Raw genomic sequence first — 57,671 nt, forward strand, 5'->3', positions numbered from 1 at the left:
GCCCCGTCCCCGCCGCCCAGGGCTTCACCGACTTCGCACTCGGCTCCGACGGCTCGCTCGCCGACAGCGTCCTGATCCCCGGAGGCGGCAGCCGACGCCCCGCCAGCGAACGGACCCTCGCCGACGGCAGCCACCGCATCCGCATGGACGGCCGTGTGGTCAGCCGCTTCATCCGCGACACCTTCCCCCGGCTCGTCCAGGACGCGCTGACCCGCAACCGGCTGACGCTCAAGGACATCGACCGCGTCATCACCCACCAGCCCAACCCCGTCCTGCTGCACCGCCTGGGGCGTGAACTCGGCATCCCCGACGACAAGATGGTCATCGTCGGGGACGAAGTCGGGAACATCGGCGCCGCGAGCGCCCCCTACGCCCTCACGGCCGCCGCCGCGAGCGGTGCCCTGCACCCGGGCGACCGCGTCCTGATCCTCGTGTTCGGCGCCGGCATGACCTGGGGCAGCGCCCTGCTGACCTGGAGCGGCGCCCCCGCCATCCGAGTACGCCCCGCGCCGACCCCGGTCCCCGCCGCTGTCCCCGTCCAGGCCGTCCAGGCCGTCCAGCCCGTCCAGCCCGTCCAGCCCGTCCGAACGGAGAACGCCCGCACATGAGCGCACGATCCGCCCCCGCCGCCCCCGCCCCCACTCCCACCGCCGCCCCCGCCCTTCCGGAGGCCTTCCGTCTCGACGGGGCCCGCGCCCTGGTCACCGGCGCCTCCCGCGGCATCGGCCGGGCCTGTGCCGAAATCCTCGCCGAATCGGGCTGCGACCTCGTGCTCGGCGCACGCTCGACCGAGGCGCTCGCATCCACCCTGCAAGCGGTCGAAGCCCGGGGCCGCAAGGCCGTCCTCATCGCCGCCGACCTCGGCGAACGCGGTGCCGCGGCCCGTCTCACCGAACAGGCCGCTCATGCCCTCGGCGGGCTGGACATCGTGGTCCACAACGCCGGCACCCTGCCCACGGACGCCGACTCCACCCCCGTCATGGCCCCGTTCCACGCCTCGGACCACACCCAGTGGGAGACCGTCCTGTCGGTCAACCTCAACGCCACCGCCGAGCTCTGCCGGGCCGCCCACCCGCACCTGGCCGCCTCCGAACGGGCCAGCCTGATCCTGATGTCCTCCGTCGCCGGGCTGATCGGCACCCCCATGATGGAGGCGTACGCGGCCTCGAAGGCGGCCCAGGTCTCACTCACCCGGAGCCTGGCGGTGGCCTGGGCACGACAGGGCATCCGGGTCAACGCGCTCTGCCCGGGCTGGATCCGTACCGATATGACCGAGTTCGCCAGCGACACCGCACCGGTGTCCGACTGGCTGATGAGCCACGTGCCGATGGGCCGCTGGGGAGAATCCGAGGACGTGGCCCGCGCGGCGCTGTTCCTCGCCTCGGCAGCCTCCTCCTTCGTGACCGGACACGCCCTCGTCATCGACGGCGGACTCAGCGTCCCCGACGGCGGACTGGCCGGCATCCCCAAACCCCCGTCCCCCTTCGCCGCGCCGTGACCGCTCCCGTGACCCATCCCGTGACCCCTCCCGCGGCAGCGGTGGAAGACCGCACCGCGGTCATCGTCGGCATCGGCTCCTGCCTGCCCGAGGACAGCCTGGACAACGAACAGATCATCCGGGCCGGCGCCCTGGACACCACGGACGACTGGATCCGCACCCGCACCGGAATCGTCCGGCGCCGAAGGGCCGTGCCCGGAACCGGCACCGGGGACCTCGCCACGGCGGCCGGACGCGCGGCCATGCGGTCCGCGGGCGTGCGCCCCGACCTCGTCCTGCTCGCGACCACCACACCCGACTGCCCCTGCCCGGCGACCGCCCCCGCCGTCGCCGACCGCCTGGGCCTGCGGGGCGCCCCGGCCTTCGACCTCGCGGCGGTCTGCTCGGGGTTCCTCTACGGACTCGTCACCGCCTCCGCTCTCCTGCGGGCGGGGGTGTGCAGTACACCGCTGGTCATCGGTGCCGACACCTACTCCGCCATCGTCGACCCCCACGACCGGGACACGGCCGCGCTCTTCGGCGACGGCGCAGCGGCCGTGGTCCTGGCACCGGGGCCCCTCGACGCGCCCGGGGCCGTCCTGCACTTCGAACTCGGCTCCGACGGCAGCGGCGAACGGCTGATCACCGTGCCGGGCGGCGGCTCCCGGCACCCCGCCCGGCTGCCGCAACCCCTTCCGGACCCGCACCGCTTCCATATGAGCGGCCGCGCGGTCTACGCCCACGCGGTCCGCCGGATGACCCGGTCGGCGCGTACCGTCCTGGACCGGGCGGGCTGGCCCACCGGGAGCGTGGGCGCCTTCATCGCCCACCAGGCCAACCAGCGCATCCTCGACTCCGTGGCCGACCGGCTCGGGATAGAGGAGCGGCACCGGTTCGGCAACATCCGCGACGTCGGCAACACCGCGGCCGCCTCCATCCCGCTCGTCATGGCGGACCCGGACGTCCACCGGGCGGTCGCCCCGGGCACCCGCACCGTACTCACCGCCTTCGGCGGTGGCCTCACCTGGGCCTCCGTGGCCCTCAGCTGGCCCGCCGCCGTCCCCTGCCACCTCCCGGCGCGGTCCGCGGCACCCGCGGCACCCGCACCCGAGCCCCTTCCCTCGCACACCGCCGACCCCGCCCCCGACAGGAGCCACCGATGGACGACTCCCTCCACACCCACCTCGTGAACACCCTCGCCGAGAAGTTCGAGATCCCCGCCGACCAGGTGGCGCCCGGCGCCACCCTGGGCGACCTCGGAATGGACTCCCTCGCCATCATCGAGCTGTACGTCACGCTCCAGGAGCACTGGGCCGTTCCGCTGGACGAAGCCTCCGCGGGGCCCGAGGTCACGGTGGACCAGCTGAGCCGTACCCTCGCGGGCCTGCTGGCCGACCGGGCCGGGCAGGAGGGCCCGCAACACCACGGGGCCGGCCGGTGACCCCGCCCGCCGCCGTCGCGGTCACCGGCACCGGCATCGTCTCGCCCGGCGGCATCGGGACCGAGGCCACCTGGGACTTCCTGTGCCAGGGCCGGTCGGCCGCCCGCCACGACCCCGAACTCGACGGCATGCCCCTGCCCCTGTCCTGCCGGGTGCCCGGCTTCACCCCGCAGCACTCCGGCCTGGCCCAGCCCTGGCGCTACGACCGCAGCACCCAACTGCTGGCCGCCGCGGCCCGCGAAGCGCTCGCCCAGGCCGGCCTGCGGCCGCAGGAATGGGACCCGGCCCGGGTCGCCGTGGTCATCGGCTCGGCCGCGGGCGGCATCGCAACCCTGGAGACGGCCCACCGCCGGCTCCTGGGAACCGGCCCGGCCGGCCTCTCCCCGCACACCCTCACCGGCTGTCTGCCGAACATGTCCGCCGCCGCCCACCTCGCCCACGCCCTGGGCGTCACCGGTACCGCCCTGCACACCTCGACCGCCTGCGCGTCCGGCGCGACCGCCCTGATCACCGCCTGTCTGCTCATCGGCTCCGGTGCCTGCGACATCGCCCTGGCCGGGGGAACCGACGCCATGGTCACCCCGCTGTGCTCGGCCGCGTTCGCGAAGATGGGCGCCCTCTCCCGCCGCACCGAGGACCCCGCCGCCGCCTCCCGCCCCTTCGACAAGGACCGGGACGGCTTCGTCCTCGCCGAGGGCGCCGCCCTGCTCGTACTGGAACGCCCCCCGCACGCCAGGGACCGCGGCGCCCACCCGCTCGCACTGCTCTCGTCCTCCGCGGCCACCAGCGACGCCCACCACCCGGTCAGACCCGACCCCGGGGGACGAGGCCTGCGCTCCGCCGTCTCGCACGCGCTGCGAACGGCCGGCGCGACGCCCCGCGACGTGGACCACATCAACGCCCACGGGACGAGCACCCCACTCAACGACCGCGCCGAAGCGGCCGCCATCCGGCAGCTCTTCGGGGCCGAACCCCCGCCCGTCACCTCGGTGAAGGGCGCCCTCGGCCACACCATGGGAGCCGCCGGAGCGATCGAGGCCGCCGTCACGGTGACCTCGCTCGTGCGCTCCCGCATCCCGCCCACGGCCAACTTCGCCGGGCCGGACCCGGCCACGGCCCCGCTCGACATCGTCGCCCGCACCCCCCGAACCCACCGGATCCGCCTGGCCCTGAGCCACTCCCTGGGCTTCGGCGGCCACAACACCGTCCTCCTCTTCACCCGCGCCCCCTAGCCCCGCGCGATACCGGCGCCCCTCGGAACCCGCCCCCGAGCCCCCGCCCGACCGCACCCGAACCCCTATCCTCCTGGTGACCGAGCGTCAGAACGAAGGGGCGTGGGATGAGCGCGAGTGACGGCGGGCGGACGCCGTGGGATCCGGACGGACCGGGGCGGCCGCCCCGGCCCCTCCGGCGTCTCGTCAATCCGATCGCCGCGGGACGCGCGGTGTTCACCCCGTCCCGCCCGGACCGTGTGCACGACCCGGCGGTCAAGCGGGTGCAGGTCGTCCGGGCGGTCGTCGGTCTGGCCGCCATCACCTGGATGCTCTTGTCCTACGGTGTGGCACCGGACGCGGACGCCGTGGTGGACGACCGGTTCGGCCAGATCCGGAACACCCTCATCGCGCTGGTGGTGACCTTCCCGGTCGCCGTCGCGGCGTTCATCGCGGCGGCCCGGCCACCCCGCCGGCGCCTGTTCCTGCGCCGTGCGGCCAAGCCCGCCGGGGCCCTGCTGGCACTCACCGCCGCCCTCGCCGTACCGAGACTGATCACGGGTCTCGGGTACGTGGACGAGGACACGGACTGGACGGCATCGGCGGGTAAGGTCGCGCTGCTGTTCGCCTGCGGCGCCTTCCTGCTGTGGCTCGCCCCCTTCGCGCTGTACGGCATCGGACAGTCACTCGTTCACGTCTTCCGCACGGCGGATCTCCACGAGACGGTTCCGCCGCTCCTCGCCACCCTCCTCGTCTGGGAGGTCGCCGTCCTCGACCTGTTCCGTGACACCTACGGCAGCGTGCCGTTCGGGGTCCGGATGCTCTTCCTCCTGGGCGCGCCGCTGACCGTCACCGCCGTGGCCATGTGGGAGTTGCGGCGGCTGCGGACCCGGCACGGCATCACCCTGCGCGGAGCCCTGATGCGCTGACCGGGACCGGCGTCCCGTCCCGTCGCCCGGCACGCTCCCCGCCCCGTCACCGTCGTGCGCGGCACCGTCGACCGAGGCCCCGCCGGGGCGGGTCCGGCCGACCGCGGGTCTCAGCTCCGGCCGCCGCCGTCCGTGCCGCCGAGCAGGCGGGCCAGTTCGGTTCTGGAGCGGACCCCGAGAAGGGCGAAGACGTTGCGCAGATGGTGGTCGACCGTCCGGGGGCTGATCGCGAGGTGCAGTGCCACCTCGCGGTTCGTGGCGCCCTCGGCCACATGGCGGGCGATGCGCAGCTGCTGAGGGGTGAGGGAGGCCGTACGGCCGGCCGGCGCGGGGCCGGGCGCCTCCCCCGCCGCCCGCAGTTCCGCCCGGGTCTGATCCGCCCAGGGGCGCGCCCCGCAGCGCCGGAAGGCCACCAGGGCGTCGCGCAGCTGGGCCTTCGCCTCGGCCGGCCGGCGTCGGCGGCGCAGCCACTTGCCGTACAGCAATCGGGTGCGGGCCTGCTCGAAGTCCTCGTCGGTGTCCTCGTGCCGGGCCAGGGCCAGCCGGTACAGCGCCTCGGCCTCGCTCCCGGGCGACAGCAGGGCCTGGCAGCGGGCGAGTTGGGCCGCCGCCCGCGGATCGGCGGCCTGGTCGGCCCATCGGCCGAACTCCTCGAACGCCGTCCGGGCCCGGGCCGGCGCCCCCGCCAGCACGGACGCCTCGACGAAGTACGGCAGCATGAGCAGCCGTACCGCGAAGTGCCCGCGGCGCGGTCCGGGCCAGGTCAGCGGCGCCAGCCGGGCGGCGGCCTCGCGCGGTCTCCCGGCGCACAGGTCCGCCCGTCCCGCCGCCCATTCCGCCAGGGTGACGGTCTGGGTCAGACCGTGCGGGCGGGCGATCTCCAGGGCGGCACCGGCGTGCGCGGCGACCGTCGCCGCGTCGTCCTCGACCGAGGCCACCAGCGCCAGGACCGCGTGCTGCCCGGCGGCGACATTGCGCTGGCCGGCCCGCCGGGCCAGCCGCAGGCCTTCCTGCGCGTGCGTGCGCGCCCGCGCGTGCAGTCCCGCACGCAGCTCGGCGTAGGCCAGGTGCTCCAGGACCTGGGGGGCGAGAGCCGTCAGCCCCCGTGACCGTACGTCGGCCAGCGCGCGGGCGTTGGCCCGGCAGGCCGCCGCCAGGTCACCGAGGACGAGTGCGGCCACCCCGGCCCGCAGCAGGCCGGGCGCGTCCGCGCTTCGGTCCGCCAGGTCGATCACCCGTCTGAGCGGGACGGAGGCCTCCGGCAGGTGCCCGCCCAGGGCGGCGCGCAGCCCCGCACGGTAGTCGTGCAGCAGGTCGTGCAGCGGCAGCGGCACGCCCGGGGCCGTGTCGTCGAGCGCGGCGAGGCAGGACCCGACGTCGCCGGCCGCCCACGCCGCGTCCATGGCCTGCGTCCGGGCCGAGAGCGCCGCCTCGCCGTCGGAGGCTTCCAGCCGTGCCGCGGCCATGAGCAGCGCTTCGTAGGCCTCGGCGACGGGGCCGTCCCGGAGCGTCAGACGGCCGCGGAGGTGGTCGGCGCGGCCGCGTTCGGGGTCGGTGGCCACCCCGTGTGTCGCCGAGAGCAGCCGGCGCGCCGTACGCGGGTGCCCGGCGAGCTGCGCGTACTCCGCCGCCGCCGTGAGGTGCGCGGCCCGCGCACGGGGGTCGGCGGCCAGTTCGGCGGCCCTGTGCAGGGCCGCCGACCGCTGGGCAGCCGAGGCCGCGGTGCCGGGGCCGGAGGCGGCGGCGAGCGCGGCCGAGAGGTGCGCGTCCGGACCGGACGCGGCGAGCCCACGGTGCATCAGGTGGTCGAGCCCGGACGGCGGCCCGTCGGTCGCGGAGGCGAGCACGGCGTGGGCGGCACGCCGTTCGGAAGCGGGTGCGCACAGGTACGCGGCCCGCCGCAGGAAGGGGTTGCCGAACGCGATGAGATGACCGTCGTCGTGGACGATCCGGACGGCCTCGGCGGCGTCCAGCGCGGAGGGATCCAGGCCGGTGGCGAGGGCCGCGCGGTAGACCGTGGCGGCGTCCACCGCGTCACGGTCGGGGTCGGGCCGGTGGGCGGCCCCGGCCAGCAGGAGCAGCCGCCGCGTCTGCGGCGGCAGGCTCCCCAGGAGTCTGCCGAACGTGGAGCACAGCACGTCCGCGTCGACGAGCGGGCGGGGCAGGGGGAGTGCGCCCGCCAGCTGATCGGGCGTCAGCCGACCGGCGAGTGCCGCCAGCACGCCCGGATTCCCTTCGCCCGCACCGATGAGCTCGGCCTGTACCGACGGGTGCGCGCGGCCGCCGGTCAGCTCGTACAGCAGATCGCCGGCCGCACCGTCGTCCAGCGGGCCCAGCCGGACCACGGGCAGTCCGGCGAGTCCGGGCTCCTCCCCGTGCCGGTGCGCGGAAGCCGACAGCAGCAGGCCGACCCCGCGCGGCGGCCCGGGCCGCAGGAGCGCGTGTTCCAGCAGCGCGCGGGAGTGGCAGTCCCAGAGGTGGACGTCATCGACGCAGACCAGGACCGGCCGGCCCTCCTCGGCGGCCCGCCGGCCGAGGAGCCGCGGAAGGTCGGCCACCGCGGAGGCGGACGCGGTGGCGGCGGGCAGCGGGGGAGCGGGGTGGCCGGGTCCTTCGGCCGCGGCGCGCAACAGGGCCCGCGCACCGCTGTACGGGGCCGGGTCCTGCCGGACCGGAACGGGCCGGGGCCGCAGCACGGCCCCCCGGGTGAACGACCGTGCGGCCTCGGCCAGCAGCGACGTACGCCCCAGACCCGGGCCCGCGGTGACCAGCAGGGCCCCGCCCCGCTCGCGGCAGAGCTGGTCCGACCATGCGGCCAACGCCGCCCGTTCGGCCGCCCGGCCGTGCAGGCGGCGCAGCTCGCCCCGGGCCATCCCTTCGGTCATGACGGCCAGGCTACTGCCGTGCAGGAGACGGCAGAAGATCTGCCGCACACCTCCCTTTCACCACACCGCCACCCCGTGACCTGCGGTGACGCGGCGCGCGGCGGCCCCCGTGGGCTGCCCCACACGCCGGGTGGCACAAGACTGTGCCGGCACACACCCGGCGCGCCCGCGGTCGGTGCGCCCGTGACGACGGCAGTGGGCGTCAGGAGGTGTGCGGGCAGTTGCCCCGGTACTCCTCGATGGTCAGGCCGGGCCTCGGAAGGGGGCAGAGGAACTGCTCGTAGCGGGTGTCGTTGTCGATGAACCGCTTCAGCCAGGCGACGCTGTACTTCGCGATGGTGGTGTCCGACGAGTTCGGCGTGAAGTGGGTGGCCCCGTTCAGCTCCAGGTAGGCCTTGTCGAGCGAACCCGGCAGGCTCTCGTAGAAGGGCTCCGAGTGCGTGGCGACGGGGGCGACGGTGTCGCCGTCGGCGCCGATGACCAGGGTCGGTGTCTGGATCTCCGGCCAGGACTTGTCGACGTTCCAGCCGGTGAGGGGGATCGCCGCCTGTAGGGACGGCCGGCTCTTGGCGGCCTCCAGCGTTCCGCCGCCGCCCATCGAGTGCCCCATCACTCCGAGGCGGCTGCCGTCGACCCGGGAGCGCACGGAACTGCGCTGAGTCAAGTAGTCCAGCGCCGACAGCAGCTGGCGCCCGCGGCTGTCGGGCTGGTCGAGAGTGGTGAGGGTGTCGATGGTGAGCACGACGAAGCCCTGGGAGGCGAGCCGGGGGCCGAGCCAGGCGATGGAGGACTCGTAGGCGGTGAAACCGGGCGAGATGACGACGGCCCCGAAGGTGCCGTCCGCCGTGGACGTCGGGTAGTAGATGGTGCCGCCGCCGAAACCGGTCACGGAGAGGGAGGAGACGCTCGTCTGCGACACCAAGTAGGGGCCGCGGAGGGCTTCGATGCTGGACGTGGTCGGGGCGGGACCGCGCTCGTACGGGTTGGCCGCGGCCTGCGCCCCCGAGGCCGCGACGGAACCGAGGCCGGCGACCATGAGGAACGCCGCCACGGCGGCACCGGCGGCACGCAGCCGCTTCTCGCGGGCCGCGCCGGGTGCGGCCTGGGCCTGGGTCCGGAACTGCTGGAAGGTCTCGTGTGATCGCTGCTGCACGACGGAGTCGTCCTCTCGGTCGTGGCGGAGCCGCCCCGGGGCAGCGCGGCGGGACGGCCGTTGGGCCCCCGCCGCACGGCGCCCCCGGTGGGTGCCGCCGCTTTCGCTGGCCGGCCCACTGTCACGGGTGTCCGGCACCGCGCGCATCGGCGAAACCACCGGTCCCGGCGCCCCACCCCGGCCGCATCCCGAGCCGGGCGGGCGCCCGTCCCGCGCACACAGCCGGGACCGTCCGCGAAGCCGGTGCGTACGACATGGACGCGGACCGGCGGCCGGTCGGTCCCGCTACGCCGGTGCGGCTCCCGGATGGGGTCGCCGGCCGTCCCCGGACCGGTGCCGCTCGGCGGTCAGGACGAGCACGGCCTGGTCGTCGTCGATGTGGCTGCCGCCGGTGAAGGCGTGGACGGCCCGGGTGACCGTCTCGATGACCGGCTGCGCACCGGGCCGGCGCGGGGTGCCGGTCAGGGCGGTGAGCAGGCGATGGTCGCCGAACTGGTCGCCGCCGGTGTCGCGGGCCTCGGTGATCCCGTCGGTGTAGAGGACCAGGCTCTCGTCCGGGCGCAGCCGGACATGGCACGGGGCCAGCTGGGCGTCCGGGGCGATGCCCAGCAGGATGCCGGGCGCGTCCACGGGACGGGCGCTGCCGTCGGCGCCCAGGTGGAGGGGCAGGGTGTGGCCGGCGCGGACGAGTTCGACGTCCAGGCCGTGTCCGGTGGGCGTGAGCTGCCCGTAGACCAGGGTGACGAATCCCGTTCCGTGCCCGACCGGCCGGTTGAGCAGCGCCTTGTTGACCGCCTGGGCCACGGCCTGCGGGCCGGGGAGCAGGGTGGCGACGGCGCGGGCGGTGTGCCGGACCAGGGCGGTGGTGGTGGCGGCGATGGCGCCGCGTCCGCAGACGTCGCCGAGCATGAACGCCCATCGGCCGCCGCCCAGGGGGAAGACGTCGTAGAAGTCGCCGCCGACGTCGAGACCCTCTCCGGCGGGGTGGTAGTACGTGGCCACGTCGGTGCCGGGCACGTCCGGCAGGTCGGGCAGCAGCAGACCCGCCTGGAGGTCGCGGGCGAGGGCGGCGCGCTGGGTGTACTGGCGGGCGTTGCGGGTGGCGAGTGCCGCACGGCGCACGAGCTCCTCGGCCAGCGCGACGGTGTGCCCGTCGAGGGCGTACCCGCCGGTGGACAGGAGGGTCACGGTGCCGAACGCCCTGCCCCGGTCCGTCAGCGGAACGCAGACGTAGCCGGTCACGCCCAGGTCGTGCCAGGGGCCGGGTCCCGCGGGGGTGCGGCGGGCGATCTCACTGGTGCACGAGGCCAGGACGCGGGCGACGACCTCGTCGGCGGCGCCGTAGCGGGAGTCGTCGCCGACGGGGCCGTGCGGGGCCGGCCCGCTCCGGGCGAAGCCCGCCGTGGCGACCCGTCGTACCCGTCCGTCCTCGATGATGTCCACCACGCACAGGGGCGCCAGCCGGGGGACGCAGGCATCGGCGAGCCGCTGGAGGGTCTGCGTCGCATCGAGGTCGGAGCCCAGGCTGGTGCTGGCGCTCAGGAGGAAGGCGAGGTCGTCCCGCGCGGCCGTCTCGCGGGCTTCGGCCGCCGTGCGCGCCTGCTCGGCCCGGTGGCGTTCGATGGCCAGGGCGGTGGCGCCGGTGAAGACCCGGGCGAGCGCGAGGTCGGCCGCCTGGGGGGTCCGCGGGGTGCGGTGGTACATCGCGAAGGTGCCCAGCAGCGAGCCGTCGCGGGCCAGGATCGGGGTGGACCAGCAGGAGGCCAGCCGGGCCTTCTCGGCCAGGTCGCGGAAGTCCTCCCAGAAGGGGTCGGTGCTGATGTCGGTGACGATCACCGGGCGGCGGCGGTGGGCGGCGGTCCCGCAGGAGCCGACCCCTTCGCCGGTGGCGATGCCGTCGATGGCCTTGTTGTAGAAGTCGGGCAGGCTGGGGGCGGTGCCGTGACGCAGGTGGCGTCCGTCGGCGTCGGCGAGCAGCACGGAGACCAGGACCTCTTCGGGGGCCAGGTTCTCGATCGCCCGGGCCATGCCGTCGAGCACCTCGGGCAGGGGGGCCTGGCGGGCGATCTGCTCCAGCAGGGCCCGGTGCTCGGCCGTCAGCCGCTGCGCGTGCTTGGCCTGGGTGGTCTCGACCCCGATCATCCGCACGCCCATGACGTTGCCGCCCGCGTCCAGCCTGGCCTCGTACGTGAAGTCGAAGAACGCCTCGCGCGCCTGCGCGCCCTGGCCCAGCACCACCCGGGCGTCCCGCCCGACATGGGCCTTGCCGGTGCGGTACACGCGGTCCAGGAGCGCGATGAAGCCCTGTTCGACGAGTTCCGGCATCGACTGGCCCAGCGGTACCCCGGTGCGCGCCGACCCGGACCCGCCGATCGCGGCGAAGAACGCCGGATTCGCCGCTTCCAGCATGTGCGCCGGGCCGGCCATGGACGCGAACACGGCGGGTGCCTGCCCGAACAGCGCGCGCAGATCGTCCTCGACCTCGGCGACCGCGTCGTGGCTCCCCGTCGGGGCGGTCGGCACGTGGGCGGCCGGCGGGGGGTGCTGCCCGGGGACACCGGTCATCAGCGGGGTTCCCCGCCCGGCCGTACCGGACCGTGGCTGCCCACGCCGTCGCCGAGGGCGCGGGCACCGGCGGCCAGGGCCTCCTCCACGGTGGCGTGCAGGGCCAGGACCTGGTCGAGCCCCGTCAGGGTCAACAGGCGGCCCAGGTAGTCGGGTACGGCAGCCAGACGCAGGACCCGTCCCCGCGCCGTCTGGTGCTGACTCAGCCCCACCAGGGCGCTGATGCCGGTGGAGTCGCAGTAGGTCAGGGCGGAGCAGTCGATGACGACCGGCCCCGTATCCCGGCCCGAGACCAGTTCCTTCTCCCGGGCCTCGTGCAGTTGCACCACGCTGTGGAAGTCGAGTTCCCCGCGCAGCACGAACACCAGGCCCCGTGTCTCCCGTTTGACCTCTACCGCGAACACCCTTGCGTCCTCCCGTACGGTTCCCAGCGACGACTCATCGTAGTGACCGGCTGCTTTGCCCCGGAACTCCTAGTGCCGGGTGGTGAGTCCGGTCAGCCCGGAGATGGTCAGGACCGGGGTCAGGATCGGGTTGGCGACCAGTTCCAGCCGCTCCGCATGGGCGAAGAGCAGGCTGAGGCCCGCGCTGTCGAGGTAGTCGACGGCGCTCAGATCGAGAACCAGGGGGCCCGGCGCGCCGTCAAGGGCGGCGGCCAGGCGGTCGGTGTTGCTCATGTCGATCTCGCCGACCACGGTCAGCATCGCCGTACCGTCCGGACGCCGGTCGGAGGTGATGGTCAGGGGAGTGGTCATCAGGCGATCCTCGTGTGCATGTCGACGGTGGTCCCGGCAGGCCCCTGGACGACGGAGACCCGCTGCATCAGGGCGTGCATCAGGCGGAGCCCGCGGCCTCGGTGGGCGTTCAGTTCGGGCTGGGGGGTCTTCCACCGACCGGTGTCGGCGATGGTCAGACGAAGGCTATCCACGCACGCTTCGGCCCGGAAGTGGACGATGTCGCCCGGAGAGTCCCGGTGCCCGTGCTCGATGGCGTTGGCACAGGCCTCCCCGGCGGCGACCAGGATGTTCTGTGCGGTACGGGGCGGCAGCTCGCACTGGTCGAGCCAGCCGCGCAGGGCCGTGCGGACCGGCGCCAGCTGCTCCGACTCGGCGGGGAAGGACATCTCCAGCGGGGCCGGGTGACGGTAGAGCAGGAGGGCGACGTCGTCGTCGTAGCCGCTGTCCGGGGCCAGCCGCGACATGACCTGGGTGGCCAGGTCGTCCACGGCCACGTCGCGGCCCGCGTGGACGGCTTCGCTGGCCCGGTCGATGCCCGTCGTCAGCGGGCGGCGCCGGCGCTCCACCAGCCCGTCGGTGTACAGCAGGAGGGTGCCGCGCGCCGGCATCACGCATTCGGCCTCCGGACGCGCCCGGCCGGGCTGCACCGCCAGCGGGGTGGACCGCCCCTCCTCCAGGAGCCGGGTGGTGCCGTCGGGGAGGGCGAGGATGCCCGGGGGGTGCCCCGCGCTGGCGTAGGTCAGCCGGCCGGTGGCCGGATCCAGCACCCCGCAGAAGACGGTGGTGCACAGGGCGCCCGGGACGGTTGCGGCGAAGTGGTCGAGGGCCATCAGCGCCCGGGCCGGGCTGGTGTCCTGCAGCATCAGGGCCCGGCAGGCACTGCGCAGTTGACCCATCACGGAGGCCGCCTCCAGACCGCGGCCGACACAGTCGCCGACGACGATGCCGATCCGTCCGTCGGGCAGCGCGATGGTGTCGTACCAGTCGCCGCCGACCTCCAGGGGCCGGGTCGCCGGTTCGTAGCGTACGGCGAACCCGGCGGGGAGGCGGGAGGGGCCGAGGATGGCCCGCTGGAGCGCGATGGCGGTCTCCCGCTGCTGGTCGATCTGGTGCACCCGGGCCAGCCCCTGGGTGAGATGGCCCGCCAGGAGGGACAGCAGCAGTTGGTCCTCGCCGGTGAAGGGGCGCTGTTCGCCGAGGTCGATCCACAGGACGAGCGGGCCGTGCGGATGCTCCAGGACGATCGAGGCTCCGCCCCGCTCGGCGACGGGGCTGAGCGTCGGCCGCTGACTCAGGTCCTCCACGGAGCGGCGGCGTTCGGCGGGCAGGCCCTGCCAGGTCAGGGAGGCGTCGGTGGCGGTGAGGGCGGGCACGTCGGCGTGGCCGAAGACCGCGGCGGCGACATGCTGGGCGCGCCACAGTTTCTTCATCTCGCCCAGGGCGCCGGCCACCGCTTCCGGGAGGCTCGGAGCCTGGGAGAGGGAGGTGCTGAGCGCCGCCAGCGCGCTTTCGCGCTGAACGGCGTAGTGCTCCGCGGTCACATCGCGGAAGGTTCCGACGATCACGCTCCGGCGGGTGTCGGGATCGGCGACGTGGTTGAAGGTGGCGGTCACCCACAGCCGGTTCCCGTCCCGGTGGGTGACGGGAATGGTGTAGCTGCCCCGGTGCTGGCCGACCAGGGTGGTGAACGCGTCGGAGACCTGGCGGTGGGCCTCTGGATCGGCTTCGGCGTCCGGCCACCAGGGGTGGACGGGCCGGTAGGGCAGGCCTTCTGAGCCGTAGCCCAGGATGCTGGTGAACGCGGTGTTGATCTCCACGACCGCGCCGTCCTCGTCACAGACGAAGAACGCCTCCTGGAGGGAGTCGACCAGGGCGGTGCGCCAGCGCGCGTGGTGGGTGCGCAGCCGGGCCAGTTCCACGTTCGCCCGGACGCGGGCGAGGAGCTCGGCGGCCGCGAACGGCTTGACCAGATAGTCGTCCGCTCCGGCCTGCAAGCCCTCGATGGATGCCTCCTGCCCGGCGCGGGCGGAGAGCAGCAGTACCGGGACCGAGGCGGTCCGCGGATCGGTGCGCAGCGCCGCGACCAGGGCCAGACCGTTGAGGCGGGGCATCATCACATCGCTGACCACGAGGTCGGGCGCGTCGGCGCGGACGGTTTCGAGGGCCTGCCGGCCGTCGTGGACGGCGTGCACCCGGTAGCCGGCGCCGCGCAGCAGCCGGGTGAGGTACTCGCGCATGTCGGCGTTGTCGTCGGCGACCAGCACCCGCGCGGGGGCGGGTATGAGCTGCGCCTGCCCGACATCGGCCGGAGCGGCCTCCGGCGGGATCCGGCCGGGGCCGGGCCCTGCGGCGGACGGCTCGGTCCAGGACTGCTCGCCCGCCGACGGCCCGGTGGCGGAGCGCTCGGCCGGAAGCCAGCGCAGAGCCTCCTGCACGAAGGGATCCGGGCTGGTGCCGGGCACGTTCGCGGTGGCCTCGGGCCGGATGCTGTCGGCGGCCAGATGGGCGGAGCCGAACGGCAGCCGGACGGTGAAACAGGTGCCCTCGCCCTCGGCGGAGGCCGCTTGGATGGTGCCGCCGTGCAGGCCCACCAGCTCCCGTACGAGGGCGAGACCGATGCCGCTGCCCTCGTTCGAGCGAGAACGGGCGTTCTCGATGCGGTGGAACCGCTCGAACAGCCGGGGCAGCTCCTGGGCCGGCACCCCGGTCCCGGTGTCCGCGACCCCCAGCTCGGCCCTGCCGCCCCGGGCGCGCACCGTCACCCGGATCGAACCCTCGAAGGTGAACTTCAGGGCGTTGCTCAGCAGGTTGAGGACCACCTTCTCCCACATGCCGCGGTCGAGGTACACCGGCTCGGGCAGCGGCGCGCACTCCACGTGGAAGTCGAGCCCCGCCCTGTCCACCGCGGACCGGAAGACACTGGCGAGCTCCGCGGTGACCACCGCCAGGTCGACCGGTTCGAAACTGGCCCGCATCCGGCCCGCCTCGATGCGGGAGAAGTCCAGCAGGGTGTTGACCAACTTGCCCAGCCGCAGCCCGTTGCGGTGGATGGCCTCCAGCTCGTCGCGCACGCCGGAGTCCGCGTCCGCGAGCCGGCCCTGCAGTTCCTGGACCGGTCCCATGATCAACGTCAGCGGGGTGCGGAACTCGTGGCTGATGTTGGAGAAGAACGCCGTCTTGGCCCGGTCCAGCTCCGCCAGCTCCTCGGCCCTCCGCTGCTGGGCCTGATAGCTGCGGGCACTGGCCACGCCGGTCGCGACGTGCCCGGCGACCAGCTCCACGAACCCGCGGTACCCCTCGTCCAGGGCGCGGTAGCGGTTCAGACCGGCCACCATGAACCCGTACGGCGCCCCACCCTGCTGCAGCAGCGGCACGACCAGGGCCTGTACGGGCGCCGCTTCCCACACCCCGTGGGGCAGCCCGGCGAACCGCTCGCCGTCCAGCGCCACCACCAGCGTCTCCCCGCGCGCCGGGACGCCCGTCGGCCAGACGGGGGACGACGCGGGGGAGCCCGCGGCGAGGACCTCCGGTGCGGCCGGGTGGCCGGCCGGGAACCCGGTGGACGCGGCGAGCCGCGCGGTGTCGTCCTCCTGGAACAGATAGGTCAGGGTGAACGGCAGGTCGTGCGGGTTGTGGCCGAGCTGCTCGCCGACGAAGTCGAGCATCTCCTGCTCGGTGCGCACCACGCTCGGGTCGGAGCCCAGATCCCGCAGCGTGGCCATCCGGCGCTCGCCGATCACCCGCTCGGTGTCCTCGCTGACCACGCACAGCATGCCGACCACGACGCCGTCGTCGTCGCGCAGCGGGCTGTAGGAGAAGGTGTGGTAGCTCTCCTCGGTGTAGCCGGAGCGCTCCAGGAACAGCAGGAGGCCCTCGTCCCAAGTGGCTTCCGCGCCGGTGAGGACGGTGTCGATGCGCGGGCCGATGTCGCCCCAGATCTCGGACCACACCTCATGGGAGGGCCGGCCCAGGGCCCAGGGGTACTTCTGCCCCAGGGTGTCGCGCCGGTAGGCCTCGTTGCAGAAGAACGTCAGCTGCGGCCCCCACGCCATCCACATGGCGAACTTGGACGAGAGCAGAATGCTCACGGCCGTCCGCAGACTCTGCGGCCAGTCCTGCGGCGGCCCCAGCGGAGTCGCCGCCCAGTCCACTCGGGCCAGATCCTTGCCGATCTCCTTGTCGGCGGTGAACACCTCGTCCATCGCCGCCGAGGGTATGGGGAGCTCCCCGTCCTGCTCCGAGCGCTTCACAACGGAAACCCCTTCACTTGCCTCGGCCCTGGCGCGGTGCGGTCCGCCGCAAGGCGGTCCGCATTTGCGTGGAACGGCAGCCGCCCAGCCGACCTGTGCCGCCTGCTCATTCCGCCGGACGGGGACCACCGTATCCGAGGAGGCGGCCCTGCTGATCGGTGACCCGCGCCACCCCGGGCACCCGTACCCCGGAGGCGGGGTGAAAATGGGCATCGGGGGAAAGCGCGGGATCCCGGGACGGTTTCCACGAAGCGGCACGACATCCGAGGTGAATAGACCTGGAAATCCCGGGCATTCGATTCTTCGAGTGAGCACGGCAAGCAAGTCGAAGGCGGGAAGCGTGATTTCCCCCCGTTATCTTGAGGAGTGTCTTATCGTGACGGAAAACATGTGGACCTACCAGCCGACCACCAACCGTCTGCCCGCCACGGACCTCACCGGGTTCAAGGTCGAGGCGACCGACGGAAGCATCGGCAAGGTCGACAAGCACTCCGACGAGGTGGACGACTCCTACATCGTGGTCGACACCGGCGTGTGGATCTTCGGCAAGGAGGTGCTCCTCCCCGCCAGCACCGTCACCCGGATCGACGAAGAGGACAAGAAGATCTACGTCGACCGCACCAAGGACCAGATCAAGGACGCCCCCGAGTTCCACCGGGACAAGCACCTCGGCGACTCCGGCTACCGCACCGACCTGGGCACCTACTACGGCACCGCCGCCCCCTTCGGTGGCCCCCGCATGTGACCCCGCACCGCGCCGCAGCCCTCGGGGCCACCACGTCCCGTGGTGGCCCCGAGGGCTGCGGCAGCGCGCTCGCAGATGTTCAAAACGCCCCGGCGGCCGGTGGTTCGTCGACCCTCGGTGGCGGACGCCACAGGAGAGGGCCAGCCGGGGATCGAAGCCGGACGACCTCGACACCAGATCGTGGAGGAACCCGCGGAAGGCAGGGGTGTCGCGTTCCCGCCGGGCGCGGGCGTGGGCGGTCACGAAGGCGTTCACCATCCACCCCGCCACCCGGACTGGCGGACCAGCAGGCCGCCTTGCGTTGGGTGCGGGCCAACGCCGAGCGGTTCGGCGGTGATCCGGGCAACGTGACCCTGTTCGGGGAGTCCGCCGGCGCCCTCGGACCGGGAACACCCGAGCACGAGCCGTTCGCCCCGCAACGCACCTGATGCAGTCCTTCAACAGGCCCGCCTGCGGCAACCCGCTGCTGCCCACGGATCCCGCCGAGGCGCTGACGTCAGGGCGCTTCCACCGGGTGCCGCTCATCCTGGGCACCAACCGCGACGAGATGCGGATGTTCGTCGGCCTGTCACTGTCCGCGTTCCCGATCCGCACCGAGGACGACTGCCGAGCCCGGCTGAGGGGGGCCTTCGGGACGGCCGCCGCGGCCGTCGAGGCGGGGTACCCGGCAGCAGCCCACCCCACACCCGCACTCGCCCGGGCGGCCGTACTGACCGACCGCTCCTTCACCTGCACCACACTGGCCGCGAGCCGGGACGTCACGGCTCACGCCCCCGGACTCCCCGTCCACGGGTACGAGTTCAGCGACCCCGCCCCGCCCACCCTCACGGGCCTGCCACCGAACCCCGGATTCCCCTACGGGGCGGCCCACGGCTTCGAGATGCCCTACCTCTTCTCCTCCGTCCCCACCGAGCGTCCGCTGGACGGGGCCGACCGCGCCCTGTCCTCCCAGATGATCGACCACTGGGGACCGGCCGGCCGGCCGGCGGGCGCTCAGCGCCTCGTCTCGGACATCCCCGGGCCCCGCGCCGCAGGACCGTCGGCGCCGTAGCTCACGTCCTCGCGGGTGCGTACCGTGGACGAGGAGCAACCCCTGCATGCGGTCGAGCGCGCCGTGGTCGACTTCTGCGGGGACGCCAGGAGCATCGACACCGTACGTGCCCACCTGCACCGCTCCACCGAGGAGCCGGCCGGCCGCGCGCCGACGGCTCCGGTCCGCCGCGGCCGGCCGCCGAGCTTATGCCAACACCATTGACCGTGTGTGCCGTGCGCGGGTTTCCTCTTCGCATTGACGCCCCGTTCACAACGCACCAGTGAGGCAGCATGGTTGAAACGACCGCACGAACCACGGTCGCCACGCTCAAACCCAACGCGATCGGGTTCGTCGACGCTCTCGCCATCGGCCTGAACGCCACCTCCCCGGCCTACTCCCTGGCCGCCGTGATCGGCCCGATCGTCGCCCTCGTCGGTGTCCACGCCCCCGGGGTGATGCTCGCGTCCTTCGTTCCGATGGTGCTGATCGCCTCCGCGTTCTACTACCTGAACCGGGCCGATCCCGACTGCGGTACGACCTTCTCGTGGGTGACCCGGGCCCTGGGCCCCACCGCCGGCTGGCTCGGCGGCTGGGCGATCACCATGACCGGTGTCCTGGTCGTCGGCTCACTCGCCGATGTGGCGGTGAACTTCGGACTCCTCGCCGCAGGTCTGGACGACTGGGCCGGCAACACCCCGCTGCGCCAGGTCCTCACCGTGCTGGTGATCGGGGTGATGGCGGCGCTGTGCGTACGGGACACACGGGCGGCGGCCCGCCTGCAGAACGTCCTCGTCCTGCTGCAGACCCTCTGCCTGTTCGTGTTCGCGGCCGTGGCCATCTACCGGGTCTACGCGGGGACGGGCTCCCTCGACCCCGTACGGCCCACCGCCGACTGGCTCGACCCGTTCGGAGCCGGGGCCTCGGCCTTGACCGGCGGCCTGCTCCTGGGCGTCTTCGTGTACTGGGGGTGGGAGTCGGCCGTCAACCTCAGCGAGGAGACGACCGACCCCTCCTCGACCCCTGGCCGAGCCGGCATCTGGTCCACCGTCGTCCTGCTCGCCACCTACCTGTCCGTGGCCTTCGCCGTCGTGGCCTACGCCGGTACGGGCTACCTCACCGCGCACGCAGATGACGAGGAGGCCGTCTTCGCCACCCTCGCCCGTGAGGCCCTCGGCGGCTGGGACTGGATCGTCCTCCTCGCCGTGGCCACCTCGGCACTCGCCTCCACCCAGACCACCATCATCCCGGCATCCCGGACCGCGCTGTCCATGGCGCGCAGGCACGCGCTCCCGGAGCGCTTCGGCCGGATCCACCCGCGCCACCGCACTCCCGCCGTCAGCACCTGGTGGGTCGCCGGCACCGCAACCGCCTGGTACCTGCTCATCCACGGGATCAGTGAGAACGCCCTCGCCGACTCCCTGACGGCCCTCTCCCTCCTGATCGCCTTCTACTACGCCCTCACCGGCATCGCCTGCGCGGTGTACCACCGCCGCCGGCTCACCTCGGGAGTCCGGGAGTTCCTGCTGATCGGCGTCGGCCCGCTGGTGGGGAGCGGCATGCTGACATGGCTGCTGGTGGAGGCGGTCGCCGACATGGCGGACCCCGCCAACTCCGCAGGCACCGCCTCCTGGTTCGGACTCGGGCCGCCCCTGGTCATCGCGCTGGGTCTGGGTCTCGTCGGCGTGGTGCTGATGCTCGCCCGGCGGGCCGCGTCCGGCGCGTTCTGGACCGAACGCCCGAGTGTGTGCCCGGACCCCACGGATCCTCCCGACCCCACGGATCCGCCGGACTCCCCGCACGAGCCCGCAGGGCCGACCGCCCCCGGCGGTCAGCGCTGCGCCCGAGCGACGACGCACGTCCCCGTCCCGAGCACCACGGACTGAACCGGCTCCGGGGCCCCGCGGGCTCGTCCGGGGAGTATGCCGGGTCCAGGGCAGGCCAGGGCAGGCCAGGGCGGGCCAGGGCAGGCCAGGGCAGGCCGGTCCAGATCAGGGCCTTGTCGGCCGCCACGGCTTCCGGCGCCGTTTCTCGTACGCCTCCCGGATCCCGCCGGCCAGCCCCAGGAGCACCGCCACCCCGACCGCGACCCCGGCAGCGGTGCGCAGACCCTGCCCGTGGACGTCCCCGGCGGCCCTGGGGGAGACCTTCCCCTGCGGGTCGTGGACCACGGCCAGCCGCTCGCCCTCCTTCGCGAGCCGCGAAGGGGTGTCCAGATGCGGCGGGCCGCCCGCCGGACAGTCCAGGCGGTGGTCGTACGAGGTCCGGGTCGAAGAACTCCAGTGGCCGTCGGCGTCCATGGAGGACTCGGTCCAGGTGCGCTCGGTGACCTTCAGGACGGTGCAGCTGATCTCTACGCCCCGCTCCTCCAGCGCGCTGTGCCCCACCGATACGAGTGCCAGGATGGCACCGAGGGCGGCCGGGAGGGCGGACAGCGCGATGAGCGAGGCGCCGCGGCGAGAGGCGAGGGCGGCGTGCCAGCCGAGCAGGACCAGCGGGAGCAGTATCCCGCCGAGGAAGAACCCCCAGCCGCCCAGCGATCCGTACGCCGACTCCCGGCCCACCCGGAACGCCAGGGCCGCGGTCAGCGGCGGCGCGGCCAGAGCCACCGCGGTCCGCCGCAGCCCGCGCGCCCATCCTCCGTGCCGGCCCGTCATGTCGCTCCCGGTGGCTCGTACGTGTGCACTCCAGGTAACCGCGAGGGCGCGGGCCCGTAAAGAGCGCGACCGTGCTTCGCCGCGCCGGCCGGCTGCCGGCGACGGTTCGCGAACCACGCGTCACCAACCGGAGGGCCGCACGGGGGTGGTGCTCAGCGGTTGTGCGACGGCGGCCCGATCCCGCGGCGGCCGCACCGTCACCCGGATCGCCGCCCTGTCGTCGTACGCGGGGAGCCGGGCCCTTGCGCCGGGGTGAGGAGGGTGAAGTCGGCGAAGTCGACGCCGGGTGTCACCAGGCAGCTGACCAGAACCTGACCGTCTCCGGCCGGGCGGGCGCTCTGCCAGTGGCCGGCCGGCACGCACAGTTCCAGCGCGGTGCCGGGTGAGAGGTGCGGTCCCAGGCGGTGTTCGGTGACCGAGGCCGGGGCCGGACCGGGCGGGCTGACGGAGAGGAGGAGGGGTCCGCCGTCGCGCCAGAGCCAGATCTCGTCGCTGGCCACGGTGTGCCACTGGGAGCGTTCCCCCGGTGCCAGCAGGTAGTGGATGAGGGTGGCCGACGGCCGGTGCCCGGTGCCGGTCGGGTGGGGAAGGGTGACGGCTGAGGTGTAGATCCTGCGGTACCAGCCGCCTTCGGGGTGGGGTTCGAGGTCGAGGACGCTGTCGGCCCAGGCGGGGTCCAGCCCCTTGGGGGCGGGCCGGGTGGCGACGGTGCAGGCGCCGGTGAGCATGCCGGCGTACACCAGGTCGGAGTGCAGATTGCTGATGCTGTCCGTCTCGTGGATCGACGCCGTTCACGCCTTCCACACCGACCGGTTCTGAGGGCACGCCATCGCAGCCGGGGAAACGCCCCGGACAGTTCCCTGGAACTCCGCCCGCGCCCGGGGCGCCCGCCTTCGCCGTGCGGCGCTGCGCGGTAGCGGTCCGCTTCGGGCATCCATTCGAGACGGCGGCGTCGCTCACCGCGCCCGCTACGTCGGTCCAGGCCGGCGCGGTCGCCAGGGCGCGGGGAAGCTCGGCGCCCAGGACGGCCTCGCGGACCTCGTGGATGAACGTCCCGAAGGTGGTCCCGCGGTCCGCCGGACACACGACGTGGGAGGCGGGCCGGCCGATCCGCTGCGTATGGAGTCCCCAGAGGGTGGCCTTGCGCGTCCAACGCCTTTGTCAGGACCTCTGAACCGTGTCGCTCATGCGCTCCCGGCCGCCGAGGTGGCGAGTGCGAGATCGCCAGTCCTTGAGGTGTGCGATGGTCGCCACTCAGGTGCGCGGTAGCGCACGGTCTTCGCGACCTGCGCCACGTGCGGGAAGTCCAGGCCAGGCCGGTGACGGTCAGCGCGTGGGCCGAGCGGGTCTCCGGACGTCCGTGACCGCTGCCGCGGTCGCAGCGGCGAGCGGTGACCAGTGTCCACGGCAGCGAGCGCAGGACCGCGTGCAGGGGGGGCTGGTTGTGCTGGATCACCATCAGGTAGTGCGCCTTGCTGACCTCCACCAGCCACTTCGTGTGGTCACGGCAGGTGTGCGGGGCGTCGGCGGTCACGGTGATACGGGCCAGGTCGAAGGGGCTCAGCAGTGCGGTGAGCCCGGTGACCTCGGAGGGTCTCGTCGGCACCCGCAACTGGGCGACCGCGTGCCCGCCGGGCAGGACGGCCAAGAGCAGATGGGCGGCTGGGGTGGTCCCGGTGCGCGAGCCACGGGCGCTCTTGCCGTGCACCGCAAGGCTCCGCGCGCCGGCCGGGTCGCGGCCCACTGCCCGGCGCCGCGTAGGAGGCCCTGCCAGGACGGCGCAACAGGCTGTGACCAGCACCGACACCAGAGGATGCCGCCGCCCGCGACGTCCCCGTGGGGCAGGCAGTACAGCGAGACGGTCCGCCATCAAAGGCAGCCCACGCCGTGCGGCAGCGGGCGACTTGGCAGACAGACCGTGGCGGACTGGCGGCACATCGAAGCTCCGGCGGTTCAGGGCGACTTGGGAAGGTCACCCCGGACAACCGGAGCTTCGATGCGTATGGCACGGCCCAGACTGACCTCGTCACCGTGGCCCGACCTGCACACCCGCATGATCACCACGACTTTGAATGAGCCCGGGTACCGCGGGCTGATGGACGTCACCCGCCCACGGTTCCATCACAGGAGCGCAGGGAGCGTCAGTCGACCCAGAGGTAGTTGGACCACGCCGTGGTCCCGACGTTGACGCCGTTCACAACGCCGGAAACCGCGGCTCCAGTAATGTGCCAACCGCCGCCCCAGGACTTGTACTCCGGCATGCACCACACTTTCTGCCCAGGTGCGATGACGTCGAAGTGACAGGTCTTCTTGAGGTTATTGACATTGAGGACGCTGTTGTCATATACGGCGACGTCGACATTGTTTATATAGGTGTTGGCAGTGGTGTTCTTGATGTAATTTGAGTTGAGATAGGCCAAGGGGAGCCCCTGGTCATCTATGCAACTGTAGGTGAAGAGGCCGGCTACATTAAGGGATTGGCTGACGCCGCAGGCGGGGTCCCCGGGCTCCTTTCCCGCAGCCGCAGCCGGTCCGGTCGAGGCGATTCCCGCCCCGAGGCAGACGGCCATCATGATGGCCGCCGATGCCTTACTGCGAGGCCTTCGGATCTTGATCACAAAAGTCTCCAAAGCGAAGTATTGAAGGGCGATTCGCGGCAGATTCGGTCTTGCCGTTAGTCATGTCCGTCCGCTGCTTCTATTGAACTGCCAGGAAGCAGGAGTCAACACCCGAGACGCACCCTAGGAATATCCGACCCGGGGCGTAGGCGATCTATGCCCGCGACGTGGCCGACACCGGCATCAGCCATTCCCCCCGATCTGCCGGAAAGACTCCCGGGGCCCCCGTCCGGAGTGAGTAGACATCACTCTTGACCAGGGCTGATACCGCTGGTTCAGTGGCCCGGCCACCGAGTCACAAGGGAACGCGAGGCGGAAGGGATGGACGTCGGGGCGGCCGGTGCCGCGCTCCATCACCGAGCCCCGTGCCGTGAGGACCTGGAATCCGCCTGCGCGTGCCTCCGCTCGGAAGGTCGCCAGCAGGACGCTCTTGCCCATGCCTGTGGAGCCGTAGACGAACGTGCAGCCAACGGCTCCGCCCGCGAGCGTGTCGAGCGCGGTGCGGAACAGGGCCGCGTCAGCGCCTCGCTCCAGTACGAGCAGGGTGTCCGGCGTCATCCCTTCGCCACTCCTGTCAGGCGTCCCGCTCCTCGTACGGCGGGCACCTTCACCATCCGTCACACGGGTGCCGCGTGCCTCGGCGGCCCGCCCCGACCAGAACCCGAGGATTCGGACAGCGGGGCAGTGGAGGTCCCGAATATCGGGTCGCTGATACCGGCCATGGGGTTCCTCGGCGGCTCTGGGGACGCAATCTTGGGGCCGACCCCCTGTGTACTCGCCGCCGGACTTTCCTTAAATTCATCTCACTGCACAGCAGGGAAATGCGGGCAACGAAAAGAGAACTCTGAGAGGCGAAACACATGAAGCGAAAGCTGAACAAGACTTCCCTCGCCGCATTTGCAGCGACCGCCGGCCTGGCCCTATCGATGCTCGTCTCCTCTCCAGCGCATGCGGCGATCTACAATAGTCCAGTGTGCAAGACTCAGGAGCTGTCAGCCGATTTCCCGGGCCTTAAGATGAAACTCTGCATGCAGAAGGGATTCTTCGGGAAGTACAACAACGAACCGTACGAGAACCTGACGGCCACCGTCACCAATGGCTATTGGATGCCCGTCTACATTGCAAGCATCAACCTGGCGAGTGACCCCAACATCGGTACCCCCATCTGCCATTTCAATCTTTACATCGTGCCCAGCTCCGTACCGGGCTCCGTGCCGTTCGAGTGCATGTCCGGATTCTTGAAGGACCAGACGACCAGCCCCCTCGGCGACTACGGAGTGGCCGATGTGACTCTCGCTTACAGTCATCTCAACCCCCCGTACCAGAGTTCCTGGGTCAAGGCGGGACCCGTGTAAACCCGCCGCACCCTAGGCACCCGGAGAACCGGCCGGCCCCCCTTCACGCGAAGGCGGGCCGGTCCGCATGGCCGGGCACGGGCTACGGGGTCCGGCCCCGCTTTCTGCGGGTCGAATCAATGATTCACCGGAGCCGTCCGTGTATCAAGATCATGAGGATGTGCCAGGGGCTATCGAAACCCCGGGTGTGGAGGAGGTCCTGCGGCTCCGCGAGCGGCAGGGTGGTGGCCGCCGGGGGGCGGCGTGTGCTCCTTCCCCCCTCCGAGCACGGCTGAGAGGGGCCGCGCACGTCCGCATCTGATCCCGCCCGCGACCGGATGCGGTTCGCGGTGACGCACGGTACGGCGGGACGTTCAGATGCGACGCCGCCGACCGCTTTGCCGTCACTGCCCGAAGTCACAGCCACCGGCATCACCCGATCGGTGGCCACGCCGAAATCGCTCACTGATCGGGCGGCTGCGGGGGCTGTGCGCGATGATCCGCACCTCGGCGTGTCCGAGCGAGGGCAGTGTCTGGGTCCCGGTGTCCTTCACGTGGTCGTGTTCCCTGGTCACCGTGGAGAGCAGCGGTGCGGACGAGAGGAGTACCGTGGAACGGCAGCCTCGCGTACGGCGCAGCCGCATCCATCGACGGGCGGGTCCACATGACCACTGACTCCGGCATTCCTCAGAGGTCGCCGCTGCTCCTGCCCGATGCGGTCCACACGGCGGTCGAACCCGGCACGGCGCTGCTCCGGCTGGAGACCACACGGTCTCGGGAGGGCCGCCTGGACGGTGCGTGGTGGCCGCGCACCCGCGCCATCGAGAATGAACTGCCTCCGCTGATCAGCGTCTTGACCAGACATCTCGGGCCGATCACCCGCGTCGGCGTGGATGCCTCCTCCTGGAACACGGTACCCACCCGCCTGGTCGTCGACGGCCAGGTGGTCCACCTGGACTCGGACCCGGTCGGCGACAGCACCGTTCTCATCACCCGCGGCCACAACGACCACTTCGCCCTGCTGGTGCTGCCCCCCGACACCACCCCGGAGGCGGCCCGAAACGCAATGGCCCGGGCCGTCCACGCCGACAACATCACCGAGGCCGCCCAGATCCTCGTCGCCACCACCCCCGAACCTGATGAGGACCCGGCCCATGACCTGGAGACCCACTGAGGAGCGGGCAGAACGGACGTCGCGGGGCAGGCGGCGCCGTGGTCGGGAGAGGGCGGGCTGACCGGCTCGTCCTGCGGCGGTCCGGTCAGCGGATGACGTCGAAGACGTTCTTCTGCAGGCCGTTGGCGTAGGCCTCGTGCTCGACGAGCTTCAGTTTCTGGGTGTCCTTGTCGGTCGTGCTGAAGAGTCGCTTGCCCGCTCCGAGCAGCAGGGGGAAGACGATCAGGTGGTACCGGTCGATCAGGCCGGCGTCGGAGAGGGCGTGGTTGAGGGTGGCGCTGCCGTGGACGATGATCGGGCCGCCTTCGGTCTCCTTCAGCGCGGCGACCTCGTCAAGGGTGCGCAGGATCGTCGTCTCGCCCCAGTCGGTGGCCAGGTCGTCTTCGGTGAGGGTGGTGGAGACGACGTACTTCGGCATCGTCTTGTATTCGGCGAAGTCCTCGATGTCGGGCCACACCGGGCTGAATGCCTGGTAGCTGGTGCGGCCGAGCAGGAGCGCGGCAGCTTCCTTCTGTTCGCGGCCCTTGATCTCGTAGGCCTCGGGAAGGAAGTCGATGTCCTTGAAGGTCCAGCCGGAGTTCCGGTATCCGGGCTCGCCGCCGGGGGCTTCCACGACGCCGTCGAGCGAGACGAAGGCGGTGCTGATCAGTGTGCGCATCTCGGGTTCCTCGCAGTCGATTGTCAGGGTGCGGGTCAGGTGTCAGGTGTCAGGGTCTGGCTCTCGGCGGGGCGGGTGCGGCCCCGCGGTTCACGGTTCACGGTTCACGGTTCACGGTCTATGACTGCGGATCATGGAGGAACTCATCGGTCGGCGCCAGCCCATTCCGACAACCGCGGCCGTTCGGGGCAGGGGCTCTGCCGCCCGCGGGTCCTGCGTACCGTGCCGGTCCGGTCGGTTCCCAGCGCCGGAGGCGGGTTGCCCGAGGTCGGGGCCAAGGTGGAGCGCTGCGAATCACGTCGATGTCGATATCCCGGGTATGCGCAGGACGAGGGGAGCACCCCGCCGGCCGGCGGGGCCCGGCACCGGGAGTTCCACAGGTGCCGGGGCCGCTCCTCCGCGACGGACCAGAAAGCGGCTCCTGATCATGAATTCCTCTCAGGCGGTGCGTCCTCCCCCCGTACGGGCTGGTGCGGGGAGCGACTTCGCCCGACTCTCCCGGAAGATCCAGGAGGCGGGCCTCATGGCTCGGCGCCCCGGGTACTACGCCGTGCGCATCGCGGCCGTGACGGCCCTGTACGCCGCCGGGTGGACGGCCCTCTTCCTGATCGGCGACAGCTGGTGGACGCTGGCGGCGGCCGCCTTCCTCGCTCTGGTGTTCGGGCAGGTGGCCCTGCTCGCGCACGACCTCGCCCACCGGCAGGTGTTCCGACTGCGCAAGGCCAGTGAGGTGTCCGGGCGCATCGCCGGCAACCTCGGCATCGGCATGGGATACGGCTGGTGGCAGGACAAGCACACCCGCCACCACGCCAACCCCAACCACGAAGACCTCGACCCCGACCTCGACCCGGACATCCTCGTCTGGACGCAGGACCAGGCCCGCACGGCCAAAGGCCTGCCGCGGCTGCTCGGGCGCTCGCAGGCGTACCTCTTCTTCCCGCTGCTCCTGCTGGAGGGGTTCAACCTGCACGTGTCCGGAGTGCGGTCGCTGTTCGACCGCTCGCTCAGGCGGCGAGCATGGGAGGGGGGCCTGCTCGCCGCTCACTTCGCCACCTACCTCGGTGTGCTGTTCCTGGCGCTGCCACCCGGCAAGGCGGTCGCGTTCCTCCTCGTCCACCAGTGCCTCTTCGGCGTCTACCTCGGTTCGATCTTCGCCCCGAACCACAAGGGCATGCCGGTACTGCGGGGTGCAGAGCGGCCCGACTTCCTCAGGCGCCAGGTCCTGACCTCCCGTGACGTGCGAGGAGGCCGATTGACCGACATCGTCCTGGGCGGTCTCAACTACCAGATCGAGCACCACCTCTTCCCGAGCATGCCCAGCCCGCACCTGCGCAGGGCGCAGGCCGTCGTCCACAGTCACTGCCAGGAACTCGGGGTCAGCCATCTGGAGACAAGCTTGGTCGAGTCCTACCGGCAGACCCTCGCCAGCCTCCACGCGGCCGGAGCCCCGCTCCGAGCGCCGCGGACCACCTGACCCCCGCCACGCGGCTCCCGGCCCCCGCGCCGCGCGCGGTCTGCGCCCGACCGCGGGCGCTCCGCCGGCCCCCGGAATTGAGGACCCGCTCATGTGCGGTACCCGTGGACACACCGCAGACGGCGCTCGCACACGCCTCGAATCGGGGCCCGGTCACGCCGAGAGCTGATCCCACCACCAGGCGATGGTCGGGTAGGGGAGGGGGCCGTCCGTGGCGTGCGCAGACGGTGTGTGAGTCCGCTGGAGGTGGGGCACCGTGTCAGGACTGAAGTAGCGCAGCGCCTTGGCGGCGAAGGTGAGGTTGCCGGAGAGCACCCGGTCGATCGCCGTGAAATGGCGGCGCAGTTCCGGGCCGGCATCGGTGAGGACCTGGTCGCGCAGACGCAGGTAGATTCCCACCAACGTGTCGCGTATCCCCACCGCTTCCCGCATGATCTGCGGCAGAGACCGGCCCGGATGCTCGTGCTGAAGGGCGGAGAACAGGTTGTACTTCTCCTGTCCCAGCCGCGTTTCCTTCACCAGGGAGTACCGGTCGTTGTCCAGGGTGGCGGCCAACAGGCCGGCCTCGGCCGCAGCCCTGACCTTCGGGGAGGCGAACTCCTGCGCGGAGAGCTCGACGCCCTCGACGGCGTCCAGATATCCGATGGTCGCGTACACGCCGACCGCGCCGATCCGCATGGCGAGGTACTCGTTCACCGTGAGCGAGGCACCCTGCTCGCGCAGGGCCGTCTCCCACAGCATGTCGTGCAGCCAACTGGTCTGAGCGGCCGCGAATCGGTCGTACTGGAGAGAGCTCATGCCGGCCCGCATGCGTACCAGAGCGTCCCGAAGCGCGCGTTCCAGGACGGTCTCACGGCCGGTCGGCGCGCCCGTCCAGGAATGGGGCGAACGCATCAGGCGCGCCCACCGGGAGACGGTATGGACGAGGTCGTAGGTGTTCACCGTCCCCGGATCCGGGACGACCTCGTCGTTGGCCAGGAACGCCCACCCGCTGTAGTCCGCCAACGCCTGGGCCAGGCCCGCAGGGGTGTGGGGGAAGGCATGGGAGACCACGGCGGCCCCGGCCGTTCCGTAGACCGCGGCCAGTGACGCGTCGCCGCGGCCCAGATCGAACGCCTGCGCCCAGCTGACGCTGTTCTGGCGCAGCCGGTCCGCGTCCGCTCGGGTCTCCTCCGGGAACGGGCAGTAGAACGTCCAGAACTCCTGAGGAAACTCCGCTGTCATCAATGTCTCCGGTCACTCATACGGCGGGCTGTGAGGGGAGGTTCGGGTGAGCTGAGCCGAGGTGTTGCGCGGATCCTGCGGACGAGGCGGAAGGTCACTTCCTGCGCAGCGTCCGGAGTTTCACGTTGTGAGGTTGTGTGATGACGCGCAGTGCGGCCGGCTTCGCCTGACCGGACGACGGTGTCAGGTGCCATCGGCTGGTGATGACGGCAAGGGCCAGGATCGCTTCCGTGCTGCCGAATACGTCGCCGATGCACTTGCGGGCCCCGCCCCCGAAGGGGAGCAGGGCATGGCGGGGCGGCGGGGTTCGGTGGTGGGGGTCCCAGCGATCGGGATCGAACGACCCGGGCTTCTCGTACAGGTCCTCCCGGTGGTGGATGAGGTGTGGGCTGAGGGCGACTGTCGTTCCGGTGGGCAGCGGGTAGCCGGCCAGCTCGGTTGCCGCGGTGACCCTTCGGGTGAGGATCCAGGCCGGGGAGTACATGCGCAGGGTCTCCGTGACGATGCGCCCGATCAGCTCCAGCTTGGGTATGTCCGTATGGGTGACGTCCTCGTGGCCGAGGGCGGCGTCCACTTCTCGCTGCACTCTCTGCTGGAGGTCCTCGTCGCGGGAGATCTCGTAGAGGGCCCAGGAGAGGGTTGTCGCCGTGGTCTCGGTCCCGGCCAGGTACAAGGCGAGGACGGTGTCGAAGACCTCCTCGTCGGTCATCACGCTGTCGCCGCCTTCCGGGTCGTGGGCCGCCAGCAATGCGGACAGCAGGTCGCCGTGGTCGGTTCGGCTGGAGCGGCGGTCGGCGATGGTGCGGGTGACCGCCGACCGCAGGCGTGCGGACGCCTTGCGGTAGGCGGCGTCACCCGGAAGCCGTAGTCGGCCCAATTCCGGAGGCACCAGGACGCGCCGGCCCATTCCTTTCACGATGGTGTCGATGTCCTCGACGAGGAATGGCGGTTGTTCCACGGTGAAGAGCGTGTCGGCAGTGACTTGGGCAGCCATGTGGGACATCTCGTTGGGAACATCGACGACTCCTCCATCGCGCCAGGATTCGACACGATGTACAGATGAACGAACCATGACGGACGCGTAGCCGGGGAACCGGTTCGGGTGGAATGACGGCTGGGCAATTCTGCGCTGTCGGCGGTGCCCCTCATGAGGACAGGTGAGCACACCGCTTCCGACCACCTCGCGCGACCGTTCGTAGAGTACGCCGCCCTTGTCGAAGGTCTTGTCGTCGAGGAGCACCTGGCGGGTGAGTTCCGCAGTGCAGGCGACGACGATCTCCGCGGGACCCACCCGTATCTTCACGAGGTCCCCGTAGCGCGGAAGTGCCGCGATGAACGACTGGGGCCGCCTTGCCAACGGCACAAGGTGTCCCAGCAGTGGCAGCGCCCTCGGCGCTGTCGGGATCGAAAGGCTCCTCGACATGTCTGTCTCCCGCGTCGCGTGTTGTGGTCTGCGTACCGGCTGGGGGTGGACAGCGACGGCGTCCGGCCTCGGTCGTCACGGACCGGGGTGCCAAGGATCGTGCCGCGCCCGGTGCGGCGCCCCTTCCGGCCCCGCGGTGCAGGGACGGACGTGGTCGACTCCGCACCCTTCGATTCATCGGTCGCGATGGGTGATGAGGTGTGCCAGGGAACCCAGTTCGGCGCCGGGGCCCGGTGCGGGGCGAAGCGCACGAAGGCGGTCGGTCGCATGGCCGACGTGCCGCCGGGCAGCGGCGTCGGCCCAGCGTCGGCCGCCCGCCTGTTCCACGAGATCGGCGATCTCGGCCAACTGGGCGTCGGTGAAGTCGACATCTTGCTGGTAGAGGCGGCGCAGCGTGTCCGCGGCCGGGTGGGTACTGGTGAGGGCGGCGGTGACGGGCAGGGACTTCTTGCGGGCACGCAGGTCGGACCAACGGGGCTTGCCGGTGGTCGCGGGATCGCCCCAGATGCCCAGGAGATCGTCGGTGAGTTGGAAGGCGGAGCCGAGGTGGTGGCCGAAGGCCTCCAGATGCGCGGTGCGGTCGGTGTCGGCGCCGGCGGCCAGGGCTCCCAGGACGCACGCTCCGGAGATCAGAGCGCCGGTCTTGGCGTCGGCGATGGCGATGGCCTCGTCGAGGGTGGGCTCCGTCCGCTCTTCCCAGAGCGTGTCGTGGTATTCCCCGCCGACCAGTGCCTGGACCACGGAGGTGAGGCGGGAAACACCCTGGGCGGCAAGGCGGGGGCCGGCGGCGCTCAGCGTGCCGATCGCCAGGAAGAACAGGGCGTCACCGGCGAGGATGCCCGCGGCGACACCGTACTGGTGCCAGAGGGCGGGGCGCCCGCGGCGCATCTCGTCGTGGTCGATGATGTCGTCGTGCAGCAGGGAGGCGTTGTGGACCAGTTCCACGGCAACGGCGGCCGGCAGGGCATCCTCCGCCCGACCACCGAGGGCCTGGCAGGCCGTGAGTGCCAGGGCCGGGCGTACGGCCTTCCCCGCCGGAAGGTCGGTTCGGGTCCCGGCCCTGTCCCACCATCCGAAGTGGACTCCGGCCAGATGACGGATGTCCGGCTGCAGGGTGGCCACCGCCTGGCGCAGGGCGGGCGTGACCAAGGCACTGGTGCTGGCCAGAACCTCGTGGATCGACCGGGCCCCGACCTGGGTGGGAACCGGTTCGTCCGCGGTGCGGGTCCGGGCGCCACTGGTTGCCGTCACGAAGTGATCACCTCCATGGTGCGTCTCCCGGAGCCGGCACCCGGCCCGTCCGGTTCGCTGGGTTCGGTCGCTCCGGTCGGAGCGGGAAGCACACGAATCACCACCTGCGGTGGAGGCTGATGCCGGCGAGGTCTGCGGACTGCTCGAAGCCTCACGCAACGTGGCCGCCGTGGCCTCCTGGACGAACCCCTGAGGCGCCCCTGAGAATTCGCCCGCAGCAGCCGTCGGGCCGGCCGGTGAGCGGCCCCGCTCGGCGGCACCGAAGCGATGCATAAAAGGTGCAAATTGCCTGGCTTGTCTGCTCTGCATAGCGTCAGGGAGTCAGGATCCCCTCCGAAGGGTCGGCTGTTTCCTCCGGAATGATCAGAAGGAGCTTCATCATGATCGTCAAAAGGCTGCACGACGCAGGGGTGAAGAGTGAGCACGCCTATCTGGCCGCCACCCTGTCCATCGGCCTGTCGCTCGCGTCGTGGCTCGCTTCCAGCAGCCGCGAGGACATCGAGCGCGCAGACCGGTGGGGGATCTTCGTCGGCGAGTGGGCGCCCACGTTCTTCGGCCTCGGCCTGGCCCTCGCGAACTACGAGAAGTGACATCGCACCGCATCGGAACGATCCTCCGGGAGGAGCCGGCATGAAGCTCCGTGACGAACTGCCCGTCGACCACCGCCTCGCCACCGTCTACCGCTACGGCGCCCTGCTCTGCGGCCTGGCCCTGATCGCCTTCGGTGCCCTGGGCTTCGCGGATGCCCTGAGTCCGTTCGACACCCGGGGCGAGACGATCGCGGGGATGACCACGAACACGGCCCTCAGCGGGATCTCCGTCGGGGTCGGGCTCTCGCTCGCCGCGGGCGCCTTCATCGGCGGAAATTTCGCCTCCACCCTCAACATCACTGTGGGAGTCCTGTTCCTGCTCAGCGGGTTCGCGCACCTCTTCGTCCTCGACAAGGACGCCAACGTCCTCGACTTCGGCATGACGAACGTCGTGTTCAGCTTCGCCATGGGCCTGATCATCATGACCTTCGGGATGTACGGCCGCGTCTCCGGCAGGCTCCCGCACGACAACCCGTACTGGCGGAGCCGCCACGCCGACCGGGCAGCGGGACGGCCCTCACCGTCCCGTCCCGCTCCCATCGGCCGGGCGGTCCCCTCCCTCCCTCACGGTCCGACCGTGCCCACCGCGAGCTCCGCCGACGCCGGCGACGTCTCGCGGTGACCGTGCGGGGAACGCGGCCGTGCTGCGGCCGCTTCCCCGCCCTTCCGTGTCACGGACGCGGTGGGACCGCCCCGCTCAGTCCCCTCGGGGAGCCGGCCGCAGGGGGCCCGAACCGGTGCATCAACGATGCGAGGTGCGGGCCGGCGGTCCGCGCCGGACGCTTGACCGGTACGCACGACACCGTCTCGCAGAGGAGTCACCATGAGCGCCCGCCCTGTGGTGCCGGAGGAAACCCCCTCGGCGGAGGGTTCCACGAAGGAAGCGCACCAAGAACGACCCGACGGCGGCATCTGGGACCATCCGTGGATCTTCCTCGGGCTGATCGTGCTCGGCGCCGTCCTCGTGGCCGGCTTCTTCGTGGCACGGATCGCCGGGCTGTAGGGGAGAGCGCCGACATGGACGCCGGCTCGGGCCCGTCCGAACCGGGCATGCGCGGATCACGGGTACTGGTGGCAGGTGCCGGAGGGGTCCTCGGCGGGCTCGCGGCCCGCGAATTGCGGGCCCGGGGCGCCGCCGTCGCCCTCGCCGGCAGGAACCCGGGCCGACTGGCGGCCCTGGCCGACGGCCTCGGCGGAGTACCCGTACGCGAGTTCGACGCGTACGACCTGGACAACTGCGCCCACCTGGCGGCATGGGCGCAGCAGGAGCTGGCAGGGCTGGACGGCGTGCTGGTGACGGTGGGAACAGCCGGATTCGGGCGGGTGGAGGAAATGCCCGAGGCGGTCGTCGAGCACCTGTTCACCGTCAACGCCCTCTGCCCCGCCGCCGTGCTGCGCGGTGCCGTCTCCCGCGTGCCCGACGGCGGATTCCTGGCCGCCGTGACGGGAGCGGTCGTGGACCGGCCGATGCTCGGCACAGCCGACTACGCGGCGGCCAAAACCGCCCTGAGCTGCTGGCTCGGCGTCCTGGGCCGCGAGGGCCGGGCCAGACGGCTCCGGGTGTTCGACTTCCGGCTCCCGCATCTGGAGACGGGCTTCTCGAACCGGCCTGTGGTGGGACGGCCACCCGCCCTGCCGGAAGGCGGCGACCCGGCCGTCGCCGTACGCGCCCTCGTCGACCAACTCGCGGGCGGGCCCTCCACCGGACGCTGACCGCACGGAAGGCGCGACGGACGACCGCCGGGCCGCACCGCCCCGGTGTGGTGCGATACCGGGGCGAACGGTCCCCGCGAACGCCCCGCGCATCCGGCGGCGGCGCACCGGCCGAAGAGGAGTCAGTCATCGAATACACCGGGAGCAGGCCGTGGCACATTCCGCGACACCCGCACCGACGTCACGTCCGGCCCGCCCTCGCGGATCGCGGCAGTGGTGGACGCTGGCGGGGTTTCTCACCGTGAGTTACGGCGTCGCGGCGCTGGGAGGGCTCGCCGCCGCCGACGCGGGTGAGGTGTACGGGGCGCTGGAACGGCCCGGCTGGGCCCCGCCGGCCTGGCTGTTCGGGCCCGTCTGGACCGTGCTGTACGGCATGATGGCGATTGCCGCCTGGCTGGTCCAGGGTCACCCCGATCGCCCGCGCGTGCGGCGGGCCCTCGCCTGCTGGTGGGTGCAGCTCGCCCTCAACCTGGCCTGGACCCCCGTGTTCTTCGCGGCCCGCCGGTACGGGCTCGCCCTGCTGGACATCGTCCTGCTGCTCGCCGCCCTCACCACCACCGTCGTCCTGTTCCGGCGGCTGAGGCGGATCTCGGCGCTCCTGCTCCTCCCGTACGTGTCGTGGGTGGCCTTCGCGACCGCCCTCAACGCATCCATCTGGCAGCTGAACCGGTGAAGGTCCGGACGAACCCTCCGACGCGGCCGGAACCCCAGGCCGGGATGAGCACGGGGGCCGTGGCCCAGCAGCTCGGCGTGGCGGCGGGCACCCTGCGTTCGTGGGAGCGGCGCTACGCGATCGGTCCCGCCGTCCGTGACGCGGGCAGGCATCGGCGTTGGCTCCCTCAGGACATCGCCTGCCTGGAGGACATGTGCCGCCTGACCGCGCGGGGCGTGCCGCCCGCAGAGGCCGCCCGAGTCGCCCGGGCACGGGCCTCGGGGACGATCCGGGACGAGGAGGACGCGCCCGCGGCCAGGACGGGGCCGGCTCGTGGGGGCCCCGCGACGCTTCCGCTGGGGCCCGTCCGGGCCGAGTGCCGCGGTCTTGCGCGGGCGGCGGTGAGACTGGACGGGGACGCGGTGGAGATCCTCCTGGACCGGGCGATCGAGGACCACGGGTGCGTGGTGGCCTGGGAGGAGATCATTGCGCCGACGCTGCACGCGGCCGGCCGCAAATGGGCCTCTGCGGGCGAACGGTACGTCGAGGTCGAGCACCTGCTGTCCTGGCTCGTGTCCTCGGCCCTGCGGCGCCGGCGTGACCGTCGCGGGCCGCCCCGCAAGGGGGTCCGGCCGATCCTGCTGGCCTGCGCGCCGGGCGAACTCCACAGCCTTCCACTGGAAGCTCTCTGGGCCGCCCTCACGGAGCGCGCCCTGCCCGTGAAGATGTTCGGTCCGGCGCTTCCGGTGGAAGCCCTGCGCCAGGCGGTACTGCGGGTGGGCCCGTCCCTGGTGGTGGTGTGGGCCCAGGAGTCCCCCCACGCCGCGGCGGAGCTGGTGAGCGCCGTGGAGGGAGTCCAGTGGGGGGTGCGGGGAGCGAGATCCCACAGTTCGCTGCTTGTGGCCGGCCCCGGATGGAACTCCGTCTCGCAAAGCGGCACCAGGCAGCTGACGGGCCTGAGGTCGGGGCTGGAGCTGATCGAACGACGTCTCGCACCCGTCCGCCGGGGCACGGGGACGGAGCCCTAGCGGCGGGTGCACGCCACGCCCGGACACCCCCGGACACCGCCCGGGCCGCGACGGGCCCGGGGGCCGCCCGCGTACTCCTGTCCGGACGCTCCCCGGCCGCCGCCGATCCGCCGCCGTCCCCCCGCCGTGCCCAGAACCCGCCGCGTGACCTGCGGAAACGATCAGCTGCCGAGTACGGATCAAGACCGTCAATCCATCGGGTGGAACGCCCGGCCAAGATGTCTGATCCTCCTGCCCGGCGGGGGACCCATAGCTGGCGAGGCCACGGGCGACCGCACCGAGTGCATCCGGCGGGCGGGTGAACGGGGAAGCACGTGGCAAGCACCGCTTCACGACACGGAGGACCACATGCACGCGGAGTCGGTCGCTTGTCACATCGTCAAAGAACCCCGGCCGCCGGCCGTGCGCGGTACACCGCCCACCATCCCCGCGGCAGCCACGGTCGACCTGCACGTGGAAGATGCCGTCACCCGTGAACTGGAGCTCCGCTGCGCCGAGTTCCTCTCCCGCTGCCGGTCTCTCGACGCCGTCTTCGCCGCGGACATCGCGGAGCGGCTCACCGCCTTCACCCTCGGTGGCGGCTCGCGCGTCCGGCCCCGGTTCCTCTGGTGGGCCCTGCGGGCCTGCGGGGGCGGCGACGGCCACGTGCCCGCCGCCCTGACCCTCGGCGCCGCACTCGAACTCATCCAGAGCTGCGCCCTGGTCCACGACGACGTCATGGACCAGTCCGCCGTCCGCCGCGGCAGCCCTTCCTTCCATGCGCAGATCGAGATCCAGTACCCGTCGGCCCCGCCCCCGCAGGATCCTGGCCGGCCCTCACCGTTCGCCCAGTCGGCCGCCGTCCTCGCCGGGGACCTCGCGCTGTCCTGGGCGGACGACCTGGTCGCCGCAGCGGACCTCGATCCTCCGGTGCGCACCGACGTCCTGCGGATCTGGCGGGCCATGCGCACGGAAATGGTCGCGGGCCAGTACCTCGACCTGCACGGACAGGCGACCTCCTCCCGCTCCACCGGCCAGGCCGTCCGCACCGTCCGTCTGAAGACGGCCCGCTACACCGTCGAACACCCGCTCGCCCTCGGCGCGGCACTCGCCGGCGCCGACGGTCCCACCACCCGCGCCCTGGCCGCCGCAGGGCGCTGCGCCGGCATCGCCTTCCAGTTCCGCGACGACCTGCTCGGCGTGTTCGGAGACCCCCAGGTGACCGGCAAACCCTCGGGCGACGACATCCGGTCCGGCAAAGCGACCTACCTGCTGTCCCTGGCCCACTCCCGGGCCCGAGCCGCCGGCACCACCTCCCTCCTCGACCTCCTCGACGCATGCCGGGGGAGCGGCGAACCCCTCTCCGGCCCGACCCTGACGCGCGTACGAGAAGCCCTGCACGCCACCGGCGCACCGGCGCGGATGGAACGTCACATCGAACGCCTGGCGCGCGCGTCCGAACGCCACCTCGCGGCGGCACAGCTGCACGGCCCCGCCGCCCAACGACTGGGTGAACTGCTGAGACACGTGGCCTCCCCGGCACCCCGGTGCGACACAGCCCTCGAACGAACCAGCCACCACGGAGACGCCCCATGAGGACGATCAACGGCCGCACCGACCACGTCGTGGTCATCGGCGCCGGGCTCGCCGGTCTCTCGGCCGCCCTCCACCTGCTCGGATCGGGCCGAACCGTCACCGTCGTCGAACGCGACCCCCTGCCCGGAGGGCGGGCCGGCCTCCTGGAACGCGACGGCTACCGCTTCGACACCGGCCCCACCGTCCTGACCATGCCGCACCTGCTGGAGGAAGCCTTCGCCGCGGTCGGCCAGAACATGTCCGACCGGCTGACCCTGCATCCCCTCCATCCCGCCTACCACGCCCGGTTCGCGGACGGCAGCAGCCTCGACGTCCACACCGGGGCCCAGGCCATGGAAGCGGAGGTCGAACGCTTCGCCGGAGCCGGCGAAGCGGCCGGGTACCGGCGACTGCGCCAGTGGCTGCACGACCTGTACCGGGTTCAGATGGGCCGGTTCATCGACACCAACTTCGACTCCCCGCTCTCCCTCCTGCACCCGGACCTGGCCCGCCTCGCCGCACTCGGCGGGTTCGGCCGCCTGCAGCCGCAGATCGGCCGCTTCATCACCGACGAACGCCTGCAGCGCGTCTTCTCCTTCCAGGCCCTCTACGCCGGTGTCCCGCCGGCCCGCGCGCTCGCCGCCTACGCCGTGATCGCCTACATGGACACCGTCGCGGGCGTCTACTTCCCCGAAGGCGGCATGCACGCCGTACCCACCGCCATGGCCGCGGCCGCCTCCGACGCGGGCGCCACCCTCCACTACGGCCAGACCGTCACCCGCCTGGAGCGCACGGGCGACCGGATCAGCGCCGTCGTCACCGACCACCAGCGCATCCCCTGCGACGCGGTCGTCCTGACCCCGGACCTCCCCGTCTCCTACCGGCTGCTCGGCGCCCGCCCCCGGCGCCCGCTCGCCCCGCGCCACTCCCCGTCAGCCGTCGTCCTGCACGCCGGCACCGACCGCACCTGGCCCGAGCTCGCCCACCACACGATCTCCTTCGGCGCCGCCTGGAAACAGACCTTCCACGAACTCACCCGCACCGGCCGCCTCATGACCGACCCCTCTCTCCTCATCACCCGCCCCACCGCCACCGACACCGGCCTGGCCCCTCCCGGCAAGCACACCCACTACGTCCTCGCACCCTGCCCCAACACCAGCGTCGGCCCCTCCGCCGCCTCCTGGGACGACCTCGGCCCCCGCTACCGGGACAGCCTGCTGCGCGAACTGGAACACCGCGGCCTCACCGGCTTCGCCGACGCCATCGACACCGAGGCCCTCCTCACCCCCGCCGACTGGACCGCCCAGGGCCACCCCGCCGGCACCCCCTTCTCCCTCTCCCACACCTTCGCCCAGACCGGACCGTTCCGCCCCCACAACCTCGTACGCGGCACCGCCAACGCCGTCCTCGCCGGCTGCGGCACGACCCCCGGCGTGGGCGTCCCCACCGTCCTGATCTCCGGCCGCCTGGCCGCCGCCCGCATCACCGGCCCGCCCGGCAGCCGTCACCGCCCCCCGGCACCCGCGTCCGACGCCACGAAAGGCAGCTCCGCATGACCCGACGCGAACTCGACGCCGCCGCCATCACCGACCCCGCCCTGCGCGTCGCCTACCACCAGTGCCGCCGCCTCAACGCCCGCCACGGGAAGACCTACTTCCTCGCCACCCGCCTGCTGCCCCCCGACCGCCGCCCCGCCGTGCACGCCCTCTACGCCTTCGCACGCCTCGCGGACGACATCGTCGACGACCTCCACGCCCCCGCCGCGCCCACCGACCGCGCCCGGCGCCTGCGGGCCCTCTCCGACGACCTCCGCACGGCGATCACGGGCGGGCCCGGCCCCCACCACCCCGTCGTCGCCGCCGTCGCCCACACCACGCACCGCTACCGCATCCCGCACAGCCACTTCGACGACTTCCTCACCTCCATGCGCAGCGACCTCACCGTCACCGACTACCCCACCCTGGACGCACTGCGCGGCTACATGCACGGCTCCGCGGCCGTCATCGGCCTCCAAATGCTGCCCGTGCTCGGCCACACCACCGCGCGCGACGAGGCCACCCCGCACGCCGCCGCACTGGGCGAGGCCTTCCAGCTCACCAACTTCATCCGCGACGTGGGCGAGGACCTCGACCGCGACCGCGTCTACCTGCCCGCCGACCTCCTCGCCGCCGACGGCGTGGACCGCGAACTGCTGCTCTGGAGCCGCCGCACCGGACAGCGCGACCCCCGCATCACCAGCGCCCTGCGCGCCGCCACCGCGCTGGCCCGCCGGTTCTACGCGCGAGCCCGACCGGGCCTGGACATGCTCGCACCCGTCTCCCGGCCCTGCGTGCACACCGCCTTCGTGCTCTACGGCGAGATCCTCGACGCCGTCGCCCGCGACGGCTACGCCAGCGTCCACCGCCGTTCCTCGGTGCCCCTCACCCGGCGGGCAGCCGTCGCGGCGGCCGGAGCGGCCAGGATCGCGGCAGCCCGCCTGACCTCACCCGCGGCGCCCGCCGCCCCGGCCGTCGAGGAGCCCTCGCGATGAGCCCGCGCCCCGGACGGCGGCTCCCGGTGAGCCTCCGCCGTGACCCGGTCGCCTGGCACCGGCAGCGACCGACCTGGCGGGACGCCTCGCCCCGTCTCATTGCCGCCGCCCTCGAACGGGCCCGGGCCCGCCCCACCGGCAATTGGTACGTCCTCGGCCCCAGCGCCGCGGTCCGCCCGGACTCCGGCTACGGGGCCACGGTGGCGGGAACGGAGATCGTGGCCTGGCGCGACGCGGCCGGGGCCCTCGTCGCCGGCCCGGGCGCCTGCCCGCACCTGGGCGCCGCCCTGGCCGAGGCCCCGGTGCGCTGCGGAACCCTGGTCTGCCCCTGGCACGGGCTCGCCCTCACCGGCGCCCCCTTCGCCGGCTGGAACCCCTACCCCGCCCACGACGACGGCGTCCTCACCTGGGTGCGCCTCGACGATCACGGCGGCGAAAGCCCCCTCGACGCCCCCGCCGTGCCGCACCGTCCGGCCGCCGCGGACTCGGTGGCCGCCGTCTACACCGGGACCGGCACGTGCGAGCCCGAGGACATCGTCGCCAACCGCCTCGACCCCTGGCACGGAGCGTGGCTCCACCCCTACTCCTTCGTCGACCTCACCGTCCTCGACGACGACGACGACGGCGACCGCGACGGCGACGGCGCCGACGTCCTGACCGTACGGGTCTCCTTCAAGCTGACCCGGCGCGTGGTCGTCCCCGTGACCGCCGAGTTCACCGCCCCCGGCCCCCGCACCGTCGTCATGCGCATCACCGAGGGCGAAGGCCGGGGATCCGTCGTGGAGACCCACGCCACCCCCATCGGAACCGGCCGCGACGGCCGGCCCCGGACCCGGGTGACCGAAGCCGTCATCGCCACCTCCCACCGCCTGGGCTTCACCCTCGCCCGCGCCGCCGCCCCCCTGCTGCGCCCCCTCATCAGCCGCACCGCGGGCCGTCTGTGGAGGGACGACCTCGCCTACGCCGAACGCCGATGGGAACTGCGCGACACCGGCCGCTTCCCCGGCTGAACCCTGCCCGCACCAGCACGGCGGGCCGTCACGGCGAACGGTCCGGCCGCCGGCCCAGGCGTGCCAGCGCCCGGGCCGCGGCCGTACGCCCCCCGTCCGGCACCGTCCACAAGGTCTCGCCCCGCACGCCCCACCGCTCCAGCAGGGCGTTCGCCGCCAGGAAACCGCTGGTGGCCGCCCGCTCCATCAACGCGACCGGAAGACCCGTACGCACAAGATCACCGGCGACAGCCACCCGGACGTCGCCCGTCCGGACGGCGGGCCGGTCCCGGTATCCGCCGACCGTGAACAGGGGGCAGTCCTCGCGCCACTCGTGCCGCACGTCGACGATGCCGGCGTGCGCCGTCTCCGGATACACCTCGCGCAGCCGTCGCACCAGCCGCTCCTCGACCTCCGGACGCCTCTCCGCCGGGTCCACCGCGTAGGCGTGCAGCTCCACCACCGAACCGCCGGTCCGCAAGGCCCACCGGTGGGCCTCACCCTCCCACCGGTCCAGGACGCTCACGTTGTCGAGGCCGCCGAACCCGCTGGTACCGAGGAAACCGTGCCGGTCGCCGTCCACCGGCCGAGACAGCCAGAGACGGGAGACCAGAAACGGCGGCGCCGTCCGCAACCCCGCGACCCGGGCCCGCCACACCGGATCCACCAGCTCCGGCGAGGCGCCGACCAGCCCGCGCAGCCCGCCGGTGTCCAGGGCCAGCACCACACCGTCGAAGCGTCGGGGCGCCGCCCCCTCCGCGACGATCTCCACCCGCTCCTCGCCGACCGGGCGCACCTCCAGCACCGCCGTGTCCGTCCGGATCTCGACGCCGAGCCCGCCCAGATGGCGGGCCAGCGGGTCCCACAGCGCCTGCGGGAACGGCTCGCGCGGCACGTCGAACAGCAGCCCCTCGCTGGATCCCAGGAAGTAGATGTGGAACATCAGCACCAGCTCCGCCGCCGACAGCTCCGCCGGATCCGCGAAGAAGCTCCGCGAGAACACCTCGAACGCCAGGTGGTAGGCCGCCTCCGGGAAACGGATGCCCTCCAGGAACGAGGTGGCACTCACCCCGTCCAGCGCCTCGTACACCCCCGGGACACGGACGTCCAGCAGGGGCAGGGCCGCCCGCGGGTCCATCCGCCCCAGATCCCGCCAGCCGAAGGTGGGACTCCGCGCGACGAATCCGAGGGCACTGAGCGGCGGTGTGCGCGGCACCCGCGCGAAGCTGTCCTGCCCGCCGTCGCGGTGGCGCAGCGGATAGTCGGCCAGCCCCGTCAGGCCGGACAACCCCGCATCGGTGCGGCGCAACAGCGACCGCAGGTTGTAGTACTGCCGGAAGAAGGCGTGGAAGCCCCGGCTCATCGTCGCCCGGGAACCGTCCGCCAGCCGCACCCCCCATCCCGCCAGCCGGCCACCGAGCTGCGCGTCCCGTTCGTACACGGTGACGAGCACCCCGCGCTCGGCGAGCGCGGTGGCCGCCGACAGGCCGGCGATCCCGCCGCCCACCACCGCCACCCGCGGTGGCTCCCCCTCGATCCGGGCCCGCCCGCCCCGGGGCTCGACACGCCGGGCCAGCCGGTCACGGCCCGGGCGGCCCCCGCTCACGCGGCCACCCGCCCGACGAACGTGTGCGTGATGCCCGTCTGCCACCCCGGCAGCGGCAGCACCCGCACCTCCGTGAATCCCGCGGCCCGCATCCGCGCCGCGAACCGCTCCGCCGTGTCAAAACCGAGCACGCTGCGCCACAGGTGGTCGTAGAGCCCCGCGTCACCCCCGGCCCGTCCCAGCGGCATGATCACCGTCCGGCACACCGCCGTCCACACCGCCCTGTGCAGCGCCCCGCCACTGAGCGCGTACTCGTGTACGGCGATGCGCGCACCCGGTGCCATCACGGCACGCACCGCGGCCAGCGTCCGATCGGGATCCGGGACGTTGCGGAAGAGGTAGGCGGCGAAGACGGCGTCGAACGGCCCGTCGACCCCCGCCTCGGCCAGCCGGTCGGCAGACCCCTGGACGAATCGGACCCGGTCCGGCCACTTCTTGGCCGCGGCCCGCTCCAGCATGCCGGCCGATGCGTCCACCCCCGTCACCTCGGCCTCGCCCGCGGCCGCCAGCAGGGCGGCGGTCGACGCGCCGGTACCGCATCCCAGGTCCAGGACCCGGGCACCGCGGCCCTCGTGGGGCAGGCCCAGGCGGCGGGCCGAGCGGCGCAGATGGCCGTGGTAGCCGGGACTGGCCGCGACCAGCAGGTCGTACCGCGCCGCGGCGTGATCGAAGGCAGCGGACAGGGCGTCGTCTCGCAGCAGTGGCATAGCGGCCTTTCAGTGTCGTCCCGGCGCCGGGGCCGGGACGGTTCGGGCGAGCAGCGGCAGTTCGGCGAGCGAGCGCAGCATCGGCAGGACCGGCGTGCGCAGGCCGATCCCGAAGTCCTCCCACGGCGACGTGGCACCGTCCAGGAACCGCAGGACCCGCTCGGCCGGCACCGCCGAGAAGAGCCGGGAGAAGAAGGCCCCGCCGTCGACCCGGCCCGAGTCCAGCGCGCGCAGCAGCACCGCGTCCATCGCCCGGGCCCTGCGGCCGTGCACGGCGGGCACCCGGGCGGGGGAGCGGCCGGCCCGCACCGCATCGGCGAGATGGCGGCTCTGGCGCTGGATCGCGGCGAAGGTGTAGCCCGTTGACGGCCGGGTGGCCCCGCCCGCCGCCCCGATCAGATGGACCCGGCTCCCGCTCTGACGCGGGTAGACACCGTCGCTCATCGGGATCACCCCCTGCTCGCGCCCCCGCACGGAGTAGTCCCCGAGACCCAGGACCGCGGAGCAGTAGTGGCGCAGGGCCCGTTCGTACGCCGCCTCGTCCAGCGCGGCCGCGGAGAACTCCGTGTACTCGACGAGCGCCTCGGACCGGCCCAGCGGCAGCACGTAGCCGAAGGCCAGCCCCCGGACCGGCTGGGGCAGACGAAAATCCATCAGGGTCGCGGCTCCGGGCTGGAAGGCGGGCCGGCGCGTGCGCACGAACCACCCCCGGAAGTGCTGGAGCAGCGTGGTCCGGGCCGCGGGCAGCCGCCGTGGCGGCCGCGAGTCGAAGACCACCCCCGATCGCAGCACCGACACCGCCCCCGACGCGTCACGGCCACGGACCACCGCTCCTGTGTCGGCGTCGCACGCCGACTCGACCGTCAACCGCCTCACGTCGACCCCGAACGAGCCGAGTCGCTCGGTCATGGCCGCCTCGAACCGGTCCGACCTCAGCATCTTGTACCTCATCTGCCCGAGTGCCCGTTCGATCAGCGTGCCGTCGGGGGCGTACACGCGCAGCCGGTCCCAACTCGCGGTCAGCAGGGGGTCGTAGGGTCCGGCACCCGTCTCCCAGTAGCACCAGGTCCGGACGGGAGGGCGCAGTGGCCCCGGCGGGGCCTCGACCACGGCCACCCGGGGCCCGGGAACACCGTCCGGCAACGGCTCCACGAGGCGGACCGCCAGGGACAACCCGGCGGCCCCGGCCCCGACCACGGTCACATCCGCATCCCACCGCATCGCTCCGCCTCCAGCACCCGGGCACCCGACAGCCCCTCTTCCGAACCGGACACACCGGCGGATGCAGTAAACCGCCTGCCGGCCCGCCACACCCGGGGACGCGGCCGAACGGCCGGCCGAACCTGGTCCGCCGCACGGTCCGCCGGTGTCCGCCGGGGGGCGGGCCGAACCGCGAAGCACCAGGCCCAGTCCTCGTCGGGCGCGACCGAGAACGCGACGGGATGCCGCGTGGCCACGCAGCGTCCGTGCGCGTGGCCGCCCCGGGACGGCGTGGACGGCCGGTCTCCCGGCGGCAGCCGGCGCGGGGCGCGGCCACCCACCGGCCGGACCCGGGAGCGGGCGGGCGGGAACGTCTGACCGGCTCGCCCTGACAGAGGTCTTCGCTGAATGACATGAGTGGCCGCCCGGTGGAAACCCGCCAGACATGACATCTACCTCGAAACCAAGCCCCGGCGGAGAAGAGCGGTGCGCGCCGGTCGGCCGCGGGACCGCGGCGGGCCCGGATCCGCTGGTGGCGGAGCGGGCTCCCGACCGTCCCGCCGAGCTGCCGAAGCGGTCGTGGAGGGCCGTGCTGCGCGGCACCGTGCGGGAGTTCCGGGACGACGAACTGGCCGACCGGGCCGCGGCACTCACCTACTACGGGGTCCTGGCCCTCTTCCCCGCCCTGCTGGTGCTGGTGTCCCTGCTGGGCCTGGCGGGAGACTCCGTGACCCGGGAGGTCCTGGAGAACCTGCGGAAGCTCGCTCCCGGCTCGGCACGCGATGTGGTCAGCGACGCGGTCCGGCAGATCCAGGGCCGATCCGGTATCGGATCGCTCCTGGCGGTCCTCGGGCTCCTTGCCGCCGTGTGGTCGGCGTCCGGCTACATCGCCGCGTTCATCCGCGCCGCGAACGCCGTCTACGACATCCCCGAAGGCCGACCTGTGTGGAAGGTCCTCCCGCTGCGCCTGGCCCTCACGCTCACGCTGATGGTCCTGGCCTGCTCCAGCGCGCTGATCGTCGTCTTCTCCGGGTCCCTGGCCCGGCAGGCCGGCACCGCGCTGGGGGTCGGGGACACCGCCGTCGCGGTGTGGACGATCGTGAAGTGGCCGGTCCTCGTCCTCCTCGTCACGATGATGATCGCGATCCTCTACTGGGCCGCCCCGAACGCCAAGGGCCGCGGCTTCACGTGGGTGACGCCGGGCAGCCTTCTGGCGCTGGCCATCTGGATGGCCGTCTCCGCGGGCTTCGCCTTCTACCTGGCGAACTTCGCCTCCTACAACAAGACCTACGGCACCCTCGCCGGTGTGATCATCTTCCTGGTGTGGTTGTGGATCACCAACCTCGCGATCCTCCTCGGTCTGGAGTTCGACGCCGAAATGAGCCGGCAGCGCGCCATCGCCGGCGGGCTGCCCGAGGACGAGGAGCCCTATGTGGAGCCCCGCGACACTCGGGCCTGGAGCGACGGCGACCGCCGCCGAAAGGGGGCATGACGCGGCGGACCCCGCCGCTCGCGAAGCCGGATGAGGTGCGGGCGGCTGCGGGGCTGTCGCGGTTCTCGTGCGATCGATGCTTGGACGCCACGGCCCTGCCTGGCCCGTGCCGTTGACGGGTCGGTGCTCTTCGCGGCTGAGATGTGCCATGGAAGTGGCGCTCCGCAGCTCAGATCTGGTCAATTGGCTGCGCATTTCGATCAATCGGTTCGACGGGTGACGTGGGCGTGGTCGGATGTCCGCTTCGGTGGTGTTCGGCGAGTGCGAGGCGCGACATGACGACGACGGCCGAGGAACCCTTCCGTGCGCTCTTGGAAGCGGCGCCGGACGCGATGGTGATCGTGGACGACTCCGGTGTGATCCGGCTGGTGAACGCCCAGACGGAGGCACTCTTCGGTCACCCCAGACAGGAGTTGCTCGGCCGGTCCATCGACGTCCTGGTGCCCGAGCGGTTCCGCGGGCTCCACCCGCGCCACCGGCTCGGGTACGCGGCCAGTCGCCAGGTCCGGCCCATGGGGGCGGGGCTGGAGCTGTACGGGCTGCGCCGGGACGGACGCGAGTTCCCCGTCGAGATCAGTCTGAGCCCCTTGCAGACCGCCGACGGCCTGCTGATCTCGGCGGCCGTACGCGATGTGAGCGAGCGCAAGGCGGCCGAGGAGCTGTTCCGGGCGCTCCTGGAAGCCGCCCCCGACGCCATGGTGATCGTGGACGATCGCGGCACGATCCAGCTCGTGAACGCCCAGACCGAGGCGCTCTTCGGGCACACCCGGGCCGATCTCCTGGGCCGGCCCGTCGAGGTCCTCGTGCCGGAGAGGTTCCGCGGTCATCACTCCCACTTCCGGCAGGGCTACTTCGTCGACCGCCAGGTCAGACCCATGGGCGCCGGGCTGGAACTGCACGGCCTGTGCCGCGACGGGCGCGAGTTCCCCGTCGAGATCAGCCTGAGCCCCCTCGAAACCCCGGACGGGACGCTGGTGTCGGCGGCCATCCGCGACGTCAGCGACCGCAAGGCCGCCGAGGACAAGCTCGCCGAGCTCTACGAACAGCAGCGCCACGTCGCCCTCACCCTCCAGCGCAGCCTCATGGGCTCGCCGGCGGAGGTACCGGGGATGCCGACGGCGAGCCGGTACTTCCCCGCTCGCCAGGGTGCGGGCGTGGGCGGAGACTGGTTCGACCTGATCCCCCTGGGCGGCGGCCGGGTCGGCGTCATCATCGGCGACGTGATGGGGCGCGGGCTGGAAGCCGCCGCCGTCATGGGACAACTCCGCTCGGCCTCGCACGCGCTGGCGAAGACCGGCATGCCGCCCTGGCAGTTGATGCGTGCCCTCGACGCCGTGGTCAGTGAACTCCCGGACCAGTTCGTCACCTGCTGCTACCTCGTCGTCGACGCGGACGCCGCGGAACTGACGGTCTGCTCGGCCGGACACCTCCCCGTGCTCCTGGCGGCCCCCGACGGCCAGGTGAGCCGCTTGGCCGTCGATGTCAGCGTGCCGCTCGGGGTCGGCGAGGTACCGCACCACGAGAGCCGCCACACCGTGGAACCCGGCTCGGTCCTCGCCCTCTACACCGACGGGCTCGTCGAAACGCCGGGCAGCGACATCGAGGAGCAACTCGACAGCCTGGCCGTGGCACTCGCCAAGAGGGGCACCCAGGCCGAAGGCCTGGAAGCGATGGCCGACTGCCTCCTCGCCGAGATGCTCCCGGACGCCGACGACAACTCGGACGACGTCACCCTCCTCCTGGTGCACATCCCCGATTCACCGGTGACCTCGCGGAGCGTGGTGCTGCCCGCCCAGCCCGGCAGCGTCGGCGAGGGCCGGCGCTTCCTGCGCTCCACCCTCGCGGCGTGGGGGAGCCGGGACGACCAGCTCTGCGACACGGCCTGCCTGCTCGCCTCGGAACTCCTGTCCAACGCGGTGAGCCACAGCTGCGGTCCCGTCCAGCTGCGCGTCCGGCGGGCGGGGCGGGAACTCAGCGTCGAGGTGTGCGACGGCAGCCCGGTCCTCCCGCAGGCACGGTTCGCTTCGCACGACGCCGAGTCCGGACGGGGACTCCTCCTGGTGGACTCGCTCGCCGAGGCCTGGGGCACCCTGCCGACGGCCGAGGGCAAGGCCGTGTGGTTCTCCCTTCCACTGCCCCCGTCCGCGAGAGGCGAGGGCTGAGCGACGGGGAGGGCCCGGGACCAGGAACCCGGAACCGGTGTTTCCGGCACCGCGACGCCCACGGCGGCAGCCCCCTCGGCGCGTCGCGGGTCGCTGTGCCGACGCTGATCGTGGGCCTGCCGGTGGCTCTTGTGGTGGCGTACCGGCGTCAGGTGGCCAAGGGGCGGCGCGGTGGTCCGGTGGGTGACAGGGCGCGATCTGCGGCCGCGGACCCGGGGGCGGCGAAGGTGAGCCCCGTCGGAGTTCCGGCCGCTCTCGCCGTCGAGAGGGCCAGCCATGTGGACGAGAAGCAGCAGCTGAGAGCGGTGAGTCCGGTGGGGATGGGGTCCCGCTGGGTGATGCAGGTCGTGAAGGTCTCCGTGCGGGATTGGCGTTGACGAGCACCGCGGGGTTCGGCATAACCGATCGACACCCTGGTCGTGATGGCGTTGGCTGGCCGGCATGCCATGGCTGCGTACCGATCGTCTCCTGCTCCGCCGGTGGCGCGAGTCCGACCTTGAACCGTGGGCGGCGATGAACGCCGATCCCGAAGTCCGAGAACACCTGGGGGAACTGCTGACGCGGGAGCGGAGCGATGCCGCGGTGGCACTCATGCAGACCGAGTTCGACGAGCGAGGTTTTGGGTGGTGGGCGCTCGAAGTACGGGAGACCGGCGAGTTCATCGGCCGCGCCGGCTTGGACGAGGTGGACGAGGACATGCCGTTCGCGGGGGTGGATATCGGGTGGCGGTTGATGCGTTCGGCGTGGGGTCACGGATACGCCACCGAGGCCGCCCTGGCCTGCCTGGCCTACGGCTTTGATGACCTCGGGCTGCCGGAAGTCGTAGCGACCACGACCGTGGACAACATTCGTTCCCAGGCGGTGATGCGCCGGATCGGCATGACCCGCGACCCGGCCGACGACTTCGAGGATCCGAGCGTGCCCGAAGGGCCGCTCCGCCAGTGCGTGCTGTACCGGACCGCCGGCAGAGAAGCCCACGCCGTGGGCCCGCCGGACGGCCGGGCGGTGAACCCCTGGGCCAGCAGATCGGAAGCCTCGACCTGAGCCATGGCGGTTCCCGCCACGTCGGTGAGTCACTCGCGGCGGAGCATGGGGTCCTCCGGAACGGCTGAGGGCACAACCAGCACCCGCGAAGCCGCCGACGGCCCTTGCCGCGGAACGGTGGTCACGGACACGCAGATGCTGATGAAGCGCTGCGCGGCCGGGGGCCACCCGTGAGGGCCGGCCGCCGGCTGAGGACGGGGAAAGGGTCCTTGACTGTGACCGCCAGGCCGTGGGCGAGGTCGTCGGCCTGTACCCCACTCCGCTGGTGGTGCGGCTGGAGGATGCTTCCCACTTCCACAGGATCGCCCGAACCATCGCGTGCACCTCCACCGCCCGCCCCCGCCCCGTCCCGGCCACGACGAGGGGGGACGGGTACCGGCGCCCCGGCAACGGCAGCGGCGCCGGGCACGTCGCGCAGGGCCAGCTGCGCGTCTACCGACCCTCTCCCTGGGCGTGGCCGCCCTGTGTCGGCTGGTCCGGGTGTGCCGGGAGCGGGCGGTGAGGGCCATGGGGTCCGGCTGTCAGGCACCCCGTCCGACCGTCCATGCGGCGTGTCCGGCGTAACCGGGAACGTACTCGCCCCGACGGTCGGGATAACCGGGTGGTCGGAGGCGGGTGTGACGCGGCAGGATGCCCCGCATGACCGCTACTGGGACTTCCGCCGTGGACCGAACCGGCCCGCGCCCAGCGCTTCATCGCATCCTGCCGGACGATCGAGGAGGAAGGCACGGGAGCACGGGTGGCCGCCGACCGCGCCTGCGACGGAGCGTTCATCGGGTGGTGCGGCTTGACCAGCTGGGATCCGGACTTCCGTAGTGCGTCCCTGGGCTACGTCTTCGACGCCGGCGCGTGGGGCCACGGCTACGCCACGGAGACCGCGCACGCCGTCCTGCGGTGGGCGTTCGACACCCTGGACCTGAACCGCGTACAGGCCGAGACCGACACCCGCAACGCGGCGTCCGCCCGGGTCCTGGAGAAGCTCGGCTTCGTCCGCGAAGGCACCCTCGGCGAGGACTGTGTCGTGGCCGGCGACGTCTCCGACTCGTGGGCTTTCGGCCTCCTGCGCCGAGAGTGGCACCCGACGGCCACGCCGACGGCAGGCCGCTAGCTCCGACACCTGCCCATTTCGCGGACGGGGGCCGGATCCGCAACCGGAAACCTGCGAGCTGGACGGCCGGCCCTTGGTAGCGGGCGAGATCGGCCGGGGCCAAGAGGCGGCGACTGGCACCCGGCTGGCGGTGACGGACCAGGACCTGGACGGGTTGCCCCTGACGACGGCGAAAGCGATCGGGATCGTCGGGTTCGTGCCGGCCGCGAGCATCGACCCGGTCCGGATCGGCGCCTCGCGTGACCGCGAGCGCCTGGGCCCGAAGGGCTTCGCGGAGCACGTCGGTGACGAGCTCGGCTGCGTCAACCGGCAAGGGGCGGGCCTCTTGGACCGTGCGCGGTGAGTCAGCCCTCAACGCTTTCGACGTCTCCTTCGACGGCGGGCTCTCCTCAGTCAGTCGGTAGCCCCGACTACCCTCGTTCTGCTGTTCGTCTGGCGGACGCGGGATCAGTCTCAGAAGGGTCAACTACCAGCCGAGGCTGGTTTCGGGGTGTCAGTGCTTCGGCGAGTTGCTGGCGGTTTGTGACGCGGAGCTTGCGGTAGGCGCTGGTGAGATGGGCCTCGACCGTCTTCGACGTGATGAACAGGGTTTGGGCGATGTCGCGGTTGTTCGTGCCGATGGCGGCCAGGTCGGCGATGCGTCGTTCGCTGGGGGTGAGGGAGTCGGGTCCGGAGACCTGGATGCGGCGGGGTCGGCCGCCGGATGCGGCCAGTTCGGCGGTGGCCCGGTCGGTGAGGGGGCGGGCTCCGCAGAGTTCGGCGATCGCACGGCCCTCGCTCAGCAGGTCGCGGGCTTCGTTGCGTTGGTCCAGGTGCCGTAGGGCCGAGCCGAGTTCGACGAGGGATTTGGCGTGCTCCAGACGCGCCGAGCCGGCCGCCAGCAGGCGGACGGACTCCCGCAGGTCGTCCACGCCTTCGGCGGGGCCGGTCACGACGCCGCGTACGCGCAGGGCGTGGCCCAGAGCGCGTGGGGCGCCCCAGCGGCGGGCGCGGGCGACTTCCTCCGCGACGAGGGCGATGGCTTCCTCCCGCCGGTCCATGGCCCGCAGGCTCAGAGCGGCTTCAGACCGCCAGGCCAGGCAGGCGGGGTTGTCGCCGGCGTGTGCGGCGTAGATCTCTCCGGACCTCAGTGAGCAGGCGTAAGCCTGCTCGTGATCTCCGCTCAGACGGAGGAACTGTGCCTTGGCGTCGACGAGCCAGTACCGGAGCTCCGCCACCGACTCGTCCTTGGGGTCGACCTGCCGGAGGACTTCGTCGGCCTCGTCCATGCGTCCCTGCTCGATCAGGATCCAGGCGAAGATGCCGAGCGCCACCGGGCGTGCCATGTCGTGGTGCATGAGGTCCATCAACCGCAGGACCTCGCGTACTTCGGTTTCCGCTTCTGCGAGTTGGCCCTGCCAGAACCAGGACGCCGGGCGGTAGAGGGCGGCGATGGGCAGCGCGGCTAGTGATCCGCTGCGGCGGGCCTCGTCGACGGCGCTGTCCATGGCGTCCATGGCTTCCTGGTGGTGGTCGGCCACGAGCAGGCTCAGCCAGGCACCGGAGATCACGGCCTGTGCGTTGGACAGGCGCAGCCTTCCGTCGGCGAGGGCCGAGCGCGCGTGGGCGACGGCGGCGGGGTCGCACTGCCAGGCCTCCAGACCGGCGATCATGGCTTCCAGGGCGTGTGCCCCGATGGTGTCGGCGGGCGGGAGCCGGATGAGGTCGGGGAGGGACTGCGACAGGTGCGCCCCGGTGCTGGCGGCCGGGGGGAAGCAGAGGAGGTTGCCCTCCAGGTGGCGGCGCAGGTCGTTGTCGTCGGCGGGCAGGTCGTCGCGGGCCTGGCGGGCCACGACCACGCCTTCGGGGGTGCGGAAGAGGTAGTGCAGGGCCATGCTCAGCGTCGCCGCGAGGCGGGCACGCTGGTGAATGTCCGTGGTGAGGTCGAGGGCCCGGGCGAAGCAGTCGGCGGCGGCGGGGAGGTCGACCTGCATCGCCGCGGAACCGGCCTCGATCAGGGTTTCCGTCAGCACCTGTGGTGAGGGCGGCTCTGTGAGGGCGCGGCGGAGGTACATGTGCGCGCTTTCGGCGGAGCCGCGCTGGAGGGCTTCGGAAGCGGCCTGCCGCAGCAGGGCGACGACCTGCTGGTCACCGGCCGGGGGTGTCCGCAGGAGTTGGATGGCGACATGGATCGCGGTCGCACCCGACCGTCGGAGCACGTCGACGGCCTGTTCATGGGCCCGCGTGAGCTCTGCCTGGTCGAGGAGGTCGTAGACGGCGGAGCGGATCAGCGGGTGGACGAACCGCAGCTGACTGCCGGCCCGGGCGGCTCCGGTGTCCTCGGTCTGCAGCAGATCGATGCGCTGGAGAGCGCCGATGCCGTCGGCCGCAGCGAGAGGGGGTATTCCGGTGAGCGCCGATACGGTGGTGAGGTCGGCGCTCTCGCCCAGCACGGCCACCGCCTGCGCCAGGCGGGTGGCCTCCGGCGGCAGGCCCGCCAGGCGGGTCCGTACCCGGTGCGACACCGCGCGCGCCCCTACCTCCGCCACCAGGGTGGCATTCTCCGCGATGGGCTCCCACCCCTCCTCCACCGCGCTTACCAGTGAGTCCAGCAACAGGGGATTGCCGCCGGTGGCGGTGTGGCAGGCGTCGAGGAACTCCACATCGGCGTCCCTGGCGAGCCGGTCGCGGAGCATACGTACCGAACCGATTCTGCTCAGTGGCTTGGGCCGGAACTGGCGGGACATGTGGTGGTCGGAGATCCGGCTGAGCAACCGCGTCTCGGCACCGGGTTCGTTGGGCCGCATGCCCACGGCGACCAGAACCGCCAACTCGGAAACCCGTGGCAGGAGGTAGGCCAGGAACCTCAGCGACGCCGCATCGACCCAGTGCGCGTCGTCGACCACCAGGAGCAGCGGCCGGTCCTGGGAGACGTTGGCGGTCAGCCAGTACAGCCCGTGCAGGACCGCGAAGTCCTCGACGGTGGCAGCTCCGGACCGGCCCCCGCCGCTGACCACCGCGGAAGCGGGGGCGGCAGCGGCCGAAAGCCACTGTCCACGTTCTTCGTCGGAGCCCTTGGCCAGCATCGGTGCGAACAACTGCTGGATCAGGCCCATCGGGAACGACCGCTCCAGCTCGGAGCCACGGCCCGACAGCACTCGGGCACCCGATCGGTCGGCGTACCGGGCCACTTCGTCCAGCAGCCGGGTCTTCCCGATGCCGGCCGGCCCCTCCACGACCAGCAGGCCGCCCGCGCCGCCCAGCAACTCCTCGACCGCATCGCGGAGAGCGGTCAGCTCCGCATCCCGCTCGACCAGACCCCCGGAGAACGTCATGCCCTCAGTATCTGCCGCCCGGCCCCAGAGTCCACCGAGGGGACGCATCCCTTTCGGCCCGGCACAAATGCACGTGTCACCTCGAACGGGTCCAGCAAGGCTCTGGCTCTCCTTCGACGGTGAGGGTCAGACGGTCAAGGACGGATCTCCCAATGGAAGTGACACCCGATGTCAGACGTTGATCATTCAGCCGGTGGTGAGGGCGTAGGCGGACGGCGGTCGGACATCCGAGAGCCGGCCTGCAGAGCCGACTCCGTCGAGGGAACCGTCCCACAGCGGCCCTGGGCGTACGTGAGTGAGCCACGCGATCCGGACGGGGGTCCGCGGCCCTGGCCGCACCTACGGGGAACCGACGGGAGGGCCGCTCGACGGCACATGCCGGACGTGACGGGCCGGACCGGCGCCGCGAACAGGGTCGAATCCATGAACGTCCGCCCCCGCAACGCGACCCCCCTGACGCGGCTGTCCCCCCGGGGCAACCCGCGTTGAAGGTCCTCTTCCTCCTGGTCCGCGCGCAGATCAGCCCGAAGGCGCGGGACGCGAACCACGACGTCGCACAGCGCAAGGAGGCACTGAACCGGTCCTCAGTGTTACCCGAGGGCCGGCTCAGGATCCCATGACACCCGACGACCTACGAGATCACGGACACGTCCTCGCGACTCAGCCCTTGGTCAGAGTGCACGTATAGGGAGAACTGCTCGACCCCTGGTAGGCGTCGAGCTCGACGTAGTAGGTGCCGCTTCCCGTGGCGGTCCTGGTGAAGGCCAGGTTCTCGTCGGTACCCGCTCCGTCGTTCACCGACCGGGTGAGGGTGCTGCCGCCGGAGTCCAGGAGGTAGAGGTCGGCGTCGTAGGCGTCAGGAATGGCGCAGAGGACGGCGACTCGCTCGCCGGCTGCGAGGGTGACGCGGAAGAGGTCCCGGTCGCTGGTCGACTTCATGCTGCCCGTCAGCGTGGCCGGGTAGGTGAGGCCGGTGGCGTCGTCGGCGGTGGCCCGCGTGTCGTTCGCCTCGGTCTCGGCCAGGGCGGACGTGTCGCCGGCCGGTGAACACGCGGTCCGTGGAGTGCCGGTGTACAGGTCGGGGTCGGCGACTCCGCCCGTGACGCTGCGGAGGTAGTAGCCGCAGGTGGGGCGGTTCTTGAAATCATAGGTCTGCCCGGGGCCCAGGCGCCAGATCTTGTAGTCCGAGAAGGTCAGGGGTTTGCCGGAGGTGGCCTGTTCCGGCTGGTGGTCGCCCAGGACGACGAAGGCCTCCCTGCCGTAGAGGGTGGCTGTTCCGTTCTTGTCGAGGAGCAGCGAGCTGCCTTCCTCAACGCCTACACCCCAGGCTTTGCCTCCGGGAGTCCGCCCGTCCTTGATGGCGCGGGCGACGAAGGCCATGGTGCGGCCCATTCGGTCGCGGGTCGTGAAGTGGGAGTCGTTGACGACTCCGCTGTAGTTCGCCCAGTCGAACATGCCGGTGGTGAGCGTGATGTAGCTGTCGTACGGGTTGGCGAGGGCTTCTGAGCTGGTGACGCTGCCCTTGCAGGCATCGTAGACGACGGGGCTGTTGACGTGGTGGCCGGCGCTGCCGCCGCCCGAGCCGCCCCCCTTGGCCACGACGGACTCGACGGAGGCCTCCAGCGCGCTGTCCTTCCAGGCGGTGTAGCGGCACTGGTCTCCGCCGGCGAAGTAGACGAATTCGGCGTTGCGGATGTCGGTGTTCACCTGGTTGTTGTTGCCGTCCGCAGCAGCGGTCAGGGTCCAGCTGGTGCAGGAGTTGACACCAGGCAGCGCCATGGCCGCGTCGCACTCGGGGGTAGGGCTGCCTGAAGTGGGTGCGGAGCCGGCCAGGACGACGACGTCCAGGCTCCCGGTGCCGCCGCGGATGGCGTCGACGGCAGCGGACATGGATCCGGAGATGATCTTGCCATCGCCGTTCATGGTGAAGGCAGGGCCTTGCCACGACGTGCGGCTCACGTCCGAGCTGCTGCCCAGGCGGATCCGCGTGGCGGCGGCCTGCGCGCTGCCTGAAGCGGTGAGTGTGGCGGCGAGTGTGAGCAGTGCTACGGCAGTCGAGGCCGGAGCGGCGTGCCTGAACCGTGTGCCCATGGTTTCTCCAAAGGGTGGGGGAGGGGTGTGAATCTGTGGGGCAGGGCGTGGCGACGCCCTGAGCGGCGCTCGGGGGAGGCGCGCCGTCCCGTGTCCGCTGCAGTAGCGGAACTTACAAGCCGAGCTGAATGAGCGGTAGATGTAGAACCGGAACCGCCCTCCCGTCCGGTTGGTCGGGTGATCTGATCAGCTCAACGGCGTAGGTGTGCGGTCTTGCGGCCGTAGCGGTACCCGTTACCCCAATGTAACGAGCGATACATCTAGCCATTCGACAGGTCGTTCTGTAATTTCCATGTTGCAGTCGACGGCGAACGCCCCGTCGGCCCCGAAGACCGGAGAGGCATACGCCTGATGAACAACCGTCTGGCCCGAAATCTGACCACGGCGCTGACGGCCGCGACCGCGCTGGCCACGCTCACTTCCTGTTCGGACTCCGCCGCCGAGACCACTGACCAGCCGACCACCGTCGCGGGAGTGCCGGTCGCGAAGGACACCGCGCTGCACGATGCGCTGCCCGACGAGATCAAGAAGGCGGGCACCGTACGCGTGGCCACTGACGTGCCCTATGCGCCGTTCGAGATGTTCGTGACCGAGGGCGAACCGGAGCTCACCGGCCTCGACTACGACCTGGGGCAGGCGCTGGGGGCCAAGCTGGGGGTCAGGTTCGCCTTCACGCCGCAGAAGTTCGACGGCATCGTGCCGGCCATTCAGGCCGGAAAGTTCGACGCGGCGATGTCGGCGATGACGGACAACAAGGAGCGCCAGGCGGTGGTCGACTTCGTCGACTACTCCGTGTCCGGCTCCGGGATCATGGTGCTGAAGGGCAACCCCGAGAAGATCGTCACCCTCGACGACCTGTGCGGGAAGAAGGCCGCGGTGCAGGCGGCGACCAACCAGCTGGACCTCTTGAAGGAACACCAGACGAACTGCAAGGCTGCCGGGAAGAGCGAGATCGACATCCAGACCTTCCCCAAGGACTCCGACGCGCAGCTCGCCCTGCGCTCCGGCAAGGTCGTCGCCCAGGTGCAGACCAAGCCCGCCGCGGGCTGGACCGCCAAGACCGCCGACGGCGGCAATGCCTTCCAGGTCGTGGATGACCCGGCCGCCGCGGGCGGCTACGGTGCCTCGCCGAACGGGATCGCCGTCTCCAAGAAACTGCCCCGGCTCAGCGACGCGATCCACAAGGCCTTGCAGGCTCTGATCGACGACGGCACCGTGAGCAAGATCTTCGACAAGTACGGTGTCGCCTCCATCGCCCTCAAGGAGGCCACCAAGAACGCGGCGGTGGACTGAAATGACCACCACCACGGCCCCCGCGGACCTCGACCGTCCGGCCCCCCAGCAGCTCACCGTCGTTCCGCTGCGGCACTACGGCCGATGGATCGCCGCTGCTGCGGCCGTCACCGCACTCATCGGTGTGGCCGGATCACTGGCGAAGAACGGCAATCTCCACTGGGAGATCATCGGCCGGTTCCTCTTCGCCGACCTGATCTTCTCCGGGCTCGCCACCACCCTGTGGCTCACCGTGGCCGCGATGGCCCTCGGCCTCGTTCTGGGCACCCTGGTCGCAGTGATGCGGCTGTCGTCCAACCCGGTTCTCCACGGCATGTCCTCACTGTTCGTCTGGTTCTTCCGTGGCACCCCCCTGCTGGTCC

48 protein-coding genes and 1 pseudogene (2 of these 49 running past the window's edge) are annotated in these 57,671 nt (G+C 72.1%); 30 read left to right on the forward strand and 19 right to left on the reverse strand.

Annotation, left to right across the window (positions count from 1 at the left end):
- The 6 genes from ACZ50K_RS15965 to ACZ50K_RS15990 form a co-directional block, all read left to right on the forward strand.
- On the forward strand, positions 1-608 hold the 3' portion of the coding sequence (locus ACZ50K_RS15965) for a 3-oxoacyl-ACP synthase III family protein (protein WP_468903232.1). Its footprint begins 481 nt before the window's first position; 608 of the gene's 1,089 nt are visible here — the last part of the coding sequence; its start codon lies off the left edge, out of view; its stop codon occupies positions 606-608.
- Positions 605-1,498 carry an SDR family NAD(P)-dependent oxidoreductase gene (locus ACZ50K_RS15970; RefSeq protein ID WP_468902980.1) on the forward strand — a complete coding sequence of 298 codons (894 nt, stop codon included), beginning with the start codon at positions 605-607 and terminating at the stop codon, positions 1,496-1,498. The genes ACZ50K_RS15965 and ACZ50K_RS15970 overlap by 4 nt, the downstream gene beginning before the upstream one ends.
- 41 nt (positions 1,499-1,539) lie before the next feature.
- Positions 1,540-2,667, forward strand: a complete 1,128-nt coding sequence (locus ACZ50K_RS15975) for a beta-ketoacyl-ACP synthase III (protein WP_468902982.1) — start codon at positions 1,540-1,542, stop codon at positions 2,665-2,667.
- Complete coding sequence (locus tag ACZ50K_RS15980; protein WP_468902984.1) at positions 2,637-2,918, forward strand: acyl carrier protein; 282 nt, start codon at positions 2,637-2,639, stop codon at positions 2,916-2,918. The genes ACZ50K_RS15975 and ACZ50K_RS15980 overlap by 31 nt, the downstream gene beginning before the upstream one ends.
- Positions 2,915-4,150, forward strand: a complete 1,236-nt coding sequence (locus ACZ50K_RS15985) for a beta-ketoacyl-[acyl-carrier-protein] synthase family protein (protein ID WP_468902986.1) — start codon at positions 2,915-2,917, stop codon at positions 4,148-4,150. Before ACZ50K_RS15980 ends, ACZ50K_RS15985 begins: the two co-directional genes overlap by 4 nt.
- Positions 4,151-4,257: 107 nt before the next feature.
- Positions 4,258-5,058 carry a hypothetical protein gene (locus ACZ50K_RS15990; RefSeq protein WP_468902988.1) on the forward strand — a complete coding sequence of 267 codons (801 nt, stop codon included), beginning with the start codon at positions 4,258-4,260 and terminating at the stop codon, positions 5,056-5,058.
- A gap of 110 nt (positions 5,059-5,168) precedes the next feature.
- On the opposite strand, the gene ACZ50K_RS15995 is transcribed toward ACZ50K_RS15990, so the two are convergent.
- The 6 genes from ACZ50K_RS15995 to ACZ50K_RS16020 all read right to left on the reverse strand — a co-directional run bounded on the left by ACZ50K_RS15995 (position 5,169) and on the right by ACZ50K_RS16020 (position 16,600).
- The gene (locus ACZ50K_RS15995) at positions 5,169-7,943 is read right to left on the reverse strand and encodes a helix-turn-helix transcriptional regulator (RefSeq protein WP_468902990.1); all 2,775 of its coding nucleotides are present in this window, start codon (positions 7,941-7,943) and stop codon (positions 5,169-5,171) included.
- Positions 7,944-8,145: 202 nt separating this feature from the next.
- The gene (gene bdeA / locus ACZ50K_RS16000) at positions 8,146-9,096 is read right to left on the reverse strand and encodes a bis(hydroxyethyl) terephthalate hydrolase (RefSeq protein WP_468902991.1); all 951 of its coding nucleotides are present in this window, start codon (positions 9,094-9,096) and stop codon (positions 8,146-8,148) included.
- A 285-nt stretch (positions 9,097-9,381) separates the two neighbouring features.
- Positions 9,382-11,661 (reverse strand): SpoIIE family protein phosphatase, encoded by a 2,280-nt coding sequence (locus tag ACZ50K_RS16005; protein WP_468902993.1) that lies wholly within the window; start codon positions 11,659-11,661, stop codon positions 9,382-9,384.
- Positions 11,661-12,065 (reverse strand): STAS domain-containing protein, encoded by a 405-nt coding sequence (locus ACZ50K_RS16010; protein ID WP_468902995.1) that lies wholly within the window; start codon positions 12,063-12,065, stop codon positions 11,661-11,663. Before ACZ50K_RS16010 ends, ACZ50K_RS16005 begins: the two co-directional genes overlap by 1 nt.
- Before the next feature lie 69 nt (positions 12,066-12,134).
- Positions 12,135-12,416: an STAS domain-containing protein gene (locus ACZ50K_RS16015; RefSeq protein WP_468902997.1), complete on the reverse strand. Its 282-nt coding sequence runs from the start codon at positions 12,414-12,416 to the stop codon at positions 12,135-12,137.
- Positions 12,416-16,600, reverse strand: a complete 4,185-nt coding sequence (locus ACZ50K_RS16020) for a SpoIIE family protein phosphatase (RefSeq protein WP_468903235.1) — start codon at positions 16,598-16,600, stop codon at positions 12,416-12,418. The genes ACZ50K_RS16015 and ACZ50K_RS16020 overlap by 1 nt, the downstream gene beginning before the upstream one ends.
- 424 nt (positions 16,601-17,024) lie before the next feature.
- Here ACZ50K_RS16020 and ACZ50K_RS16025 point away from each other — a divergent pair, with 424 nt between their 5' ends.
- The 4 genes from ACZ50K_RS16025 (at position 17,025) to ACZ50K_RS16040 (ending at position 20,309) form a co-directional block, all read left to right on the forward strand.
- Positions 17,025-17,393 carry a PRC-barrel domain-containing protein gene (locus ACZ50K_RS16025; RefSeq protein WP_468902999.1) on the forward strand — a complete coding sequence of 123 codons (369 nt, stop codon included), beginning with the start codon at positions 17,025-17,027 and terminating at the stop codon, positions 17,391-17,393.
- Between the two features lie 305 nt (positions 17,394-17,698).
- Positions 17,699-17,821 carry a carboxylesterase family protein gene (locus ACZ50K_RS16030; protein ID WP_468903237.1) on the forward strand — a complete coding sequence of 41 codons (123 nt, stop codon included), beginning with the start codon at positions 17,699-17,701 and terminating at the stop codon, positions 17,819-17,821.
- Complete coding sequence (locus tag ACZ50K_RS16035) at positions 17,821-18,444, forward strand: carboxylesterase family protein (protein ID WP_468903001.1); 624 nt, start codon at positions 17,821-17,823, stop codon at positions 18,442-18,444. Before ACZ50K_RS16030 ends, ACZ50K_RS16035 begins: the two co-directional genes overlap by 1 nt.
- Positions 18,445-18,716: 272 nt before the next feature.
- The gene (locus ACZ50K_RS16040; RefSeq protein WP_468903003.1) at positions 18,717-20,309 is read left to right on the forward strand and encodes an APC family permease; all 1,593 of its coding nucleotides are present in this window, start codon (positions 18,717-18,719) and stop codon (positions 20,307-20,309) included.
- 105 nt (positions 20,310-20,414) lie between these two features.
- Here ACZ50K_RS16040 and ACZ50K_RS16045 read toward each other — a convergent pair whose 3' ends face one another.
- The 4 genes from ACZ50K_RS16045 to ACZ50K_RS16060 form a co-directional block, all read right to left on the reverse strand.
- Complete coding sequence (locus ACZ50K_RS16045) at positions 20,415-21,080, reverse strand: hypothetical protein (protein WP_468903006.1); 666 nt, start codon at positions 21,078-21,080, stop codon at positions 20,415-20,417.
- Positions 21,081-21,277: 197 nt separating this feature from the next.
- The gene (locus ACZ50K_RS16050) at positions 21,278-21,820 is read right to left on the reverse strand and encodes a cupin domain-containing protein (RefSeq protein ID WP_468903008.1); all 543 of its coding nucleotides are present in this window, start codon (positions 21,818-21,820) and stop codon (positions 21,278-21,280) included.
- Positions 21,821-23,221: 1,401 nt separating this feature from the next.
- Positions 23,222-23,698: a hypothetical protein gene (locus ACZ50K_RS16055; RefSeq protein WP_468903010.1), complete on the reverse strand. Its 477-nt coding sequence runs from the start codon at positions 23,696-23,698 to the stop codon at positions 23,222-23,224.
- Between the two features lie 183 nt (positions 23,699-23,881).
- The gene (locus tag ACZ50K_RS16060) at positions 23,882-24,256 is read right to left on the reverse strand and encodes an ATP-binding protein (RefSeq protein WP_468903013.1); all 375 of its coding nucleotides are present in this window, start codon (positions 24,254-24,256) and stop codon (positions 23,882-23,884) included.
- Between the two features lie 302 nt (positions 24,257-24,558).
- Here ACZ50K_RS16060 and ACZ50K_RS16065 point away from each other — a divergent pair, with 302 nt between their 5' ends.
- Complete coding sequence (locus ACZ50K_RS16065; RefSeq protein WP_468903015.1) at positions 24,559-25,053, forward strand: hypothetical protein; 495 nt, start codon at positions 24,559-24,561, stop codon at positions 25,051-25,053.
- A gap of 643 nt (positions 25,054-25,696) precedes the next feature.
- Complete coding sequence (locus ACZ50K_RS16070; protein ID WP_468903016.1) at positions 25,697-26,206, forward strand: DUF5994 family protein; 510 nt, start codon at positions 25,697-25,699, stop codon at positions 26,204-26,206.
- Between the two features lie 85 nt (positions 26,207-26,291).
- On the opposite strand, the gene ACZ50K_RS16075 is transcribed toward ACZ50K_RS16070, so the two are convergent.
- Positions 26,292-26,864 (reverse strand): dihydrofolate reductase family protein, encoded by a 573-nt coding sequence (locus ACZ50K_RS16075; RefSeq protein WP_468903017.1) that lies wholly within the window; start codon positions 26,862-26,864, stop codon positions 26,292-26,294.
- Positions 26,865-27,291: 427 nt separating this feature from the next.
- Here ACZ50K_RS16075 and ACZ50K_RS16080 point away from each other — a divergent pair, with 427 nt between their 5' ends.
- Positions 27,292-28,338, forward strand: a complete 1,047-nt coding sequence (locus ACZ50K_RS16080; RefSeq protein ID WP_468903018.1) for a fatty acid desaturase family protein — start codon at positions 27,292-27,294, stop codon at positions 28,336-28,338.
- A gap of 153 nt (positions 28,339-28,491) precedes the next feature.
- Here ACZ50K_RS16080 and ACZ50K_RS16085 read toward each other — a convergent pair whose 3' ends face one another.
- The 3 genes from ACZ50K_RS16085 to ACZ50K_RS16095 all read right to left on the reverse strand — a co-directional run bounded on the left by ACZ50K_RS16085 (position 28,492) and on the right by ACZ50K_RS16095 (position 32,236).
- Positions 28,492-29,562 carry a terpene synthase family protein gene (locus tag ACZ50K_RS16085; RefSeq protein WP_468903020.1) on the reverse strand — a complete coding sequence of 357 codons (1,071 nt, stop codon included), beginning with the start codon at positions 29,560-29,562 and terminating at the stop codon, positions 28,492-28,494.
- 94 nt (positions 29,563-29,656) lie between these two features.
- On the reverse strand, positions 29,657-30,985 hold the full coding sequence (locus ACZ50K_RS16090) for a cytochrome P450 (RefSeq protein WP_468903022.1): 1,329 nt from the start codon (positions 30,983-30,985) through the stop codon (positions 29,657-29,659).
- A gap of 174 nt (positions 30,986-31,159) precedes the next feature.
- A complete protein-coding gene (locus tag ACZ50K_RS16095; protein WP_468903024.1) occupies positions 31,160-32,236 on the reverse strand; it encodes a polyprenyl synthetase family protein in 1,077 nt (358 codons plus the stop codon).
- A 380-nt stretch (positions 32,237-32,616) separates the two neighbouring features.
- Here ACZ50K_RS16095 and ACZ50K_RS16100 point away from each other — a divergent pair, with 380 nt between their 5' ends.
- The 10 genes from ACZ50K_RS16100 (at position 32,617) to ACZ50K_RS16145 (ending at position 41,313) form a co-directional block, all read left to right on the forward strand.
- Entirely contained in the window at positions 32,617-32,826 is a 210-nt protein-coding gene (locus ACZ50K_RS16100; protein ID WP_468903026.1) for a hypothetical protein, read from the forward strand.
- Between the two features lie 40 nt (positions 32,827-32,866).
- Positions 32,867-33,448: a DUF4383 domain-containing protein gene (locus ACZ50K_RS16105; RefSeq protein ID WP_468903028.1), complete on the forward strand. Its 582-nt coding sequence runs from the start codon at positions 32,867-32,869 to the stop codon at positions 33,446-33,448.
- A gap of 201 nt (positions 33,449-33,649) precedes the next feature.
- The gene (locus tag ACZ50K_RS16110; RefSeq protein ID WP_468903030.1) at positions 33,650-33,829 is read left to right on the forward strand and encodes a DUF6480 family protein; all 180 of its coding nucleotides are present in this window, start codon (positions 33,650-33,652) and stop codon (positions 33,827-33,829) included.
- 14 nt (positions 33,830-33,843) lie between these two features.
- On the forward strand, positions 33,844-34,539 hold the full coding sequence (locus tag ACZ50K_RS16115; protein ID WP_468903033.1) for an SDR family NAD(P)-dependent oxidoreductase: 696 nt from the start codon (positions 33,844-33,846) through the stop codon (positions 34,537-34,539).
- Between the two features lie 241 nt (positions 34,540-34,780).
- Entirely contained in the window at positions 34,781-35,212 is a 432-nt protein-coding gene (locus ACZ50K_RS16120) for a TspO/MBR family protein (protein WP_468903035.1), read from the forward strand.
- Between the two features lie 44 nt (positions 35,213-35,256).
- A complete protein-coding gene (locus ACZ50K_RS16125) occupies positions 35,257-36,219 on the forward strand; it encodes a MerR family transcriptional regulator (protein WP_468903037.1) in 963 nt (320 codons plus the stop codon).
- Positions 36,220-36,621: 402 nt separating this feature from the next.
- On the forward strand, positions 36,622-37,794 hold the full coding sequence (locus ACZ50K_RS16130; RefSeq protein ID WP_468903040.1) for a polyprenyl synthetase family protein: 1,173 nt from the start codon (positions 36,622-36,624) through the stop codon (positions 37,792-37,794).
- Positions 37,791-39,329: a phytoene desaturase gene (locus tag ACZ50K_RS16135; RefSeq protein ID WP_468903042.1), complete on the forward strand. Its 1,539-nt coding sequence runs from the start codon at positions 37,791-37,793 to the stop codon at positions 39,327-39,329. The genes ACZ50K_RS16130 and ACZ50K_RS16135 overlap by 4 nt, the downstream gene beginning before the upstream one ends.
- On the forward strand, positions 39,326-40,303 hold the full coding sequence (locus ACZ50K_RS16140; RefSeq protein ID WP_468903044.1) for a phytoene/squalene synthase family protein: 978 nt from the start codon (positions 39,326-39,328) through the stop codon (positions 40,301-40,303). The genes ACZ50K_RS16135 and ACZ50K_RS16140 overlap by 4 nt, the downstream gene beginning before the upstream one ends.
- On the forward strand, positions 40,300-41,313 hold the full coding sequence (locus ACZ50K_RS16145) for a DUF5914 domain-containing protein (RefSeq protein ID WP_468903047.1): 1,014 nt from the start codon (positions 40,300-40,302) through the stop codon (positions 41,311-41,313). The genes ACZ50K_RS16140 and ACZ50K_RS16145 overlap by 4 nt, the downstream gene beginning before the upstream one ends.
- Positions 41,314-41,341: 28 nt before the next feature.
- Here ACZ50K_RS16145 and ACZ50K_RS16150 read toward each other — a convergent pair whose 3' ends face one another.
- Genes ACZ50K_RS16150 through ACZ50K_RS16160 form a run of 3 tightly spaced genes read right to left on the reverse strand, consistent with a single transcriptional unit; the run spans position 41,342 to position 44,826 of the window.
- Positions 41,342-42,898 (reverse strand): FAD-dependent oxidoreductase, encoded by a 1,557-nt coding sequence (locus ACZ50K_RS16150; protein ID WP_468903049.1) that lies wholly within the window; start codon positions 42,896-42,898, stop codon positions 41,342-41,344.
- Positions 42,895-43,605 (reverse strand): class I SAM-dependent methyltransferase, encoded by a 711-nt coding sequence (locus ACZ50K_RS16155; RefSeq protein WP_468903051.1) that lies wholly within the window; start codon positions 43,603-43,605, stop codon positions 42,895-42,897. The genes ACZ50K_RS16150 and ACZ50K_RS16155 overlap by 4 nt, the downstream gene beginning before the upstream one ends.
- Before the next feature lie 9 nt (positions 43,606-43,614).
- Positions 43,615-44,826 carry a lycopene cyclase family protein gene (locus ACZ50K_RS16160; protein ID WP_468903053.1) on the reverse strand — a complete coding sequence of 404 codons (1,212 nt, stop codon included), beginning with the start codon at positions 44,824-44,826 and terminating at the stop codon, positions 43,615-43,617.
- Between the two features lie 424 nt (positions 44,827-45,250).
- On the opposite strand from ACZ50K_RS16160, the gene ACZ50K_RS16165 reads away from it, so the two are divergent.
- From ACZ50K_RS16165 to ACZ50K_RS16185, 5 genes and pseudogenes are all read left to right on the forward strand, one after another.
- A complete protein-coding gene (locus tag ACZ50K_RS16165; protein ID WP_468903055.1) occupies positions 45,251-46,297 on the forward strand; it encodes a YihY/virulence factor BrkB family protein in 1,047 nt (348 codons plus the stop codon).
- Positions 46,298-46,572: 275 nt separating this feature from the next.
- The gene (locus tag ACZ50K_RS16170; RefSeq protein WP_468903058.1) at positions 46,573-48,459 is read left to right on the forward strand and encodes a PAS domain S-box protein; all 1,887 of its coding nucleotides are present in this window, start codon (positions 46,573-46,575) and stop codon (positions 48,457-48,459) included.
- A 441-nt stretch (positions 48,460-48,900) separates the two neighbouring features.
- Entirely contained in the window at positions 48,901-49,503 is a 603-nt protein-coding gene (locus tag ACZ50K_RS16175) for a GNAT family N-acetyltransferase (protein WP_468903060.1), read from the forward strand.
- Between the two features lie 644 nt (positions 49,504-50,147).
- Positions 50,148-50,611: pseudogene (locus ACZ50K_RS16180) on the forward strand (GNAT family N-acetyltransferase); the annotation flags it as partial.
- Between the two features lie 130 nt (positions 50,612-50,741).
- Complete coding sequence (locus tag ACZ50K_RS16185) at positions 50,742-50,954, forward strand: hypothetical protein (RefSeq protein WP_468903063.1); 213 nt, start codon at positions 50,742-50,744, stop codon at positions 50,952-50,954.
- A 67-nt stretch (positions 50,955-51,021) separates the two neighbouring features.
- Here ACZ50K_RS16185 and ACZ50K_RS16190 read toward each other — a convergent pair whose 3' ends face one another.
- Complete coding sequence (locus ACZ50K_RS16190) at positions 51,022-53,925, reverse strand: helix-turn-helix transcriptional regulator (protein ID WP_468903066.1); 2,904 nt, start codon at positions 53,923-53,925, stop codon at positions 51,022-51,024.
- 660 nt (positions 53,926-54,585) lie between these two features.
- Positions 54,586-55,848, reverse strand: a complete 1,263-nt coding sequence (locus tag ACZ50K_RS16195) for a pre-peptidase C-terminal domain-containing protein (RefSeq protein WP_468903068.1) — start codon at positions 55,846-55,848, stop codon at positions 54,586-54,588.
- Between the two features lie 519 nt (positions 55,849-56,367).
- On the opposite strand from ACZ50K_RS16195, the gene ACZ50K_RS16200 reads away from it, so the two are divergent.
- Entirely contained in the window at positions 56,368-57,309 is a 942-nt protein-coding gene (locus ACZ50K_RS16200; protein ID WP_468903070.1) for an ABC transporter substrate-binding protein, read from the forward strand.
- 1 nt (position 57,310) lies between these two features.
- A protein-coding gene (locus ACZ50K_RS16205) for an amino acid ABC transporter permease (RefSeq protein WP_468903072.1) crosses the window boundary here: on the forward strand, positions 57,311-57,671 show its 5' end (the start). 602 nt of this gene lie beyond the right edge of the window; 361 of the gene's 963 nt are visible here — the first part of the coding sequence; its start codon is at positions 57,311-57,313; its stop codon lies off the right edge, out of view.

This window comes from Streptomyces sp. NPDC033845, assembly GCF_055576225.1.

Coding starts and splice junctions, on each gene's coding strand:
- ACZ50K_RS15980 (WP_468902984.1), top strand. CDS start 2,637: ATGGACGACTCCCTCCACACCCACCTCGTGAACACCCTCGCCGAGAAG.
- ACZ50K_RS16070 (WP_468903016.1), top strand. CDS start 25,697: ATGACCACTGACTCCGGCATTCCTCAGAGGTCGCCGCTGCTCCTGCCC.
- ACZ50K_RS16080 (WP_468903018.1), top strand. CDS start 27,292: ATGAATTCCTCTCAGGCGGTGCGTCCTCCCCCCGTACGGGCTGGTGCG.
- ACZ50K_RS16140 (WP_468903044.1), top strand. CDS start 39,326: ATGACCCGACGCGAACTCGACGCCGCCGCCATCACCGACCCCGCCCTG.
- ACZ50K_RS16020 (WP_468903235.1), bottom strand. CDS start 16,600: ATGGACGAGGTGTTCACCGCCGACAAGGAGATCGGCAAGGATCTGGCC.
- ACZ50K_RS16170 (WP_468903058.1), top strand. CDS start 46,573: ATGACGACGACGGCCGAGGAACCCTTCCGTGCGCTCTTGGAAGCGGCG.
- ACZ50K_RS16105 (WP_468903028.1), top strand. CDS start 32,867: ATGAAGCTCCGTGACGAACTGCCCGTCGACCACCGCCTCGCCACCGTC.
- ACZ50K_RS15970 (WP_468902980.1), top strand. CDS start 605: ATGAGCGCACGATCCGCCCCCGCCGCCCCCGCCCCCACTCCCACCGCC.
- ACZ50K_RS16035 (WP_468903001.1), top strand. CDS start 17,821: ATGCAGTCCTTCAACAGGCCCGCCTGCGGCAACCCGCTGCTGCCCACG.
- ACZ50K_RS16110 (WP_468903030.1), top strand. CDS start 33,650: ATGAGCGCCCGCCCTGTGGTGCCGGAGGAAACCCCCTCGGCGGAGGGT.
- ACZ50K_RS16135 (WP_468903042.1), top strand. CDS start 37,791: ATGAGGACGATCAACGGCCGCACCGACCACGTCGTGGTCATCGGCGCC.
- ACZ50K_RS16160 (WP_468903053.1), bottom strand. CDS start 44,826: ATGCGGTGGGATGCGGATGTGACCGTGGTCGGGGCCGGGGCCGCCGGG.
- ACZ50K_RS16145 (WP_468903047.1), top strand. CDS start 40,300: ATGAGCCCGCGCCCCGGACGGCGGCTCCCGGTGAGCCTCCGCCGTGAC.
- ACZ50K_RS16045 (WP_468903006.1), bottom strand. CDS start 21,080: ATGACGGGCCGGCACGGAGGATGGGCGCGCGGGCTGCGGCGGACCGCG.
- ACZ50K_RS16005 (WP_468902993.1), bottom strand. CDS start 11,661: ATGACCGGTGTCCCCGGGCAGCACCCCCCGCCGGCCGCCCACGTGCCG.
- ACZ50K_RS16065 (WP_468903015.1), top strand. CDS start 24,559: ATGAAGCGAAAGCTGAACAAGACTTCCCTCGCCGCATTTGCAGCGACC.
- ACZ50K_RS16085 (WP_468903020.1), bottom strand. CDS start 29,562: ATGACAGCGGAGTTTCCTCAGGAGTTCTGGACGTTCTACTGCCCGTTC.
- ACZ50K_RS16060 (WP_468903013.1), bottom strand. CDS start 24,256: ATGACGCCGGACACCCTGCTCGTACTGGAGCGAGGCGCTGACGCGGCC.
- ACZ50K_RS16155 (WP_468903051.1), bottom strand. CDS start 43,605: ATGCCACTGCTGCGAGACGACGCCCTGTCCGCTGCCTTCGATCACGCC.
- ACZ50K_RS16190 (WP_468903066.1), bottom strand. CDS start 53,925: ATGACGTTCTCCGGGGGTCTGGTCGAGCGGGATGCGGAGCTGACCGCT.
- ACZ50K_RS16115 (WP_468903033.1), top strand. CDS start 33,844: ATGGACGCCGGCTCGGGCCCGTCCGAACCGGGCATGCGCGGATCACGG.
- ACZ50K_RS15990 (WP_468902988.1), top strand. CDS start 4,258: ATGAGCGCGAGTGACGGCGGGCGGACGCCGTGGGATCCGGACGGACCG.
- ACZ50K_RS16175 (WP_468903060.1), top strand. CDS start 48,901: ATGCCATGGCTGCGTACCGATCGTCTCCTGCTCCGCCGGTGGCGCGAG.
- ACZ50K_RS16195 (WP_468903068.1), bottom strand. CDS start 55,848: ATGAACGGCGATGGCAAGATCATCTCCGGATCCATGTCCGCTGCCGTC.
- ACZ50K_RS16100 (WP_468903026.1), top strand. CDS start 32,617: ATGATCGTCAAAAGGCTGCACGACGCAGGGGTGAAGAGTGAGCACGCC.
- ACZ50K_RS16125 (WP_468903037.1), top strand. CDS start 35,257: ATGAGCACGGGGGCCGTGGCCCAGCAGCTCGGCGTGGCGGCGGGCACC.
- ACZ50K_RS16040 (WP_468903003.1), top strand. CDS start 18,717: ATGGTTGAAACGACCGCACGAACCACGGTCGCCACGCTCAAACCCAAC.
- ACZ50K_RS15995 (WP_468902990.1), bottom strand. CDS start 7,943: ATGACCGAAGGGATGGCCCGGGGCGAGCTGCGCCGCCTGCACGGCCGG.
- ACZ50K_RS16075 (WP_468903017.1), bottom strand. CDS start 26,864: ATGCGCACACTGATCAGCACCGCCTTCGTCTCGCTCGACGGCGTCGTG.
- ACZ50K_RS16090 (WP_468903022.1), bottom strand. CDS start 30,985: ATGTCGAGGAGCCTTTCGATCCCGACAGCGCCGAGGGCGCTGCCACTG.
- ACZ50K_RS16165 (WP_468903055.1), top strand. CDS start 45,251: ATGACATCTACCTCGAAACCAAGCCCCGGCGGAGAAGAGCGGTGCGCG.
- ACZ50K_RS16015 (WP_468902997.1), bottom strand. CDS start 12,416: ATGACCACTCCCCTGACCATCACCTCCGACCGGCGTCCGGACGGTACG.
- ACZ50K_RS16200 (WP_468903070.1), top strand. CDS start 56,368: ATGAACAACCGTCTGGCCCGAAATCTGACCACGGCGCTGACGGCCGCG.